The sequence below is a fragment of the Ohessyouella blattaphilus genome (genome assembly GCF_024721265.1).
Classification (GTDB): Bacteria; Bacillota; Clostridia; order Lachnospirales; family Lachnospiraceae; genus Aequitasia; species Aequitasia blattaphilus_A.
Genome location: NZ_JAMXOC010000002.1, coordinates 230687 through 279252, shown reverse-complemented (window position 1 = coordinate 279252; position 48566 = coordinate 230687). Strand labels below are relative to the sequence as shown.

Below are 48566 nucleotides of genomic sequence, written 5' to 3'. Positions count from 1 at the left end.
TTTTTAAAAAATCCCATTAATCAATGACTATAAAAAGATTTACCTTTCAGAGCTGAAAGTAGCGAAAAAAGGTTGATAAAAAACCTTATAAAATATATAATATAAATTGGCGAAAATTGGATGATCTGTTGGATGTTTTGTATACAACAGAGGTTCATTTTTTATAGAAAAAGAGAGAAAATGGAGGTTCAAACTATGAGCAACACGGCAGAAAGTAGGATAAAATCCTTACTTGATGATGGCAGCTTTGTTGAAATAGGTGGTAGCGTTATGGCGCGGGCTACAGATTTTAACATTCAAGCAAACAGCGGTGCAGGAGATGGCGTTAAGTGCGGATATGGAGTTATCGATGGTAACCTAGTATACGTCTATTCCCAAGATGCTTCCGTCCTCGGTGGCTCCGTGGGTGAGATGCACGCAAAGAAGATCGCTAATTTATACGATATGGCGATGAAGATGGGAGCTCCAGTAATCGGTCTCGTTGATAGTGCGGGAATGCGTTTGCAAGAGTCCACCGATGCCTTAGAGGCGTTCGGTACAGTTTACAGAAAACAAGCACTGGCTTCAGGGGTAATTCCTCAGATTACAGCGGTGTTTGGTAAGTGTGGTGGTGGGTTAGCAGTCCTAGCAGGTCTTGCAGACTTTACCTTTATGGAAAGCGAAAAAGGGAAGTTATTTATTAATTCTCCCAATGCTTTACCGGGAAATGAAATCAGTAAAGAAGATACCTCTTCTGCAGAGTTCCAGGCTGAGAACACTGGCGTGGTGGATGCAGTAGGAACGGAAGCAGAAATTCTTAGTAGCATTCGTTCATTAGTAGCGATGCTTCCTATTAACAATGAAGAAGAAGCCGCACTTAGTGAAAGCACGGATGTTCTTAATCGCGTGATTGCGAATCTAGAAGCGTCTAAAGAAGATGGTGCCTTGGCCGCCAGCTTACTATCTGATAATAATGTGTTTTTCGAAACCAAGAAAGCGTATGCTAAAGACATGGTGACAGGCTTTATTAAGCTTAACGGCATGACCATTGGCGTGGCCGCGAACCGCTCAAAAATCTATAACGAACAAGGGGAAGTGGCAGAGGAATTTGACGCTGCTCTTAGTAGCAAAGGCGCTAAGAAAGCCGCTAGCTTTGTGGAGTTCTGCGATGCTTTCAATATCCCTGTTTTGACTTTAACAAATGTAAATGGCTTTAAGGCTTCTAAATGCAGTGAGAAGACTTTAGCGAAAGCTGTCGCTAAGCTTACCTACGCCTTTGCTAATACCAGTGTTCCGAAAGTGAATGTGATTGTGGGCAAAGCCTTCGGTAGTGCTTATGTGGCGATGAACTCGAAGTCTTTAGGAGCAGATCTTGTCTTTGCCTGGACAAATGCTAAGGTAGGAACGATGGAAGCGGATATGGCAGCAAAGGTTATGTATCCAGACGCTTCTAGCGAGGATTTGAAAGAAAAAGCGAAAGAGTACGAAGCTCTTCAGGATAATGTAGAAGCAGCCGCTAGAAGAGGGTATGTGGATCAGGTGATTGATGCAGCCGATACTCGCAAATACGTAATAAGTGCATTTGAAATGCTTTTAACGAAAAGAGAAGACCGTCCCTATAAAAAGCACGGGACTGTGTAAAGAGGTGAATGACTGTGAAGAGAAAACTAAGTATCCTAGTTTCTATCTTAGTCTTAGCCGTTAGCTTTTCTGCATGTGGAAAAAAGGAAGAGGTTGCTACCCAAGATAATGCTTATTACGAGCAGGTTAGTGATATTATGCTGACCCAACTTCTACCTTCGATAACGGAAGAACAGATAGAACAATTAGAAAACATTGAAGAATTTGCTTTTAATTCTCAGCTATATCAAAGTCAATTACCACTTACGCCTACAAGCTACGTAGAGTCGGCTAAAGGTTGGTTGGCAGCGAAAGAAGAATGTGGCGAATTTTTGGGACACGGCGACTACACCTTTGAAAACTCTACTGATAAAATGGTAGTTTCTACTCAAGGTGAATTTGAAAATCGCGATGCGAAAATTTCCTTTACCTTTAACGGTAATGGAACCCTTGAAAGCACCACGGTAAGCCCTTCTTACGCAATTGGTGAGATTCTTGAGAAGGCTGGTCTAAATACGATTTTAGGTTTGGGCACAGTATTTGCGGTTCTTATCTTTATCGCCTTTATAATTTCACTTATGAAATATATTCCTAAGTTGCAGGCGGCTTTTAGTGGCAAGAAAGAAAAGCAAATTGAGACAACTACGGAAGCGGTAGCGGCACCAGTAGCACCGGTTGTAAGTGCAAGTACAGGAACAGATGAAAAAGAATTAATTGCGGTTATCTCGGCAGCCATCGCTGCAGATACAGGTATGAACACCAGCGATTTTGTGGTTCGCAGTATCAGAAGAAGACCGAGTAATAGATGGTAAATTAACGAAAAGGAGAATGAAATAGATGAAAAATTATACAATTACAGTAAATGGCGTTGCTTATGATGTAACCGTAGAAGAAAAAGGTGCAGGTGCAGCACCAGTGGCACCTGTAGCCGTGGCACCAGTAGCACCAGCTGCGCCTGTGGCTCCAGCAGCAGCTCCAGTAGCTCCGGCAGCGGCTCCTGCAAATGCCGGTGGAATCGAAGTGAAAGCCGGTGCGGCCGGAAAAGTATTTAAAGTAGAAGCAGCTGTTGGTACAGCAGTAAAAAAGGGTGATCCGGTTATCATTATCGAAGCGATGAAGATGGAAATTCCCGTCGTAGCTCCGGAAGATGGAACGGTAGCAAGTGTGAACGTAGGCGTAGGTGATGCAGTGGAAGCCGGCGGCGTACTTGCCACTTTAAATTAATGACGAGCAAGTTTTAACGACTGGAGGTTAAAAAATGGATTACATTATGAATACATTAGGAAACCTCGTGCAGCAGACAGCTTTTCTAAACCTATCCATCGGTAATGTGGTGATGATAGGTGTTGCATGTCTTTTCCTATATCTGGCAATACGCCATGAGTTCGAGCCTTTACTTTTAGTGCCGATTGCTTTTGGTATGTTGCTGGTTAATATCTTCCCAGGCATCATGACTTCTACTCATGATTCGGAAAATGGTGTGGGCGGGTTATTATATTACTTTTACTTATTAGATGAGTGGGCGATTCTACCATCCTTAATCTTCTTAGGGGTAGGAGCGATGACGGATTTCCGTCCGTTGATTGCTAATCCTAAGAGCTTTTTACTAGGGGCAGCCGCTCAATTTGGTATTTTTTCCGCGTATCTTGGGGCGATGGCCTTAGGGTTCTCGGATAAAGCGGCGGCCGCAATTTCAATTATCGGCGGTGCTGACGGACCGACTTCGATTTTCTTAGCCGGAAAACTAGGCCAAACGGATATTATGGGACCGATTGCGGTTGCAGCCTATTCCTATATGTCTTTAGTGCCGATTATCCAACCACCGATTATGAAACTTTTGACAACGAAGAAAGAGCGGGAGATTAAAATGGAACAACTCCGTCCAGTTACGAAGTTAGAAGCGATTTTATTCCCGATTATCGTAACGATTGTCGTGTGTACGATTTTACCGACGACGGCTCCTCTTGTAGGTATGCTAATGCTTGGAAACTTATTTAAGGAATCAGGTGTGGTTAGACAGTTAACCGAGACGGCTTCAAATGCTTTGATGTACATCGTAGTTATCTTGCTGGGAACCTCAGTTGGGGCCACCACCAGTGCCGAAGCTTTCCTTAACTGGGATACAATCAAAATTGTCGTTTTAGGCTTAGTGGCCTTCGCCTTTGGAACGGCGGCCGGTGTACTATTTGGTAAGCTGATGTGCTTAGCGACTGGCGGTAAGGTGAACCCACTAATTGGTTCGGCGGGTGTTTCGGCGGTGCCCATGGCGGCGAGAGTATCGCAAAAAGTGGGAGCAGAGGCCGATCCTACCAATTTCTTGTTAATGCATGCAATGGGACCAAACGTTGCTGGAGTAATCGGTACTGCCGTAGCGGCAGGTACCTTTATGGCGATTTTTGGAGTTAAATAGAAGAGGAGGAAATTTCATGTCAGAAATTCAGAAAAAACCGGTTAAAATTACCGAGACCATTCTCCGGGATGCGCATCAGAGTTTGATTGCGACCAGAATGACTACCGGTGAGATGTTACCGATTGTAGATAAGATGGATAAAGTCGGATACCATGCCGTAGAGTGTTGGGGCGGGGCAACCTTTGATGCGTCATTACGCTTTTTAAAGGAAGATCCTTGGGTGCGTTTACGCCAATTCCGGGACGGTTTTAAGAATACAAAATTACAGATGCTTTTCCGTGGCCAGAACATTCTTGGTTATCGTCCTTACGCTGACGACGTGGTGGAGTATTTTGTACAAAAATCAGTAGCTAACGGTATTGACATTATTCGTATCTTCGATTGTATGAACGATATGCGCAACTTACAGACCGCTGTAAGCGCTGCAATTAAAGAAAAGGCAGAAGCTCAAGTGGCGATGTCTTACACCCTTGGCGATGCATATACGTTAGATTACTGGGTAGATTTGGCAAAAAGAATCGAAGAGATGGGAGCCACTAGTATCTGTGTTAAGGATATGGCGGGGCTGTTACTTCCTTACGAAGCGACAGAGCTTGTAACGGCACTTAAAGGTGCGGTAAGCTTACCAATCGAAATGCATACTCACTATACTTCAGGTGTCGGCTCAATGAGCTACTTAAAGGCTGTTGAGGCGGGAGCGGATATTATTGATACAGCAATGAGTCCATTTGCTCTTGGTACTAGCCAACCAGCCACAGAGGTAATGGTAGAGACCTTTAAGGGAACGCCTTATGATACTGGGCTTGATCAAAAGAAATTGGCTGAGATTGCTGATTACTTCAGACCACTGCGTGACCACGCGCTAGAAACAGGTCTGTTAAATCCGAAGAACTTAGGTGTAGATATCAAAACTCTTCTATATCAAGTGCCAGGTGGTATGCTTTCCAACCTTACTTCGCAGTTGGCTGAGCAAGGTGCGGCAGACAAATTCTACGAAGTGCTAGAAGAAGTTCCACGAGTACGTGAAGATTTAGGCCAGTGTCCACTGGTAACACCTTCTTCACAAATCGTTGGTACTCAGGCGGTATTTAATGTCTTGACCGGTGAGCGCTACAAGATGGCTACGAAGGAGACGAAGGATGTCTTAAGTGGTCGCTACGGAGCTACCGTTAAGCCGTTTAATCCAGAAGTTCAGAAGAAGGTTCTTGGCGATAACCCTGATATTATCACTTGTCGTCCAGCGGATCTAATTCCGGATGAACTTGATACGCTTCGCAAAGAAATGGAGCAATACTCACAACAGGATGAAGACGTATTAACGTATGCGCTATTCCCGCAGGTAGCGGTTGATTTCTTTAAGTATAGAGAAGCACAACAAACAAAGGTGGATGCAACAGTAGCGGATTCAGAAAACAAAAGTTATCCAGTCTAAAGGATAGAGATAAACGACAAAAGCGACGGCAGGTGCCGTCGCTTTCGTCGTTTTAATGGATTTCCTTCCAGATGATTTCGCAAGGGGCTAAAGTAAGGGATTGACATTTTCCCTGTCCGTCGTAAACATTAGTTTCTTGTGTCTCATTGGAATTATTGAGAATGGCATATTTCTTATTCTCCGGATAAGCGTGTACTTCGCAGTTCAAATTATCGGTTTGCCAAACATGGAAATTTCTTTCCTTATGGGCCGCATAATAAATGCTTCGCATTAACAGCCGGGTGTTTTCGTAGCTGTAAGGGAGACCAGCGATATATACGCCTCTTCCCTCGCCGTAGGCATTAGCCGCTAGATGAACTTCATGGTTAGAGTATTCGATGATTTCTGTATCCTCAGAGAGAGCATAAATGCTTTGCTTGCTTTCGCCAAAAGAAAGGGGAGTGAGAGCATCACTAGTGATAAAATGCTCAGTAAGCGCCTTTGTATAATACTTGTCTGTAGAAAGTGAGAAGCCAAGCTCTTTATCTACGCCCAGAATATCCGCTAGCTGAAAGAATCGTCCGCCGTGCTGGACGGCAGATGGCTCACCGATACCGATAAAACCGCCGCCCTCGTAAACCCATTTGCGAAGGGTAGTAACTAAATCGGGATCGCACCATTTCTCACCGCCGGAAAAAGCGGTACCAGCATCACCGGCATTGATAATGACATCTACGTCTTTGGGAACTCCGTTTTCACGAATGTCATCAAAGCTTAAGAAAACCGTCTCAATGGCAGCGCCGCTTAGAGCTTCAAGAATACCGAAATAGGAATACGTTTGTTTATACCAGAGAGCATGAGCGACCATATAACTTTGCCAAGAACGCAGCTTTCCCCAGGAATTTAAAATAGCGACCTTCACTCCAGAGTAAGGTTTTTGTCCTTTAACATTTGCGTAAATCATCCGAAATTCATCGGTGACCTTTTCGATATAGTCAATGAATTTTGGGAATTTGTAAGCTAAACTTAAGTAGCCGCCATAACCGATTCGATCAACGGGGCTTCGCATAATGGCCCGCCTGGCGCTCAACCAGTTATCGATGGCTTCTATGCAGGGGTCATTTCCTTCGTAGAAGGTATCTGGGAAAAAGTAAGGCAGAAAACGTCCTTCGGTATACTTGACCCCGGAAATATCAGAAATAAGTCGTAAAGTAGCACCGCCGCCAACGCTTCCGACGACACCATCAAGGCCGATTCTAGAGAAGTAGGGACCGTAAGGCTCGGTACCAATCCAGTTATCACCCAGAAACATCATGGCTTCACGGCCAGAATCGTGAACGAGCTCGACGAGTTCTTTCGCCTTTTCGGCTACAAACCGTTGGATAAAGTCCATATAGTCTAAGTATCTCCTAGAAGGGACGCAAAAGGTGGTGTTGTAGTAACCATTATCGACGATATCCTCAGGACGTAGAGCATACCCGTATTCTTTTTCGAATTCAGCAAGCGCCTTAATCGAGACGGTTGCACCGTAGCCAAACCAATCAACAAATTTTTCTTTTGCCTCGGCATTAAAGACGAGAGTAAAGTGATAAAAGAACGTGGTAAAGCGAACAACATCGGTGTCCGGGTTCTCTTGTAACCAGTCTTTTAAGCAGCGTTTTGCAAAAGCGGCAGAATGAGGCTGGCGAATGTCAAAAGGGATATCGTGAGGAACGTCTTGCCAATTATTAGTAATGTAGTTATACATTTGGGTAGGGTCCCAAATCATATAGACGAAGAAGGAAACCGTATATTCATGAAACGGTATGGCACTAGTGATTGTAAGCGAGTCGGTGTCTTGATCCACGGTCCATAAATCGGGTTCAACAATCGTATTATTCGTGCGATCGATTACTTCCCAATAGCGCTTGGGATCATGGCGATAGTCAGCAACTACCTGCTCCTTGTAAAAACCATCGAGAAAGTCAATCGTTAAAGTGTCGCAAATAGCCAAGTTGTGTTTTGACATTAGGAGCATTTGGACACATTCATCAAGATGAGTAGAAGCAAAATCATTGTGACCACGGGTAACAAAATAAGTGGAATATACCTTGGCATCTAAAGCTTTTAATTCGTCGTCGAGCTTGGTACCATCGCTGTCTCTTATGGCATCAGCACCCCAGCGCTCAAGGATTTCTTTTGTTTCCTTTAGAAAATTGGCTTCACTTGGAAGCGTAACTCGTCCTTTTGTTTGTGACATGGTAACCTCCTGATTTTTCACTATTGAATGATATTTTGAGTATAGGTAAAAGAAGGGGAGAATACAATAGCACGATTGTTGATTTTTTTTGCACAAAAATATAGCTGAAGGTTCCGTTTAAAAGGTTCCTTCAGCCATTGCTTTGATAGAAGAAGCGTAATCGGAGGGGGTCATTCCTGCGATTTGCTTAAACTGGCGGGAAAAATAATGAATGGAAGTGTAACCCATACATTCAGCGATTTGTGTAAAGTTCATTTGATTGGTGCGAATCATCTGTTTAGCAGCTAGAATTTTCATATGTGAAAAGTATTCAATGATACCTAGTGAAGTCTGTTCTTTGAAAATTCGCTGAAGTAGAGCTCGGCCAATTAAGTTATCCTGACATATCTTTTCAATCGTAAGGTGAGAGGATAGGTTTTCCTCTAAATAGTCAACAATTCGGTTGAATGTCTCCATGTCGCTTTTTTTCTTAGTGGTCTTTATGGGGACGGCGGTTGGCAGTTTTTTGCGGATAACGATGGGGTTTGAATAACGACGAATTAGATGAATCAAAAAGTGATGCAGGTTTATGTTGATTAATTGCTCGGCGCCAAAAGCATCGGGATCCTTTTGCGGCATGTTTTGCAAATAGGGATCATCAAGACGGCAATCAAAGCAGCGCCTAGCCTCAATAATAATGTCTGCAAGTAAATTCCGTTCCGTTTCATCGATACGTAGCGTCTTGTGGCGGAAAAAATCTAGCACCTTATCGTGGCAGTCAAAAGAGATAACCACGAGATTTGGGGCAATTTCGCCGGTGGCCTTAACATTGTGAAATTCGTTAGGTGGATGGAAGGCGATTTCACCTCTTTTAAGGATTTTGAAATCGTCGCCAAAGCGAACACCGACTTCACCTTTGTCGACGCATATGAATTCCCAAAAATCATGGGATTCACCTTCAAAAGAAAAATCACTCATGTATTCAAAGTAGTGGATACTATATATTTTCCCTAGATTAATCGAGCTCTTTAGAGTGACACCTTCATAAGCCATAGAGCGATACCTCCTAATATAAATAAATGTAATGAGATTGTGCATTATTACCAGTGATAAATTTAATTATAAGATAATTTGCAGAAAAAACAAGATATAAAAAGCTAATAATGCAAAATAATGAGTAAATAAGATAAAGAAACTTGTGCAATTTTGCAATACACTAATGACAACAAGTAAAGTTCATGTTAGGAGGATGAAGTATGAAAAAGAGAGTTTTAAGCGTGTTACTTTGTACAGTCATGGTTGCCGCAATGATCGTAGGTTGCGGAAAGAAGTCTGACGATGGTGGAAGTTCTGAATCAGGGGGCAAAACATTGGTGTATTGGTCAATGTGGAGCGAGGAAGAACCTCAAGCGAAAGTAATTAAAGCGGCGATTGCGAAATTCGAAGAAGAAAATGACATTAAAGTTGATGTTCAATTCAAAGGACGCAATGGTCAACGTGAAGGTTTGCAACCGGCACTAGATGCGAAACAGACGATAGACATTTTCGATGAGGATGTGAATCGTGTAAACGGAACTTGGGGAAAGTATCTATTAGATTTAGAAGATTTGGCAGCTGACTATGAGGCGACCCACGGTGTAGAATCCTTAATGGCTATCGCCCGTAATGCTTATGGGCAGACACATGATGGGGATGAAACCTTGCACTCAATTCCGTATCAGCCATCTATCTTCGGTATGTTCTACAACAAAACCTTATTTGATAAGGCGGGAGTAGAAGGGGCACCTGAGACTTGGGAGGAGTTTGATGAGGCTTGTGCAAAGCTTTTGGATGCCGGAATCACACCGATTACTGCTGATGATGCTTACATGACACCGTATATTGGAATTCATTTAGCAAAATACTTAGGTCAAGATGGGGTGAAATCCTTGGTTATGGGTGAAGAGGTAAATGGCGTAAGCGTGACTTGGGACGACCCGAAAGTACTTGCAGCCGCTGAAAGTTTTGCGGATTTTGCGAAGAAGGGTTATTTCTCTAAAAACATTACGACGAACGCATATCCAGCTGGACAAAATCAAGAGTTTGCACCAGGTGAGGCGGCTATCGTAATCTGTGGTTCATGGTTACCTAATGAAGCAAAAGAATCCGTAGCGGATGATTTGGTATGGGGATACTTCAATTATCCAACGGTACCGGAGGGAACGGACGATAATACTGCAAATAACATTGCTAATCAAGTCTTTGCCATCAATAAAGATAGTAAGATGCCTGAAGAAGCATTTAAACTCATTGAATATTTGGTGACTGGCGACACAGACAAAGCCTTCGTATCTGATGCTATGTGTATTCCAGCAGATAAAGAAAATGCAGACAATTGGCCAGTAGAGTTAGAAGGTGTTAAAGCAGGCTTTGATGCCACAACGAAGTATTATGACTGGGCGGCAGGCGTGGAAAATAATAACGATTTGACCCCAGCGCTTAAAGAGAATACCATCAAGTTAGCAGGTGGAGAGCTTGACGGTGCGCAGTTTGTAAAAGCGATGAAAGAAGCTGCTGGTCAATAAGATAATGAATAATATAATTATATAGTAAATAAGCAGGTGGCAGGTGGTTAGGGGAAAACCATCTTCACCTGCTTGTCTCTTTAAAAAGAGGGTAGGAGGAGATTGAATGAAGAAGAATAAAGGGATGATAGTGGCATTCCTAACGCCAGCAGTCGTAATTTTCCTCATAGTGTTTCTGTATCCGATTATTAGAACGGTGATGATGAGTCTTTATAAGATTGACTCGGTGACGGATGCGATGGATTTGTGGGAATTTGTCGGTCTTGGCAACTTCCAAAAGCTATTTTCTACAGCTATTTTCAAGACGGCGATGTATAACATTCTAAAAATTTGGGCGATTGGTGGGGTAATCGTTATGACGCTCTCGCTACTCTTTGCGGTAATCTTAACCAGTGGCATTCGCGGGAAAAAGTTTTTTAGAGCGATTATCTATCTGCCGAATATTGTTAGTGCGGTAGCCCTAGCAACCATGTGGCTACAGTATGTGTATAGTTCAAAGTTTGGACTATTGAAATCCTTTTTCGAAGCCTTAGGCTTAAAAAGTTTAGCTGCAACACCGTGGCTTGATACAGCTCATAAGTTTTGGGCTCTGCTTTTTGCATATTGCTTCGGAATGGTTGGCTATCATATGTTGATTTGGATGAGCGGAATTGAGAGGATTAGTCCAGAATTATATGAAGCAGCAACTATTGATGGCGCAAATATAGTACAAAAATTTCGCTATATTACTTTACCTCTTTTGAAAGGGGTCTTTAAAACGAATATTACCATGTGGACAGTAAGCTCGGCGGCTTTCTTTGTATGGTCACAACTATTTTCAAATGTTACCGCCGATAAATCTACGCTAGTTCCGGTTCAATATATGTATATGCACACCTTTGGTGCAGGAAATGCGGTAACGGACCGAAATGCTGGTTATGGCGCAGCGATTGGAATTATTCTAAGTCTGTGTGTTGTTCTAATCTTTACTATATGTAATAAACTACTTAAAGATGACGATTTGGAATTGTAGGAAGGAGGGGTGATAATGGCTGGAAAAAATATGAAAGAAAAGAAAAAAAGAGAAAAGATTAACTGGAAGAAGGAATTAAAACTCACTCCTGGATATCTTATTATTCTGATTTGGGTAATTTTTACGTTTATGTTATTAGGGTGGATTTTGGCAGCGAGTCTTTCCACCACTAGTGATATTTTTGCAGGAAATACATTGAAGTTCCCGAGTGGCTTACACTTTGAAAATTATGCAAAGGCTTGGGGTTCTTCGAATGTGGCCACCTTCTTTTCAAATTCATTGGTTTACTCCTTGATTTCATGTACCTTGCTGATTTTGATATGTGCACCGGCAGCTTATGTTTTATCACGATTCAAGTTTATTGCCAACAAGGTGATACAGACGGGTTTTGTTTCGGCAATGGGTGTACCGATAACGATGATTGTACTTCCTTTATTTGGTGTTGTAGCAAATCTGGGTATTTTGAATAATGTTTTGGCGACAAAAGGGGTATTAATCCTTTTATACGTGGGAATAAACATTCCCTATACAACAATTTTTCTACTTACTTTTTTCAGTAATATTTCGCGCACGTATGAAGAGGCGGCGGCAATTGACGGATGTCCGCCGATGAAGACGTTTTGGCGAATTATGTTTCCAATGGCACAGTCAGGCATTGTAACCGTTACCATTTTTAACTTTATCAATATCTGGAACGAGTATTTCTTATCTCTGATTTTCGCCAATAGTGATGAGTTACGCCCGGTAGCAGTAGGTCTATACGGAATGTTGCAGTCCATGCAGTATACCGGCAATTGGGCAGGGATGTTTGCGGCAGTTGTAATTGTTTTTTTGCCAACCTTTATTTTATACATTTTCTTATCAGAGAAAATTATTTCCGGTATTACAGGCGGCATAAAGGGGTAAAAGAAAAATGGAAGGTATCTACCCAGATAATCTGTGGGAGGATTAACGAATGCAGGAGATAACAAAAGAAAGGCTGAAGGAGGTAAGAGAGAATTTTCAGTTTGAAGGTACTCTTATTTACGAAGGCCTGTATGGCAGTGGTCATATCAACGATACTTTTTTGCTGGTGTATGAAATTGCCGAAATGGGCCAGATTAAAGTGATCTTACAGCGGATGAATAATGAAGTTTTTTTAAAACCGGTGGAATTAATGGAGAACATCGTTGGAGTGACGACTTATCTGCGAGAGCGAATTATCGAACACGGAGGCAATCCAGAACGGGAAACGCTGAATGTGATTCCAACGATTAGTGAACAGCCCTATTATGTAGACTCTGAAGGTGATTATTGGCGCTCGTATAAATATATAACAGATGCAACGAGTTATGATGTTGTAGAAAAGCCAGAGCATTTTTATGAAAGCGCGGTTGCTTTCGGTAATTTTCAGTATCTATTGGATGGTTACCAAGCGGATACACTACACGAAACGATTAAAGGCTTCCACGATACTAGGGCTAGAGTGGTAGCGCTTAAAAGAGCTATCGAGTCTGATATAATGGGAAGAGCGGCTTTCGTTCAGAATGAAATCGCTTTTGCCCTTGAACGGGAAGAGTTAGGAAACTATTTAGGAGAGTTATTATTAATAGGTGATTTGCCTTTACGAGTGACCCATAATGATACAAAATTCAACAATATTATGATTGATAATAAAACAGGTCATGGCATTTGTGTTATTGATTTAGATACCGTGATGCCGGGGCTTGCAGTCAACGACTTTGGTGACGCCATACGCTTCGGTGCAAGCACAGCAGTGGAAGACGAGCAAGATTTAACAAAGGTCGCTTGTGATATGGAGTTATTTGCGTTGTTTACAAAAGGCTTTATAAAAGGGTGTGGCGGTAAACTTACTCCGCAAGAAATCGAATCCTTGCCTATGGGAGCAAAAGTGATGACGTATGAATGCGGTGTTCGCTTTTTGACCGATTATTTACAAGGAGATATTTATTTTAAGACGCACCGGGAAGGGCATAATCTAGATCGCTGTCGAACGCAGTTTAAATTAGTAGAGGATATGGAAGCGAAATGGGAGATTATGCAAGAGATTGTAAAAAAGTATAGTTAAACTACAGAATGAGTACGAGACTTTCGTTTTTGGGAAGTCTCGTTTTTTTATAGTAATTATGTTATACTTCTAAGATGAAAAAGGAGGTGGAAGCCGATGAGTTATAAAGTTAAATTAATACCGGTCGTAGCTCTTATCTGTGCCATGATTCTGGTGACGCCATTGCAAGCGATGCAGATATTTGTAAAAACTCTAACAGGGAAAACGATTACGCTAGAGGTAGAGCCGACCGATACTATTGATAGTATTAAATCTAAGATTCAAGAAAAGGAAGGGATTCTTCCAATACAACAAAGATTAATATTTGCGGGCAAACAGTTAGAGGAAGGTAAAACATTATCCGATTACAATATTCAAAAAGAATCCACCCTTCATCTCGTGCTTAGAAATGCTATCGATGGTCTTGAAGTGATTGAGCTTCTTGACAATTATCACGAAGGCGACTACGAATATGTTGTTATTTCAGCTAATATACCAGAGGGATGTATTGCGTCACTTGATAATTCTTATGAAGGCAAATTAGAAGTAGGCTATGATAGTTATAAGATTAACTTAAAAGTCAAGAAAGGTCTTAGCATTGGTGAATACAGCACGAATATTCAACTTTCATCTAACGAAACAGTGATTTCCCAAAAGGCGATTACGATTAAGGTCAGTAGCGCTAGCGAAGAGCCGGTTGCGGAAGAGCCGGTTGCGGAAGAGCCGGTTGCGGAAGATGTGCCACCAACGGGCGATACCAGCAATCCGTCTAGTCCGCAGGTGAGTATGAATGGCGGGGGCGTGCGAACAGGTGATGCTACGGAGGGGACTTCGGTTGTTCTGTTAGTTTTTTTATGTTTAATGATGATACTGGGTTGGAGTGTGAAACATGTCAAGAGATAACAACTTACTAGAACAGATGGAAGACGGCTACGCCAAATTTAGCAAGGGTCAAAAGCGGCTAGCCGATTTCTATGAGAAGAATTACGATAAAGCGGCCTTTATGACGGCGGCGCGAGTGGGGAAAGAAGTAGGTGTCAGCGAGTCCACGGTGGTTCGCTTTGCTACCACGCTGGGCTTCAGCGGTTATCCGGAGTTACAAAAGGCATTAGGGGAATTGGTACGGACAAAGCTTAATTCCATTCAGCGCATGGAAGTTACCTACGGGCGGATTACGGAAAAAGAGATTCTCGATAGTGTCCTCCACGCCGACATCGATAAGATTAAGCAGACTATGGCAAATATTGACCATGAGGCTTTTGAACTGGCGGTGGATACCATCTTAAAGGCAAGAAAGATTTATATTATCGGGATTCGTAGCTGTGCGCCTTTAGCAGGTTTTCTCAATTTTTATCTCCATTTGGCCTGTGATCAGGTGACCTTAATTAATACCAATAGCGCCAGTGAGATTTTTGAGCAGATGATTCGCATTAGCGAGGAAGATGTGATTATCGGCATTTCTTTTCCCCGCTATTCGATGCGAACCTTAAAGGCGTTAGAGTTTGCCTGCAACCGTAAGGCCAAGGTAATTGCCATTACCGATAGCGCTCGTTCGCCGATTACTATGTATTCGTCCTGCAATTTAATTGCCAGAAGCGATATGATTTCGATTGTGGATTCACTAGTTGCCCCATTAAGCGTAATCAACGCCCTTGTGGTAGCCCTTTGTATGAAGAAGCAAGACGAGGTGGTTAGGACTCTAGAAACCTTAGAGGATATCTGGGATGAATACCAGGTTTATAATAAAGAGGAGCTGAATCGGGTGGCCGATCGGTTGGATTTGAATCCAGGAGAAGATCGTGAAGAGTAAGGAAGTATTGATAATTGGTGGCGGCGCTGCCGGAATGATAGCGGGAATTAGCGCGGCTAGAGAAGGGGCTGCGGTTACCATTTTCGAAAAGAATGAAAAGCTGGGAAAGAAGCTTTTTATTACTGGGAAAGGTCGCTGTAACTTAACTAATGGCTGTGAGAGTGAAGCTTTTTTTGAACAGGTGATTTCCAATAAGAAGTTTATGTACAGTAGCTTTTATAGCTTTGATAATTTTCAGGTGATGGCCTTTTTTGAAAGCTTAGGTCTGTCGCTAAAGGAAGAGCGAGGGGAGCGGGTATTTCCCGCAAGTGATCGTTCTTCCGATGTAATTAAAGCTTTGGAGCGAGAGCTTCGTAAGCAAAATGTGAAGATCCTACTGGGGAGTGAGGTTACTAGTCTTAATTACCAAGAAGATGCTTTTAAGTCTCTTTCTACAAGAGAAAAGGAATACTTTGGCGATAGCTGTATCATTGCTACTGGTGGGTGCTCATACGAATCTACCGGTTCCACAGGGGACGGCTATAAGTTTGCTAAAGAACGGGGATTAAAGGTAGTTTCTCCGAGACCGGCGTTAGTTGGCCTTGAAGTAAGAGATCCTTGGGTTCCCCTTTTGCAAGGGTTATCCCTTAAGAATGTAAAAGGTACCTTCCTAGCAAAAGGGAAAGTACTTTATCAAGAGTTTGGGGAAATGTTATTTACCCATTACGGAATTAGCGGGCCCATTGTCTTAAGCGGCAGTAGTGCGTGCAGCAAGGCGTTAAGTGGGCAGGAGCTTACCTTTAGCCTTGATTTAAAACCAGCGCTTTCCGAAGAGCAACTGGACAAACGGATTCTGCGAGAATTTGAAGCCGGCCTTAATAAGCAGTTTAAAAATGTGATTACGGCGCTGTTTCCGGCGAAATTCGTACCGGTACTGCTAAGTGAAGGGCCTATTAGAGGCGATCAGGTGGTAAATGAGATTACGAAGGAGATGCGCCAAGAGCTAGTAACCTATATCAAAAACGTTAAGATGACGGTAACAAGGCCGCGACCGTTTAAAGAAGCGATTATTACCGCCGGCGGTGTTGATGTAAAAGAACTTAATCCAAGTACTTTAGAGACGAAGAAGATTACCGGTCTATATTTTGCCGGTGAAGTAATAGATGTAGATGCGCTGACTGGTGGATTCAACCTCCAAATCGCTTGGTCAACTGGGTATCAAGCGGGAATCAGTGCTGCGAAAGGAGAAGAAAATGGGATTTAATGTGGCAATTGATGGCCCAGCAGGAGCGGGTAAAAGCACCATTGCCAAAATGGTAGCAAAAAATAGAGGTTTTATCTATGTAGATACGGGAGCCCTCTACCGGGCCCTAGGATACTCTTTATTACAAGCCGGTGTGGATACGAATGATAAAGAAGCGGTTACTAAGCATCTGCCAGAGGTGAACGTAGAGCTTGCGTACGAAGCAGGGGAGCAACAGGTCCTTGCTAATGGCAAAAACGTTAGCAAGGAGATTCGCAGGGAAGAGGTAGGGAACATCGCTTCAAAAATAAGTGCGATTAAAGAAGTGCGAGCCAAACTTTTAGATTTACAAAAAGATATCGCTTCTAAAAACGACGTAGTCATGGATGGTCGCGATATTGGTACCTTTGTTTTACCGGAGGCTCAGGTAAAGATTTACTTAACAGCCAGTGTCTTCGAACGAGCAAATCGCCGCTATCAAGAACTAATAAAAAAAGGTGAGCAACCAGAACTCTCCCAAATAGAAGCAGATATTGAGCAGCGGGACTACCAGGATATGCACCGAGAGATTGCTCCACTAAAGCAGGCCGAAGATGCTCACTTAGTTGATAGTTCCCGGATGACGATTGCAGAAGTAGTGGCTAGGATCGAAGGATATATTGACGAGGTGATGTAATGGAGATAATTACCGCTAAGAGCGCTGGGTTTTGCTTTGGTGTTGAAAAAGCTGTTAACTTAGTCTATGAAGAGCTTAGAAAGGGAGAAAATCGTCCGATCTATACGTATGGTCCGATTATTCATAACGAAATTGTAAATGATGATTTTAAAGCAAAGGGCGTCCGGATTATTGATGGTTTAGAGGCTTTAGCTGGCGTTAAAGAGGGGACGGTGATTATTCGTTCTCACGGGGTTCCAAAAAAGGTTTACGATTTGCTAGAGGAGCGAAAAATCCATTACGTAGATGGTACGTGTCCTTTTGTAAAACGAATTCATAACATCGTCGCAGAAAAGACGGCTCAAGGAGAGTTCGTAATCATTATCGGAAATCCTGCTCACCCTGAAGTGGAAGGCATCAGAGGCTGGGGGGATGAGAAGATTGAAATCATCAGCGACGAAGCGAAGGCGCGGGCCTTTACCCTAGAGGATAAAAGCCAGAAGGTGACAATCGTTGCCCAAACAACTTTTAATCACAATAAATTCAAAGAATTAGTTGAAATAATTTTAGGAAAAGGGTACAATGTAAGTGTTTGCAACACAATTTGTTCGGCAACAAGAGAAAGACAGGCCGAGGCAAGAGAGATTGCAAGTAGAGTGGACGCCATGATTGTGATTGGCGACATGCATAGTTCGAACAGTCAGAAGTTATTTGAAATATGTAAGGACACCTGTGAGAAGACTTTTTTTGTACAGACCATCAGGGATCTTGATAAGACAAAGCTTAAAGACATTAATGTTCTAGGAATTACTGCAGGGGCATCCACGCCTAACAAAACAATAGAGGAGGTTCAAAAAGGATGTCAGATATGACTTTTGAACAAATGTTAGAAGAATCATTTAAAACTATAAGAAATGGAGAGGTAGTGGATGGCACTGTCATTGACGTTAAGCCTGAGGAAGCTATTTTAAATATAGGTTACAAAGCAGACGGTATCTTAACACGCAGTGAATATACAAATGAGCCAAACGTTGACTTAACAGATGTGATTAAAGTTGGCGAAGTAATGACTGTAAAAGTCTTGAAAGTAAATGATGGCGACGGACAAGTTCTCCTTACCTACAAGCGTTTAGCTGCTGAGAAGGGCTTAGAGGTTCTTAGAGAAGCAGCCGAGGCCGGAACGGTTCTAACGGCTAAAGTTGATCAGATTTTAGGTGGCGGTATTACCGTAACTGTAGACGAAGCGAGAGTATTCATTCCTGCAAGTCTTGTATCTGATACGTATGAGAAGGACTTAAATAAGTACAAAGATCAAGAGATTGAATTCGTCATTAGCGAATTTAACCCTCGCAGAAACCGGGTAATCGGTGATAGAAGACAGCTACTTGTGAAAGAAAGAGCAGCTAAGCAAAAAGAAGTGTTAGCAACTCTTAACATCGGCGATACCGTTGATGGTGTGGTTAAGAATGTAACCGACTTTGGAGCGTTTGTTGACCTTGGTGGCGTAGATGGTCTACTTCACATCTCAGAGATGAGCTGGGGCCGTGTAGACAATCCGAAGAAAGTCTTTAAAGAAGGTCAAGAACTTCGCGTTCTGATTAAAGATATTAACGATACGAAGGTAGCCCTTAGCCTTAAGTTCCCAGATGAAAATCCATGGGAAAATGCGAAAGAAGATTTCGCAGTTGGCAAGGTAGTATCTGGTAGAGTAGCAAGAATGACTGATTTTGGAGCCTTTGTTGAATTGGCACCAGGAATCGATGCGTTACTTCACGTATCACAGATCTCTAAGGATCACGTTGAAAAGCCATCTGACGTTCTTAAGATTAATCAACAAATCGAAGCGAAAATCGTTGATGTTAATGCTGACGAGAAGAAGATTAGCTTAAGCATGAAAGCTTTAGAATCCGCACCAGCACCAGAGGAATCACCAGAATTTACTGGTGAAGTAGGAGAAGGCTCAGCTTCTGATGCCGCAGATCCAGAACCAGCAGGAGACGCTCCATTCTGTAATGAGACTTCTGAGGGTGCCGTTGGACCAGCAGGAAGCTGTGAAGTAGTTGATGAAGAACTTTTAGCTGAAGAAGTTGCTGAAGAGACTACAGAAGAATAATTTTGATTTTGCAAAAGAGCAGGCGTTATAACCTGCTCTTTTTTGTGTTCAAGATGATTATTGTATCATTTTTTTTGACGTGATATAATATTTCTGATACATTTTACTTGCTTCAAAACTACAAAACAAGAATGAAAAAGAGGGGTTGCTTATGAGAAAAGTACCGAACAAGACATTAAAGAAGTTAATAGCTATGCTAGTTGTGTCGACATTGACACTTGTGCCAACAGTAGCACTGGCCCAGGGTCCAACTGACGAACCAGTCTGCGCGTGCAAAACGTTATGTGATGTTAGGGAAAACGCCAATACAGACTGTGCGGTATGCGGAGTAGACTTTGCCGGTTGTGAAGGACTAGAAGTGCCAGAGGTGTCAGAGGTGATTACAACAACACCGTCTCTTACTCTACAGGGAGAGCTTAGGGCTTTGGAGGAATATTCTACGGAAGATATTAACGCAATGAATAAGATTATAGAAGAACACCCAGAGCTTGAGTTGACAAAATTCGAAGAAGGGGATACAGAACCGCCAGAAGACTGGACAGAAGTTGTCACTTGGAGCGATGAGGGTGAGAGTCCGAGAAACATTATTGCTTTGATGCTGAGCAAATTGGAGGCAACCGATGACGAACAGGATGAAGTGAACAAAATGGACCTGCTCGGTAAATTGGATGTATCTGACTTGAAGAATTTGAGAGAGCTGTACTGCGATAACACCGGGGTGGGCGAACTAGACGTGAGTCAAAATACTGCGCTGACTCATCTATCCTGTGATGGTACTAATTTAACGGCTTTAGATGTAAGCAAAAACGCTGCACTTGCGTATCTATCCTGTAATAAGACCCAGGTGGCGGATCTAGACTTAAGCAATAAGACCGCACTTACGTATCTGTCTTGCTCATATACGTCTTTAGAAAATCTGGACTTAAGGAGCTGTACTGAACTTGAGGAGCTATTTTGCGATAGCAAGGGCTTAGAGACACTGGATGTGAGTAAAAACACTCAGCTTAAAAAGTTAACTTGCAATGGCGCTGGTGTGAGCGCTCTGGATATAAGCAAAAACGCCGCGCTAGAGGAGCTGTACTGCGATGGCACTGAAATAAACGTACTGGATGTGAGCAAAAATACCGAGCTGATTATTTTATCTTGTAATGGCTCCAAGGTGAGTGAGCTGAACGTATCGTATCTGACTAACCTAAAGGAGCTATACTGTAATAGCACCGGTGTAAGTACTTTGGATGTAAGCCAAAATGCTAAGCTTACCCATCTGTCTTGTAATAGTACTAGTGTGAGTGCGTTAGATCTGAAAAAAAACGAGAACTTGTCGCATCTAGACTGTTCAACCACTCCTATTAGCGAACTGGATGTAAGCGAAAACATCTCGCTAGAACAGCTAGATTGTCATAGTACGGAGATAACCGAATTGAATGTAAGTGCAAATACTGAACTGACAGATCTAGACTGTTATGAAACGAAGTTAAACGTTTTGGATGTGAGCCAAAACACGAAACTTGGCTGGCTAAGCTGCGATAATACCGAGATTAGCGAACTGGATGTAAGGAAAAATGAAGCATTATCTATACTGACTTGCAATAATACCCAGCTAAAAGACTTAGATGTGAGCCGAAATACATGGTTGGAGACGCTATATTGCCATAACACCCAGCTAAGTGAATTAGATGTGAGTAATAACGCTGCACTAAAGGAACTATACTGTTATAATAATCCTCAACTAAGTAAGCTAAACTTGAACAACGAAAACCTAGAATGGGTATTCTGTTCGGGCAACCCTGTTCGGACCCTGATAACCAAGACTGGTCAACTAAATCTTCCGGCCGGCACGGTATTAGGGGTGCCAGGCGATATCAATCCCAAAGAAAATAAGAATTACGGATATGATGTTTTTACAAACATTGTAACGCTGACAGCGACACCGGTAGCAGGCAAGAGCTTTGTGATGTGGAAGCCTTCTCCGGCAGTTGCTTGGGAAAATGGAAGTACTCATACAGACAAGCAGGTTTCCTTTAAACTTACGGGAGAGGTAACCATGGCGCTTTGGTATGAATATGAAATCCTTTCTGCTCCGGCAACATACACCGGAGGCGTAGACGGTGTGACTTTCTCTGTAAATGGCGAACTCTCTGATTACGTTAAAACGACGGTAAACGATGCAGATGTAGCAGCTACAGCAAAGGCAGGTAGCACAGTCATCACCTTACCCACAAGCTATTTGAAAACGTTGCAAGAGGGCACATATAATGTACAGGCGCTTTATACGGATGGTTATGCAAAAACGACACTTACTGTGAAAAAGCTAGTAGAGCCTACAAAACATCAGAGCAACCCAAAAACAGGAGATGATAGCAACCAGCTCCTGTATCTCGTTCTCTGCATGATTGCGGGCGTAGCGATTCTAGGCACGGCCACGTATCGCAGGAATAAAGCAAGATAACAAATATTATATTAAGTAGAAGACCGGGAGCTTTGGACCAATATGGTACCAACCTCCCGGTTGTTAAATATATGGCAAAATGTTTTAAAAAAGATACATCTATTTGTCTATATTTCATGGCAAAAAATTGAAAATTAAGTTATAGTTAAGAAAGCATAAAAAGGAGGGTTACGAGATGGCGTTGTTTACTTTTAAAGGGGGCGTCCACCCAGCTGACGGTAAAGAGTTGGCGAAGGATTCGCCCATAGTAACGTTGAAGCCGCAAGGTGACTTGGTATTTCCGGTATCTCAGCATATTGGAGCACCGGCAGTACCAGTGGTAAAAAAAGGCGATGAAGTACTACGTGGCGGGTTGTTAGCAGAGGCTGGCGGATTTGTGTCAGCACCGGTTTATTCATCTGTTTCGGGGACAGTGAAAGGAATCGAAAGAGTTTTGACAGCAACTGGTGGTCGCGTAGAGGCAGTAGTCGTGGAAAGCGATGGGCTGTTTAACGAAGTGGAGTTTGAAGGGTGTGATGATCCTTTTAGTCTACCACGGGAAGAGATTATCAAGAAGATTCAGACAGCAGGAGTTGTAGGCATGGGCGGTGCCGGTTTCCCAACTCATGTAAAGCTTTCACCAAAAGAACCAGAAAAAATCGAATACATCATCGCGAACTGTGCTGAGTGTGAACCGTATATCACTGCCGATTATCGTCGTATGCTTGAAGACGGTGAGAAGATTGTGGAAGGTTTACGTATCGTGCTTAGTCTATTTGATAACGCGCGGGGAATTTTAGCGATTGAAGACAATAAGCCAGATTGCATCGCGAAGATGACTGAGCTTACTAAGAATGATGAGAAAATTACAGTCTGTAAACTAGAGACAAAGTATCCACAAGGTGGTGAGCGTCAACTGATCTACGCTACCACGAAGCGAGCAATTAACTCAGCAATGTTACCAGCTGATGCCGGTTGTATCGTGGACAATGTGGAGACTTTGATCAATGTGTATAAAGCAGTTCGCAAAGGAATTCCTACCATTAACCGAGTTACTACCGTTAGTGGCGACTGCGTTAAGAATCCGGGGAACTTCCGGGTATATATGGGAACGAAGTACTCTGAGTTAATCGAAGCGGCTGGTGGCTTTAAGGAAGATCCGAAAAAAGTAATCAGTGGCGGCCCGATGATGGGCTTCTCTATGTTTGACTTAGATGTTCCGGTAACGAAGACTTCTTCTGCCGTACTAGCCTTTAGCAAAGATGCTGTTGCCGAGATGGCTGAGACAGCTTGTATTAACTGCGGTCGCTGTGTCGAGGTCTGTCCTAGCCGACTAGTGCCTTCACGACTAGCAGATTACGCCGAGAACAAGGATGAAGAAACCTTTGTTAAATGGCAAGGTCTTGAATGTATGGAGTGTGGCTGCTGTAGCTACGTGTGTCCAGCAAAGCGTCCCCTAAAGCAAGCAATGGGAACCATGCGTAAGCAAGCTCTTGCGAATAAGAAGAAAAGCTAAAGGAAGAGGTGAAGAGAGTGAATGAATTAAAATTAAATATGTCAGCATCGCCTCACGTAAGAGATAAAATAGATTCAAGCAAAATTATGATGTATGTCGCCATTGCCTTATTACCGGCTTCGGCTTTTGGAATCTATAATTTCGGTTTACAAGCTTTAGCGATGCTGCTAACGACAACGATTGCGGCAGTTTTAGTGGAATTTCTTTATGAAAAAATGATGAAAAAACCGGTCACGGTGAAAGATTTTAGTGCCGTGGTAACTGGCTTGCTTTTAGGTCTTAACATGCCTCCTACAGCGCCTTTATGGATGGGCGCCCTAGGTAGCTTCTTTGCCATTGTAGTGGTTAAGCAGCTTTTTGGTGGTTTGGGCCAAAACTTTATGAACCCCGCTCTTGGGGCTAGATGTTTTCTCGTAATTTCTTTTACCGGTCCGATGACTCGTTTTATCTACGACGGTGTGAGTGGAGCGACGCCGCTTCAAGCGCTTAAGTCAGGAAGCATCGTGGATACCACTTCGATGTTAATCGGTAAGACAGCAGGTACCATCGGGGAGACGAGCGTAATCGCTATCTTACTAGGGGCGATTATCTTGATTATGTTAGGGATTATCGATTTACGAATTCCGGGGACCTATATTTTAACCACCGCGATTTTCGTGGGTATCTTTGGTCCTGTAGTCAATCCTGAGGTAAGCTTTTTTGACCCTTATTACATTACCGCGCACCTATGTGGTGGTGGCTTAATGCTAGGAGCATGGTTTATGGCGACGGATTACGTGACGAGTCCGATTACTAAAAAAGGTCAATATATCTACGGTGCCTTACTGGGGATTCTAACTGGTCTGTTCCGTCTCTTTGGTGGTTCGGCAGAAGGCGTGTCCTATGCAATTATAATCAGCAATTTATTCGTTCCTTTGATTGAGCGATTTACGCTACCAAAGCCTTTTGGCAAAGGAGGGGAATAAGATGAAGATGATGAAAAATACAATTATTTTAACTTTGATTACAGTTATTGCCGGCGCGGCGCTTGGTCTGGTGTATGAGATTACAAAAGAACCGATTGCTATAGCGACCGAAAATGCCAAAAAGGCAGCTTGGCAAGAAGTATTTCCTGAAGCGGCTGCCGCTGATTTTGAAGTGCTTTCTGTCGATAAAGCCGGAGAAGATGCGGTAAAGGAAGCTCTACCGGACATTACGGTGAATGAAGTCTGTAAGGCAGGCGATAAGGGCTATGTAGTGACAACTACCAGTAAAGCAGGTTACGGCGGTGATATTAAAGTTACTGTAGGGGTTACCACCGAAGGAACCGTTAGTGGTGTATCTTTCCTAGAGATTTCTGAGACCGCAGGTCTGGGTATGAAAGCCAAAGAAGAAAGCTTTTATGGCCAATATATCGGTAAAGGCGCAGAAGGTTTTGCCGTATCTAAAGACGGCGGTTCTGGAGAGCCTATCGATGCGATTAGTGGGGCGACCATCACTTCTCGTGCAGTAACAGAAGCAGTTAACGCAGCCTTAGTGTATGCTCAGGCTGGATTTTAGGAAGGAGGGTGAAAGATGAGTAAAGCAAAAGATGTCCTATTAAATGGATTGATTAAAGAAAACCCGACCTTCGTGTTAATGCTAGGTATGTGTCCGACCCTTGCGGTAACCACCTCAGCTATTAATGGTATCGGTATGGGCTTATCAACAACAATCGTTTTGATTTTGTCTAACGTCTTGATTTCGATGCTCCGAAAGATTATTCCAGATTCGTTGCGAATCCCGGCATTTATCGTTGTGGTAGCGTCTTTCGTAACCATTGTTCAGTTCCTGATGGAAGGATTTACCCCTGCTTTGTACCAATCACTGGGAATCTACATTCCACTAATCGTGGTTAACTGTATTATCCTCGGAAGAGCGGAGAGTTTTGCTTCGAAGAATCCTGTCTTTTTATCAGCCGTTGATGGTGTTGGTATGGGACTTGGATTTACCGTAGGTTTGACAGCTATTGGTGTGGTAAGAGAGCTAATCGGCTCCGGTCAGGCTTTTGGTTATCAACTGATTCCTTTGGCAGATGAAGCCACCGGACAAGCGGGTTACGTACCGATTACCATCTTTATTTTGGCACCGGGTGCCTTTTTGGTCTTGGCGATTCTGGTAGCGATTCAGAATAAGGTACGTATCGAAATGGCGAAAAAAGGCAAAAAAGTCGCACCAGCGAAAGAGTGTGGTGAAGGCTGTGCAAGCTGCGGCGCTGGCTGTGGTAGCCAAGTGTTCCCCACCGGTGAAGCGGAAGATAAAAAAGTAGAAGATAAAACAGACAAGGAGGACGAATAGATGAAAGAATTATTATTAATTGCTATTGGTTCAGCCTTAGTAAATAACGTAGTACTCAGTCAGTTTTTGGGAATTTGTCCTTTCCTTGGTGTATCCAAGCGAGTAGAGACAGCTTCAGGCATGGGCGGTGCGGTAATCTTTGTAATTACCATCGCTTCTTTTGTAACGAGTACCATTTATAAGCTAGTCTTAGTACCTTTACACTTTGAATATTTGCAGACGATTGTCTTTATTTTGGTAATTGCTGCCCTTGTACAATTCGTAGAAATGTTTTTAAAGAAAGCGATGCCAGCTCTTTATAGTGCTCTAGGGGTTTACCTACCGCTGATTACTACGAACTGTGCCGTTCTCGGTGTAGCAATTGTGAATGTGCAAAAGGACTATACGATTCTTCAGGGAGTTATCAACGGTATTGGTACCAGTGCTGGTTTTGCTCTGGCCATTATCATTATGGCAGGTATTCGGGAGAAAACCGAATATAACGATGTACCAGCAGCTTTTAAAGGTACTCCCATTGTATTAATTACAGCAGCGTTAATGGCAATTGCCTTTTTTGGCTTTGCTGGACTTATATAGGAGGAAAGGATGAGTATTTCAGGAATATTAATTGCTACGGCGATCGTCGGTGCAGTCGGTTTATTTATCGGTCTTTTTCTCGGTCTAGCCGGAAAAAAGTTTGCCGTTGAAGTGGATCCAAGAGAAGAGGAAGTATTAGAAGCACTGCCAGGAAATAACTGTGGTGCCTGTGGTTATCCAGGTTGTTCTGGCCTAGCAGCGGCTATTGCGGCCGGAGAGGCACCGGTTAACGCCTGTCCGGTAGGTGGTGATTCAGTAGCAGAGACGGTAGGTGCAATAATGGGTGTTGAAGCCGGGGCCACTGCGAAGAAAGTAGCGTACGTGAAATGTGCCGGTACCTGTGAGGCGGCTAAGCAAAATTATGAATATTACGGTCTTGATGATTGTGTGATGATGAAGGGCATGCAAGACGGCGGTGCAAAAGCCTGTAGCTTCGGCTGCTTAGGTGGTGGCACGTGCGTGCGCGCTTGTCCTTTTGACGCCATTGAAATGAAGGACGGCATCGCTCTTGTTAATAAGGAAGAGTGTCGCTCCTGTGAGCAGTGTGTGTCTGCTTGTCCACAAAAGATTATTGAAATGGTTCCTTACGATCAGAAATATTGGGTAATGTGCGACTCCAAAGACAACGGCAAAGGGGTTATGGCTGCCTGTAAGGTGGGTTGTATCGCTTGTCGTATCTGCGAGAAGAACTGTGAGTTTGACGCTATTCATGTAGTAGACAATATCGCTCATATCGATGTAGAAAAATGTACAAACTGTGGCGTTTGCGCGGAAAAATGCCCGAAGAAGATTATTTACAATGTCTAGATTAATAGATGATATCAAGCAGCAAAAATGGGCAATTATTTCGGTAATTGCCTATTTGCTGATTATGAAGGTGTTTTTTCACAATCTTTGCCCGATTGTCCTAATTACCGGCTACCCTTGCGCAGCGTGTGGCATGACAAGGGCGGCGCTCGCCTTGCTACGTTTAGATTTTCAAGAGGCTCTTTACTATCATGCCTTTATCTTTCCTTTAGCGGTCATGGCGATTTATCTATTTATTAAGCGCTACCTTAAAAAGGAGAGAATTGGCAAAGGTGTAGTCTATATTTTTATAATTATGGTTGTCCTTAGCCTTATTTATTATATTTACCGAATGTATCGGTATTTTCCTGGAGAACCGCCAATGTCGTTTTACTATCAAAATATTCTCGGGAATAGCCTGGGATAAGAGAAAAGATTGCGTAGGATATCATATTATGATATTCTTAAGAAAGAAAAAATGATAGGAGAAATGACTATGGAAAATAATGAAAATAATGGAATGAACAATGAGAATCAGGATCAATACAATGTTTACAACGATCCTAATGCAAATGTAACCCCAGAGGCAACACCTGAGGCAGCACCAGCGCCGGAGGTAACACCAGAACCACAGCCTCAACAACAATACCAACAGCAATATCAACAACAACAGTATCAACAACCATACCAACAACAGTATCAACAGCAACCAACGTTTGATAAGGATGCTAACTTAGATAAGAGTCCTATGGAGATGAAGGATTGGTTATTAACTTTAATTGTCCTGATGGTTCCTTGTGTAGGTATTGTAATGTATTTTGTATGGGCATTCTCAAGTACAGGTAACATCAACAGAAGAAACTTCTGCCGTGCCGGACTTGTTATGTCAGCAATTGCTTTAATATTATATATCTTGTTTATCGCCATTTTTGGTGCCGCTATCTTTGCTGGTATCGGTTCTTACGGATATTAGAAAGTGTGAAAGGTTCTTGGGAAATATGCCCAAGAACCTTTTTATATTTCTGAAATCTTTTTTACGAAAAATTCAGAATATTAGTGACCCATCTGTGACTATTTCTTGATATAGTAGATACAAAGAAATGTGAAGGGGGAAGTGATGTGAAATATTTAAAAAGTATATTTTTGTGTACACTTGGTTGGTTACTCATTTCCTTGTCGGTTTACGCAGACGAAGCGATACCTGATGACAAAGAAGGTACAACGCCAAAGATAGAGATGATTGTTGAAAGTAACTTGGCCGCTCGTTTTAAGCTTAAGATAACCGTTCAGGAGACAGAGGAGACGGAAAAGAGTGAAGAACTGATTATCGAAACCAAGGAAACAAAAAACGGTGAGGTTACCTTTTATCAGGGAAAACAGGAAGTTGCCATTGAGTCGCTAATTCCGAATTACACTGGTGTCATCAAGGTAACTCAGGAAACTTGGGTGAACGACGATAAGAAGTCATCTTTAAATGGCTGGCTTTTGGAGCAAACCGTAAGAGAGATCGAGTGTGAAAATGGGCGGATTGCTTCCGGGGATGGGGTTATTACCTTTAGAAATGCCCAATTAGGCGGTAATGTCAAACTAGAAAAGAGTAGCGCCTCTGGGCATGTTCTTGTAGGTGAGTTGGTAACTGAGAGCATTAAGGTAATCAATAAAGGACAGGTAGATTTAACCGCCCTAAAGGTTTCCGATAAAGCCTTAGTTAATTACGACTTAGAGGCACCGGGTCAGGGATTAAATCTCTTTAAGAAGAAAGACGAGGCAGAAGAAGCGCTTCTACCTTGGGTTGATTATGAATTCGATTTAGAGACAGGGACGATTACCTTGCTTAAGCCGTTATTAGTTAATGAAATCGTTCGTATTGAGTTTGCGTTTACGCCGGAAGAAGCAAGAGCCTACGAAAGTGATGTGGTGCTTGAAGGCGAGCAAGTGGGTACTCCTGAGGTGAAGGTATATGACACTCTTACTCATTCGGTGCCAGTATCTACGCCCCTACATCCGGAGGTAGCCCTTAGCGCCGAACATAGCAGTAAAGAGGACGCGGCCATTGGAAGCACCGTGATTTACAAATTAACGGTAACGAATACCGGTAGTGATGAACTGAAGGAGATTAGGATAAGCGACAAGTATTTGAAGACGTATATCGGTCAAAGCTACCATTTTGAGGAAGATTCACTGAAAGTGAAGAAGGGGAAAGAGGAGTTATCGCTTGCCAAGGATTATACCTTTGCAAACGATAATACTGGTGGTGAGATTACGCTTCTTGAAAGTCTACCGGTAGCAGAAAAGCTAGTGGTTACCTTTGCTATCCGTATGGAAGGTCTTGGGGAATATGAAAATGAGGCAATAGTTAGAGCCTTAGGCAGTGAACGGGGCACAGAAGTGTCCACAGATGCTACGGTAGGCCTGCTGGTTAAAGAGCCAACGGTAAGCAAGGTAAAGCTTACGCAGACCACCGATAAGAAAGAGGTTTCTCTAGGGACACCTGTTAATTACACCCTTAAGATTGAAAATGCAGGAAATGGTGTCTTAGAAGGCATCCGTATTGAGAACGAATTATTTACGCGAGGTGCGACTGGGCTTCAGGTTCTTAAGAATAAGAAAGTATTAGCTCCTGGAGAAGATTACCGTTTAAACGGTGAGGAGTTACAGATTACCACCCAGCTAAACCCAGACAAGGACACCTTAACGATTGTGTATACCTACACGCCAACGCTGATTACAGATAGCTTAGAAAGTGAATCTTTCGTCTATGCTGGTACCTTTGGCAGTGAAGAAACCGTGACAGCAAGTAGCCGTAACATAGTAGCCGTTACCATTGGGGAAGAGGGACTCATTGTACCAAGAGAAGCTCTACCTTCGGTGAAGGGCAAAAAAGGGTATCCGGAAATCCACCCAGTGATTCCCGGAGATGAGGTGACGCCCCTTGCGGTTAATTAGTCGATTTTATGGACTACCAAATCTTTAGTGATGAAGATTCCTTGAACGTCCTCAAGGCTTTCGATAAAGGCAGCGCCTTTTTCATAGCCCATAACAAAGCAGGCTGTACTAAGAGCATCTGCCATTGTGGATGAATCGCAGATAATACTAACGCTTTCTAAGTCATTATCTGCCGGATAACCGGTAGCTGGATCAAGGAGATGATGGTAGCGAATACCATCTTGTTCGAAGAAACGCTGGTAGGTACCGGAGGTAACTACGCTTTCGTTGTCAATTTCGGCAACAGCTAAGGCTTCACCAGTCTCTTCCTGAGGGTTTTGAATACCGATTTTAAAGGGGCTGCCCCCTGGTTTTTCACCAATAGCGAGGACATTCCCGCCGAGGTTAATCAAGGCGTTTTCCACACCTTTAGAGAGCAGATAATCTTTTATTTTATCAGCGATGTAACCCTTAGCGATACCGCCTATATCTACTTGCATCAAAGGATTGTTTAAGGTGATCGTTTGCCCATCAATTTGCAGATCTTGATAATTGGTGTTCTCTAGCGCTACTTCTAAATCAGCGCTAGAGGGCACTGTTTTTTTGTCTTTAAAATCCCAGAGGCTCGTCACGCTTCCCAGGGCCGGGTTAAAGCAGCCATCGGTCATGGCAGCGTATGACTTGGCTAAGGTTAAGAGCTCAGCCGTCCCCGCATCCACTTCGACGGGAGTACCTCCGCTGTGATTTAAACGAAAAATATCGCTTTCTTCGTTAGTTTTGGATAGTAGATCATCGTATTTTTGGCAAAGGGCTTCGATTTCTGGACTTAACTTAGCACTTTCCCTGTCATAAAGCGAAATCGTAACCACCGTATCAAAATACATTCCTTGAATATTGGTCACCGCATCCGGCGTGGAACAGCTACTGCATAGAAATAGTGAACAAATAATTAGTGATAATAATAGTTTTTTCATAGTGATAAAAGTATACCAAGTGTTCCTCTTTATCGCAATCGAACACTTGGTTGCTTTTGTCTCATTGCTGTGCTAGAATGCTAAGGAAGAGGGACGATGATGAAAACGATAAAACGCTATTTAAATCGCTACGATGTAATCTTAATATTGGTGATTGTCTTAGTTGCCGGGGGGATTTTTGCTGGGACTGTATTTGCGGCTAAAGCAGGCGGGCAGGTAAGGATTCAAGTAGAAGGCAAGGAGACTGGCACATATTCGTTAAAGACAGATCAGGAAGTCCAGATTCTCGGCGGGAAAAACACATTAAGAATTAAGGACGGTCAAGCGAAGATGATTACGGCCACTTGCCCGGATCATTTATGCGTGAATCATAAACCGATTTCCAAGAATGGTGAGAGTATTATCTGCTTACCTCATAAAGTGGTAGTCACGGTGGAAAGTGACCAGTTAAGCGAGCTTGATAGCACTACGAATTAGGAGATGCCATGACGAAGAAAATATCACAATTTGGCCTACTTTTAGCCCTAGCTTTTATCCTTGGGTACGTAGAGCGCTTAGTGCCTTTAGGATTTGGCATTCCAGGAATCAAGCTAGGCCTGGCAAATCTGGTTATCGTAATCGCAATATATCTATTTCCGCTAGGTGAAGTGATTGCCTTGGATGTTCTGAAGGTACTGTTAACAGGCTTTACTTTCGGCAATATGGCGTCTCTATGGTACAGTCTAGGCGGTGCGCTTTTAAGCCTTCTAGTGATGCTTCTACTAAAGCGAATTGGCCGTAACACAGTAGTCGGTGTCAGCATTGCCGGTGGCGTGTTTCACAATTTAGGTCAGCTGATGGTAGCGGCGGTCATGGTTTCTACGAGACAGGTGATTTATTATTTACCAGTATTACTGATTGCCGGATTAGTGACAGGGTTTGTGCTCGGCGTCGTCGCCTGGAGCGTCCTGGGTAGATTAAAACAGATAAGGGGAAGTGGAAGATGATTAATTATATTAAGGGAGATTTAGTGGCTGTCTATGACGGCTATGTGGTAATCGAGAACGGTGGCATCGGCTACGGTCTCTTTATGGCTAATGAAGCGATTAGCCGCTTAGGTGGTCTTCACGATGAGGTGAAGGTGCATACCTATCTAAATGTAAAAGAGGATGCGATGCAGCTCTTTGGCTTTCTAACGCGAGATGATTTGGATATCTTTAAGCTCTTAATCGGCGTTAGTGGCATTGGTCCTAAGGGGGGCTTAGCAATCCTTTCCATTATGACACCGGATGAACTGCGTTTCGCGATTATCGGTAAAGACGCTAAGGCTATCGCCAAGGCTCCAGGTGTGGGGAAAAAGACTGCGGAAAAGCTGATTATCGAATTAGCTGATAAGGTAAATATCGAGGACACCCTAAGAGGGGATGGGGACGTGGATTTTGCCGTCTCATCTGATAATGAAAAGACAGCCGAGGCCGTGCAAGCCCTTGTGGCTTTAGGATACGGTAATTCGGAAGCCTTAAAGGCGGTTAAAAAGGTGGCGAATGCCGATGAACTTGAGGTCGAGGCGCTGCTTAAGCTGGCACTGAAAAATATAATCGGTTAAGATAAGGGGAATTGCTGTGAAGAAGCGAATTATTACGACGGAAAATATCGAGGAAGATGTCCGGATTGAGAACAACTTACGACCGGAAAGCCTGGATGAATATATCGGACAAGAGAAGGCCAAGGAGATTTTAAAGGTCTATATTGAGGCGGCGAAGGGCCGCAGTGAAGCCCTTGATCACGTCTTATTCTACGGACCACCGGGACTTGGGAAGACGACGCTAGCAGGTATTATTGCCAAGGAGATGGGCGTTCACTTAAAGGTTACGTCAGGACCGGCGATTGAAAAGCCAGGGGAGATGGCGGCTATCCTTAATAACTTAGCGGAGAATGATGTGCTCTTTGTAGATGAGATTCATCGCCTAAATCGACAGGTAGAAGAGGTACTATACCCAGCGATGGAAGATTATGCCATCGATATCATGATAGGAAAAGGTGCCACAGCCCGGTCAATTCGTCTTGATTTGCCGAAGTTTACGCTAATCGGCGCCACCACAAGAGCGGGGATGTTAACAGCCCCTTTAAGAGACCGCTTCGGAGTTGTACATCGAATGGAGTTCTATACAGTTCCTGAGCTGGAGACGATTATTAAGCGCTCAGCCGGTGTGCTAGAAGTAGGCATTGATGATGCGGGAGCGACAGCGCTAGCAAAGCGTTCAAGAGGGACACCTAGACTTGCTAACCGTTTGCTTAAAAGGGTTCGCGATTTTGCTCAGGTTAAGTATGAAGGACATATTGATGCGAAGGTGGCTGATTATGCCTTAGATTTACTTGATGTGGATAAAGAGGGACTTGATCAGACGGATAGAGAACTACTTCAGGTTATGATTGATAAATTTGCAGGGGGACCAGTGGGTCTTGATACCCTTTCGGCTTCCTTAGGAGAGGATGCGGGGACGATTGAAGATGTCTACGAACCCTATTTGCTAAAGAACGGGTTTATTCAGCGGACCCCAAGAGGGCGCCTGGTAATGGATAAAGCCTATCGCCATTTAGGCATTCCTAGGGAAAATGTCTAAAAATGGTAGTTTTTTCACACAATTTAGTTTATAATGATTTTTAGAGATGAAAAAGCAATGAGGAGGCACTTATGGCATCATCAAAGAATTTCACCGAAGTCTTAATTGGCGGAAAAGTCTTTACACTTAGTGGATTTGAAAGTGAAGATTATCTTCAGAAGGTTTCCAGCTATTTAAATCATAAAATCGAGGAGTGTAGTAATAGTGAGGGTTATCGCAAGCAGAATGCCGAGACCCGCAGTATTTTGTTAGCGCTAAATATAGCCGATGACTACTTTAAAGCCAGAAAACAAGGTGGTACGTTAGAGACGGATATTGAGACGAAGGATAAGGAGATGTACGATTTGAAGCATGAACTTATCTCGGCTCAGATTAAACTAGAGAATGCGGAAAAGACGATGGATAAGCTGAAAGAAGAAAACAAAGAGCTGCAAATGCGCATCGTCAAGTTAGAAACACAATTAAAAGGTTAAGAAATTTAGAAGGACATGCAAAGCATGTCCTTCTTACGTAATAGAACGTTGATTTAATTAAAAGGTGGTTTGTATGAAGAGAAAGGTAGAGTTACTCGCACCAGCGGGGTCAATTGCTAGCCTTAAGGCAGCAATTAGCGCCGGTGCAGATGCGGTCTATATAGGTGGCCAGAAGTTTGGGGCCAGGGCGTTTGCTAAGAATCCGGAGACGGAGGATTTGCTAGCGGGAATTTCCTATGCCCATTTGTATGGAAAGCAGATCTATTTGACAGTAAATACCTTAATCAAAGAACGAGAGTTAGAGGAGTTTCGCGAGTTTTTAACCCCTTATTACGAGGCGGGAATCGATGGGGTCATCGTTCAAGACCTAGGTATAGTCAAACTGATTCACGAAGAGTTTCCAGGACTACCAATTCACGCAAGTACCCAGATGAGCTTAACGACGAAATACGGAGCCCAACTTCTTAAGGATTACGGCTTAACCCGGATTGTACCGGCTAGGGAACTAACCTTAGAGGAAGTGAGAGAGATTAAGGAGGCGGTGGATATTGAGCTGGAATGCTTTATTCACGGAGCGATGTGCGTCGGCTACTCCGGACAGTGTCTCTTTAGTAGTATGCTTGGTGGTAGAAGTGGCAATCGGGGGGCTTGTGCTCAGCCTTGTCGCTTGCCTTTTTCCCTTGGCGATAACCGTGAACAGACCTTAATTAGCATGAAGGATATGGAGACGTTACACCTGATTCCTCAGCTGATTCAGGCGGGTGTGGTCTCTTTCAAAATCGAGGGACGTATGAAGTCGCCGGATTATGTGTACCAGGTGGTAAAGATATATCGCAAATATATTGATCTTTATTTGGCCAGTCCCCAGCAGTATCAGGTGGCGAAAACGGATGTGAAGAGTTTGCAAAGTGCTTATCGCCGCCGAGGGTATAGTAATGGATATTACAAGGAGAGCCAAAAGGGCAGTATGCTTTCTCTTAATCGTCCAGAAGGGAAACTTGAGGAGGTTATAGAAGCCCAAGAAATCCCTGAGAAAAAAATAACTTGTACAGGCATAATAACTATTCGCAGTGGTCAGGAGATCTGCTTTCGCGTTAGCAGTGGCGGGAGTGAGGCAACTGTCTATGGGGTAGTGCCTTCACCGGCAATGAATCAGCCCTTATCTGCTGCCGCGGTTGAAAAACGGTTAAAAAAGACGGGCAACACCCCGTTTGTATTTGCGCATATCCAGGTCGATTTAGATGAAGGGCTTTATTTAGCTATGGGTGCTCTTAATGAAATTCGGCGTATTGCTTTAAAAAGTCTTAAGAATAACTTGCTAGACTGTTATCTTAGGGAACAGGAATGGTTTTCTAAAAGAACGCCGCGAACGCTAGCTGTTAACGAAAAAGCGCCAGTGGTAAAGTCGCAATCACAAATAAATTTGATCCACGTATCGACAAAAGCCCAGTTAGAGGCAGCACTCTCACTAGATAGGGACCAGCAACTTATCGGCACAGAAGCGGTATTATCAGGTGCTGAAGAAAAGGGCTATCTAGAATTACCGATTATCTTTCGTCCTAGTCGCCAAAAGCAAGTGGCACTAAAGCAGTTAGAAAAATATAGGGGCGTATATATTCATAATCTGGATGAACTGGCCTACCTAAAAGAGAACGGTTACCAAGGAGAAATTATCGCTTCGCCTAGGCTCTATACGTTTAACGAGTATGCAGTTTCGTTTTTAAAAGCCCAAGGGGTAGACGTGCTTAGCTATCCGCTAGAGCTTAATCGCCATGAACTAAGAGATTTAAATACCCCCATGGTGTTGATGGTCTATGGTCGGATTCCGCTAATGGTGACGGCTCAGCAGGTGACTTTAACAGAGGGCGAATTGGTGGATCGTTATCAGAAAAAATTTCCGGTTAAAAATAGTGATAAATACTGCTATAATGTAATCTATAATAGCGCTATCTTAAGTCTCTTAAAGGAGACAGAAGCACTCAGTCGCCTTTCTCCCCAAGGTTTTCTCTATTACTTCACAGGTGAAGAGGGTGAAGAGGTCCGGGAGGTGCTTTTAGGTAACGAAGCGCAGACTGGTCCTGGCGTAGATTATACGAAAGGGCATTGGAACAGAGGAGTATAAGTAATTATGAGTCATCTTATTGTGGAAATATCAAAATACGTAATCATTATCCTTATGGCTGTCTATACGTATTCCTGTTTTGCTGTATTTAGCACTTGGGATCCGGATAGCAAGCGGGATATGCTACGCAATCAAAATGTCCTGATGTTTTTATTGCATTTGATTTCTTTTTTGATTCTCTTTATGCAAAAGGATTTTGATGTACAGATTGCTGGGCTATATGGTTTGCAAGTGGTGCTACTAGCAACCACTATATTGGCGTATACAAAACTATACCCGAAAGTATCCCGAGTGGTCCTAAATAATATGTGTATGCTACTAACAGTTGGCTTTATTATGCTGACGCGCCTAGAGTATGAGTTGGCCTTTAAGCAGTTTATCTTTGCCGCTATCGGCATTGGAATTTCGCTAGTGGTGCCTATTATCATTAAGAAGCTAAAGGTGCTTTCGGAACTGCGGTACATCTATGGCGGCGTAGGGATTGTTTCCCTCTTAGCGGTACTGCTTTTGGCAAAGGCTTCTGGCGGTGCGCTCCTTGGCTTTACCTTTGGCGGTTTTAGCATTCAGCCTTCGGAGTTTATTAAAATCTTGCTGGTATTCTTTGTGGCATCAAGTTTTAAGTATAGTTTGAGCTTTAAGAATATCGTGTTTACTACGGCGGTAGCGGCTCTGCACGTTCTGATTCTCGTATACAGTACGGATTTAGGAGCGGGGCTCATTCTCTTTGTGGTTTATCTTACCATGCTGTATGTAGCGACAAAGCAACCGCTATATCTACTTGCTGGCGGGGTAGCTGGGGCTGGGGCTTCGGTACTTGGCTTTAAGCTTTTTAGCCACGTTAAGGTCCGGGTACAGGCTTGGCAGGATCCCTTTGCCAATTACGATTACGGCGGTTACCAGGTAGCCCAGTCCCTCTTTGCCATCGCTACTGGTGGCTGGTTAGGTGTGGGACTTATGCAGGGTGAGCCCGAAAAGATACCTGTAGCTGAGTCAGATTTTATCTTCTCGGCCATCTGTGAAGAGTTAGGGTTGATTTTTGGCATCTGTCTAATTCTGATTTGTATTAGTGTCTACATTATGTTTTTGAATATTGCTATGGAACTAAAGGGCATGTTTTATCGCTTAGTAGCCTTAGGTCTAGGAACGGTTTACATCTTTCAGGTGTTTGTCATGATTGGTGGTGTTACCAAGTTTATTCCCTCTACAGGGGTAACCTTACCACTCGTTAGCTACGGCGGTAGTTCTTTACTAAGTACATTGATTATGTTTGCGATTATTCAGGGGCTTTATATTCTTAGAGAAGAGGAAGAAAATGAGCAAAGGAAGAAAAAGTTACGAAGAGAAGCAGGCTCTAGAAAAGCTGGAAGAAGAGCTGGGAATTCAGGAAATGACCGCCAAAGAGCGAAGGGCCTATAAAAAAGAAAACAAGCAAAAGAAGAGAGAAAAGAAAGATAGAAATCGACAGTTTGCTTTTGTTACCTATAGTTTTGTCGCGGTGTTTCTCTGTCTCATCGGTTATCTTGTCTACTTTAATGTAGTGCGTGCCGATGAAGTAGTCAGAAGCCCGTATAACGCCAGACAGGATAATTATGCAAAGTACATAACCAGAGGTACCATCTACGACCGAAATATGGAAGTGTTAGCTGAGACTGTTAAAGCCGAAGACGGCAGTGAGGCCAGAGTGTACCCTTACGGTGATCTCTACAGTCACGTGGTAGGATATAACGTTCACGGAAAAGCCGGTTTAGAGTCCACTCTAAACTTTGACCTACTAACATCTAATGCCTTTATTTTAGATAAGATTAAGGCAGATTTTGCTGATGAGAAGCAGCCAGGTGATAGTGCGGTCACCACTTTAGACACCAGTCTTCAGCAGGCCGCTTATAATGCTCTTGGTTCCTTTAACGGAGCTGTCGTCGCCATTGAGCCAAGCACTGGGAAGATTCTTGCCTGGGTTTCGAAACCGAGCTTTGACCCTAATCAGGTGTCTGCTCAGTGGGAAGGTCTTAACTCTGATGAAAATAGCGTCCTTATTAACCGGGTTAGTAACGGTAGCTACGCACCAGGGTCTACCTTTAAACTGGTAACCACCTTAGAATATATGCGGGAAAATCCTGATACCTATGGAAATTACACCTACGATTGCTCAGGCGTTATCGACTATAACGGTGTCAGTATCGCTTGTTACAACAATACGGCTCACGGTCATGAGGATTTAGGAAATTCCGTAGCCTATTCCTGTAATACCTCTTTTTCTAATATTGGTCTTAGTCTTAACCAAGACAGATTTCAAAAGACGGCAGAAGAACTGCTTTTTGAAAAAAAGCTGCCTGGCGGCTTTGGGAATACCGTTAGTCATACGGGAATAACCGCTGCCGCTAGTGATGGCGATAAGATGATGACGGCCATGGGACAAGGGAAGGTTCAGGTAAGTCCTTATCATATGGCTCTTATTACCGCAGCGATTGCTAATGGCGGGGAGCTAATGACTCCTTATCTTCTAGACTACACCCAGAATAATGGTGGTAGCGTAGTAGAAAAGAAGATGCCAAAAAGCTATGGGGCGTTAATGACTGCTGCAGAAGCGTCACAGCTGAAAGAATATATGAAGCAAGTAGTGGATTACGGGACAGCCAGCAACCTAGGACGCGGTGGCTACGATGTGGCTGGCAAGACAGGCACCGCAGAATATAGTGATGAAATGGAAAAGAACCACTCATGGTTCGTTGGTTTTTCCAATATGGATAACCCGGATTTAGTCGTCAGTGTGGTAATCGAGAAATCTGACGGGGCTGGTCGGGCAACCGATGTGGCCGGGGCGGTCTTTGACCAGTATTACAATCAGTAAAGTGAGGGAAAGAGATGGAAGTCTGGAATTACCTTTATACAGGAGCAAAAATCGGCAGTAAAAAGCATGATATCCTTTACCAGATTAGAAATCGGCAGGAGAGCAAAAGCGTCTATCTGCTGTGTCTCAATGGTAAGCTTGATAATCGGCTGGAGATTATTAGCTACCGGGAAACCCTAGGAGAGCATTATCCTCATGAAGACCTAACGGTAGTGGGACTGGCAAAGGACTATGAGGAAGCCGAGGATTTGCTCGAAGAGATTGCGACGGAGGTCTATCTTGCGACTAAGGATGTAAATATCAGCGATTTTTTGCTAGATAGGATTAAGGAGAGGCGTTAATGCTAGGAGTACTTTTGGGAATTATAAAAGTAATCGGGATTATTTTATTAGCGATACTAGGGTTACTGGTATTGCTAATCTTGATTGTGCTTTTTCTAGCCATTAAGTACGAAGCAAGCGGTGAGAGCGCTGGGGACTTTGAAAGTACCCAGGTACGGATTAAAGTGAGTTGGCTATGGTCGCTGCTTCGCATTCGCTTTTCTTATAGCAAGGAAGATAGCAAATTATCGGTCAAAATATTATGGTTTGAACTCATAAAGGAGGAGAGCCCTGATGAAAGTTCTTATGAAAACACTAGCGAAATCAGTCACGAAGTGGTCCCGGCGAGGGAGGACTCTGGGGAGTCTATACCGGTCACTAAAGAGTCTCCGCCGCCACAGGCAGAAGCACCCCGGATATCTACGGAAGAAAAGGTAAAGACGGAGAAAACCTCGTGGAAAGACAAGGCTATGAAAATCTTTCAGAAGATCAAATATACATTAAAAAGCATTTATGATAAAATAACTTCAGTAAAAGATTTCCTAAACGAAGAAACGACAAAAATAGCATTACGCTATTTCTTTAAACAGCTTAAAAAGCTTCTCCGAAGATTAACGCCAAAACGCTTCAAAGGAAGTGTAAATATCGGGTTTGATGATCCTGCCACTACGGGATACTTAATGGCAGGTTATAGCGCCTTAAAGCCACTGGCAGCGTTTAAAGAGATAGAGCTGTATCCAGATTTGGAAAACAAGGTTTTAAGCGGTGATCTTTATATAAAAGGAAAAATAAGAATGGTCTATTTTCTCGGAATGGCCATTACGCTATTACTGAAGAAAGAGATTCGCCAGACAGTTAAAGACGGTTTGGCACTACAGAAAGGGGTTAGCAATGGCAAATAATGACTTTAAGACAACAGTTGAGGCGCTTTTTAAAGGAATGGACGGCCTCGTATCTTCCAAAACGGTAGTAGGGGAACCTATCTATGTAGGCGAGACGATTATCCTTCCTTTAGTCGATGTATCGTTTGCTATCGCCGCCGGTTCCTTAGCAGAGAACGCTAAGGATAAGGGCAGTGGTGGAATGGGTGGCAAGGTTACCCCTAGTGCGGTTCTCGTCTTCCAAAATGGCAATACTCGCTTGGTTAATATTAAGAATCAGGATACGATGACGAAGATTCTCGATATGATCCCAGAAGTGCTAGATCGCTTTGGAAATAAAAAAGAATCGAAATTGTCCGAAGAAGATGTCATGGAAATGCTTGACAAGGAAGAAACCATTTAGTAGAATATTACTGTTGCGAGTTCGTTTGAGCGGACTCTGAGAATGTTAGGAGGTGCAGTCATGGCAAAATGTGCTATTTGTGAAAAAGGTGCTCACTTTGGAAACAATGTAAGTCACTCACATAGAAAGACACCAAAAATGTGGAAATCAAACGTCAAATCAGTACGTGTTAAAACTACAGCAGGTGCAACAAAGAAGATGTATGTTTGTACTTCTTGCTTAAAATCTGGCAGAGTAGAAAGAGCATAGTCGGAAACTCAGATTCTAACGGGTCTGAGTTTTTTTTGTAGAAGGCGCAAGAATTTGCCAAGTGCAAATTCTATTTTATTTTAGGTTGTTTTTGCACCACAATTGAAAAGATATAGCAAACCATGTATAATTGGTTTACGCGAAGTATGACACTTCCGGTTATAATTTGGCAATTAATGGAGGTATAAAATATGCAGGGAAAAGTTAGTACAGATCTCGGGGACATCGTCGTTGACCCAGAGGTAATTGCAACGTACGGCGGCACAGTTGCTGTTGAGTGCTTTGGAATTGTCGGCATGGCAGCAATGGGTGTGAAAGATGGCTTGGTTCATTTATTAAAAAGAGATAGCTTACAAAAAGGTATTCAAGTAACCTTTGAAGAGGATAATAGAATTTCTCTCGATTTTCATATTATTGTCTCTTATGGTGTAAGCATACCCACGGTCACGGAAAATCTAATCAGTAACGTTAAGTACAAACTGGAAGAATTTACCGGCATGACAGTTGAGAAAATCAACGTGTTTATCGACGGCGTTCGGGTTATTGATTAATTTAAGGAGGAAGTACTGTGGCAGTTAAGACTATTAATGCAGAGCTTCTGGCAAAGATGTTTTTGGCAGGTGCAGCAAATATCGAAGCTCATAAAGCATACATCAACGAATTAAATGTATTCCCCGTTCCTGACGGCGATACCGGTACCAATATGTCACTAACGATTATGGCGGCAGCTAGAGAGGTGACAGCATTAGAAAGTCCGACGATGAAAGAGCTAGCAAAGGCGATTTCTTCGGGATCACTTCGAGGCGCTAGAGGTAACTCAGGCGTAATATTATCTCAGCTTTTGAGAGGTTTTACAAAGGTTATTAGAGACGATGAGGAGATTGATGCCCTGACGCTAGCATCTGCGGTTGCCAAGGCGAGAGACACGGCCTATAAAGCGGTTATGAAACCGAAGGAAGGTACCATTCTAACGGTAGCTAGCGGCGCAGCCGAGAGTGCGGCTCAGCTAGTGGAAGAGACAGATGACATTGAAGTTATGCTTCCAAAGATGATTGAACATATGGAAGAAGTCCTAGCAAAGACTCCGGATATGCTGCCGGTGCTTAAAGAAGCTGGAGTGGTTGACTCAGGTGGTCAGGGACTTGTAGAAATTGTTAAGGGTATGTATGACGCTTTCCTTGGTAAAGAGGTGGATTATAGCGCCATTGCACCTAAAAGTGCTGCTCCTAAGACCAGCACAGAAGGCAGTAGCGAAGAGATTAAATTCGGTTACTGTACCGAGTTTATCGTTAACCTAGAAAAGAAATTTACGGCTTCTGATGAGGAAGCATTTAAAAATTACCTCTCTTCAATTGGTGACTCGATCGTAGTCGTTGCCGATGATGAGGTGGTAAAGGTTCATGTACATACCAACGATCCTGGTCTAGCTATACAAAAAGGCCTTAAATACGGTTCTCTTACCAGCATGAAGATCGATAATATGCGAGAAGAGCACGAGGAGAAGTTGCGCTTAGAAGCAGAGAAGACGGAAGAAGTAAAGGCTGATGAACCCCGTAAGCCAGTAGGCTTTATTTCGGTATCGATCGGTGAGGGGCTTAACGATATCTTTAAAGAGTTAGGCGTTGATTATATTATCGAAGGGGGACAGACCATGAACCCTAGTACCGATGATATGTTACATGCCATCGATCAGGTAAACGCTGAGGCAATCTTTATTCTACCGAATAATAAAAACGTAATCTTAGCGGCAAATCAGGCACAGGCGCTGACGAAGGATAAAGAGATTATCGTGGTTCCTACAAAGACCGTTCCTCAAGGTATTACCGCCATTATTTCTTATCAACCAGAAATCACAGCTGCAGAAAATGCAGAGATGATGGCTGAAGAGATCAAAAACGTTAAGACCGGTCAGGTAACCTATGCTGTTCGCGATACGAAGATTGATGATAAAGAGATTCATGAAGGCGATATCATGGGCCTTGGAGATAAAGGCATCTTAAGTGTAGGTAGTGATATCGAAACAGTAGCCTTCGAAACATTAAAGGCGATGACAGATGAGGATTCTGAACTAATCAGTATCTATTACGGTGAGGAAGTAAAAGAAGAGGAAGCAAATGCCCTTCTTGAAAAAGTGACCGAACTGTATCCGAATTACGACGTGGACTTACAATACGGCGGACAACCGATTTATTACTACGTAATGTCTGTTGAATAGTAAAAGAAGATGATTGAAAGCACTCCAATAAATGAAATAAAAGGTATAGGAGATAAAACCGCCAAGCTTTTCGCATCCTTAGGGATCGAAAGGGTTGGCGATTTAGTTCGCTATTTTCCCAGTAGCTACGATATCTACGAAGAACCGGTCCCTATTAGTGAAGTGGAAGAGGGGACAGTGGCAGCGATTACCGGTCACGTAGCAGGTAATATTCGGCTGAGCAGAGGTCGTAAACTCGCAGTTACCAGCTTAAAGCTTAAGGATTTAACGGGAACCCTTGATGTGGTGTGGTTTCAACTGCCTTACGTGAAGACGATGATGAGCAAAAGTAGCGCGTATATCTTAAGAGGGCGGATTACAAGGCGGGGCGGGATTCTGACTATGGAGCAGCCGGAAATCTTCGAATCGATTGAAAAATACCAACAAAAATGCGGTCAACTGTGGCCACTTTATAAGACGACAAAGGGCCTCGGAAACAATGGTATCGCCAAAGCGATTCGCACAGCCTTAACGGAACTTAATTTTAAAGAGGACTATTTAAGTAGCGAGCTACGAGCGAGCTACGATTTATTAACCTTTAAAGAGGCGGTTCGCGCCATTCATTTTCCGGTAGATAAAGAGGATTATATTAAGGCGCGTAAGCGTTTGGTGTTCGATGAGTTCTTAAGCTTTATCATCTCTTTGCGGGCGCTATCAGAGGATAAGCAGGAGTGGCAAAATCACTTTTCCCCTGAGGATACCCAGGCTAGTGAAAAGCTAGTAAAAAGCTTACCCTATAGCCTTACGAAGGCTCAAGAGAAGGTAATTAGGGAAATCATGAAAGATATGAACAGCCATCGCCCCATGGCACGTCTAGTGCAAGGGGATGTAGGAAGCGGAAAGACGGTGGTCGCCCTTTACGCCCTTTTAGCCTGTGTGGGAAGTGGTTACCAAGGAGCGATGATGGCACCCACAGAAGTGCTGGCAAATCAGCACGCAGAAGGGATTAAGAAAATGCTTTTAGCGGCAGGGCTTAACTATTCTGTAGAGCTACTAACCGGGTCGTTAACTGCTAAAGAGAAGCGAGAGGCCTATCAGCGAATCGCTAGTGGCGAAGCCCAGATTATCGTCGGTACCCACGCCCTGATTCAAAATAAGGTAGAATATCAAAACCTTGCCCTTGTGGTTACTGACGAACAGCACCGGTTTGGCGTTAAGCAGCGAGAAACCTTTGCTAGCAAAGGCGATGTGCCACACATCCTGGTAATGAGCGCAACTCCTATTCCCAGAACGCTAGCTATTATTTTGTATGGTGACTTGGAAATCTCGGTTATTGATGAGCTACCAGCCAATCGGCTACCGATAAAAAACTGTGTAGTCGGTACAGGGTATCGGCCTAGCGCTTATAAATTTATGGAAGAACAAGTAAAAGCGGGACGCCAGTGTTATGTAATCTGTCCTATGGTAGAAGAAAGCGAGAACCTAGAGGCAGAAAACGTAATCGACTATAGTGAGAGTCTACAGGAACATCTAGGTGACGCCGCTAAAGTAGCCTTTCTTCATGGAAAAATGAAGCAGACTGAAAAAGAAGAAATTATGGAAGCTTTTGCCAAAGGACAGACGGATATCCTAGTCTCAACCACGGTTATCGAAGTCGGTATCGACGTGCCCAATGCAACGGTGATCTTAATTGAAAATGCCGAGCGCTTCGGTCTTGCGCAACTTCACCAGCTAAGAGGCCGAGTAGGAAGAGGAGATTACCAGAGCTACTGCATCTTCATGACAGGTAGCAAAGCGAAAGCGACTAAAGAGCGTTTAGAGATTCTAAATGAAAGTAACGACGGGTTTAAGATCGCTAATGAAGACCTACGCCTTCGCGGACCAGGTGATTTATTTGGAATTCGTCAAAGTGGTCTGATGAACTTTAAATTAGGCGATGTCTTTCAAGATAGTATGCTTTTGCAGCAAGCCGCCGAAGCGGCAGGGGAAGTCACCTTTCACCAAGGAGATAACGGTACCGTAGTAAGAACCTTATAACACAATCATTTGAAGGGAGAACAGATGCGAGTAATTGCCGGCAGTGCCAAAAGTCTTAAATTAAAAACAGCTCCTGGTTTGGAGACGAGACCAACCCAGGACCGGATTAAAGAAACTCTTTTTAACATGATTAGTCAGTTTCTTATTGATGCTAAATTTCTCGACCTCTTTGCTGGTAGTGGCGGAATCGGTATCGAAGCCCTAAGTAGAGGTGCTAGGGAAGCTGTCTTTGTAGATAAGAACAAGGTGTGTACTAGCATTATTAAAGAGAACCTTGAGCACACCCACTTAGAAGGCAAAGTCCTGACGGGAAATGTGCTAATGGAACTCTCTTCTCTAGAAGGACCTTTTGATATTATCTTTATGGATCCGCCCTATAATTTAGAACTTGAGAAGCAGGTTTTAGAATACCTGGCTAATAGTAATTTGATAAACGAAGAAGGTCTTATTATTGTAGAAGCAGATCTACATACGGAATTTTCATATTTGGATCAGCTATCTATGAGAGTCATAAAAGAGAAAAGATATAAGACGAATAAACATGTGTTTATAGAAAAGGCGTAATTAATTAAAATACCCTCTGCCGAGTTTTGTACCACTTAGGTTACAATTCCCCACAGAGGGTTTTTATCATTTTTCAATTACATTCATTCGCTTATTGACCATTAGCGCGATACTGACAAGGGCTACGCAAAAGAGAAGCTGGATGCCGAAGCCTTGGTATAGCTGCAAGGTCTGACTTTTGGTGGTGATAGCCACCTTGTTTAAAAGACTCACATTGTTTTCGTACCAATATAAAGGCAAGAACTGAGCGAATTTCTTGACGCTATCTCCTAGTAAGGTGAGGGGGACAAAGACCCCGCAGAGGAAGCACATGCCTAGGGAGATGACATTGGTAATGGCGCTTAAGGCGTCATCTCTTTTTAAGAATGTAGATATCAGAAACGCAATGGCCAGCGACACTAAGGTTAGGCACAGGGAGTTTCCTAGGTAATAGCTTACATTTGGGCTTTGTAAGAAGGCTTTCCCGTCCATAGCCAGGACGAAGAGAAGATTAAGCACCCAGAAACCTAATCCAAGAAGGGCAAAGCCTAGAAATAGTTGCAAGCTTTGGCTACGACTGGAAATAGGTGCGCTTAAAATGCGCGTGCGCAGATCTTTTTTCCTAAAGGCCAAAAGGACGATAGGCGGAATGTAGCAGCATAGACACAGGATAATGTAAGGCATATAGACGAAGATAAAGCTATAGGTCGAAAATACGCTGGTGTCTTCACTGATAAGGCTGATATCAGCCGTTACGCTTGCGGCTTTTTTAGTTTCTTGGCAGGCTTCCTCTAAAGAGTAACCAGCGAGATTAAGAGACCTTACGTCGTTTAAGAAGGCGTCTACAGTCTGATCGGCGTACATGCCGTTGGTGCTATCAGGAATCTTATTGGTAATTAATTCTTGGCTGCCCGTCTGAAAATCATCCTGAAAGTTTTCAGGAATCTGGATAATATACTGAGTTCTCCGGTTGAATAGGGCATCTTGCAGAACGTTTTCCTTATCCTCAAGGGGTACTAAGGTAAAGGTTTCACCTAAGTGAGCGCTTAAAGCTTCTGAGAGCGGTGACTGATCCCGGTCAATCACGGTGACTAACAGTTCACTGGCGGTAAAGCTATCGTCGGTATTGGTATTTAAATTCTTGCTTACCATTAAAGAAATTGAGAAAAAGATGGATATGTACATCAGTGCAATACCAGCATTTTTCTTTACCAGTTTCATAAATCCTTTAAATACTATCATAATCCTCCCTTCTGATGGACAAAAAGGCTACGGTTAAGAGTAAAGCCGCCATCACGCCTAAGATAATCAAGTTGCGGGTAAGTCTTGTCTGGTCGTTATAAACACCTAAGCAGTAGAAGGCATCAGCAAGGACCGCTGCCGGATTTAGGCGATTGACAAGAGGAGCGTGTACTTCGATTATATTTCTGATGTCGCCAAACATAAGTCCTGCTAAAAAGGCAGGGAATAGGGAGACGGCTACCGTAATCCCTATTTTTATGCCTTGACTTAAGCGAGCTATACTGCCAATGGCGATGCCAATACTAATACTAAGAATGGTACCCATCAACTCGATGAAGAGGAGTAGAGGAATGTTATCGCCTAAATCTATTTTTAAAAATAGGATCAGATAAGCTGTTAAAATCAGCATATTTACAAATTGAATGAGAACGAGGGTTGTAAGGTCGATAAAAATCAGCTTTAATTTATGGGTAGGGCTTATACAGCGTCTAGCGCCTAAGGCAGAGAGATTTGCCTGGGAATCAAAGGTGGAACGGGTCCCGAGAAAGGCACCACATAAGCAGGCGTAAGCTAAGAGGGCAAAGAAGTAATTGATCATCGGATCAAGGGTGCGCCCACCAAGGGAAGCATTTTTGGTAAAACTTTGATAATCTCCTAGGGATTCGAGAAAGGTCTCTAGTTGCTGGGGTTTTTCGGTAGCTACTTTCATAGCTAAAGAAGCGTTCTTTTCATACGTATTTAAGAGATTAGCCAAAATACTTTCTTCCAGACCATTGCCTGAGAGCTTTAAGGCCAGGTTATTATCAATCACAAAGTAGCCTTTGATTTTTTGATTATTTAAAGCCTTCTTGGCCGCCCCTTCGTCGTCGTAAACCTTTCCTTTAATCAAATCGCCATCTAAGCCATCAAGAAAGGCTTCAAAAGGTTGATTTTCTGAGACGTTTACAATGCCTACAGGAATCTCGCTCCAGGTACCATCACCAGCGGCATTATTTCCCATATTGCCAAAAGCAAGGGAATAAAAGGTTCCGAGAAGTAAAGGGAAAGCTAGGGCCCAGAACATCATACTTACGTCTCGCACATTTTGTAGTAAGCGATATTTAAAAAGTTGTATCATAATCTTCCTCCTAATCCCTTAGTTCCTTGCCGGTAATCTCTAAGAACACATCGTTTAGCGTAGGGAGTTCCGAGAGCACGCGACCAAAGGGAATGTCTTTTGCCTGCAAGTAATTTAAGAAGCGAACTAAGTTGTGTTTGGCGCTACTTAGGCGAACCACCAGCGTTTGTTCCTGATAATCTAGGCGATAGACGTGGGGAAGTTCCCGCATATCAGCTAAGTGTTCTTCCGTTAAGACGAGATTTTCAATGCGAATGGTTTCCCCCGTTTTAATCATTGCTTTTAATTCTTCCGTACTGCCAGTTGCTAGGACTTGGCCTTTATCGATAATGGCAATTCGCGTACAGATTTGCTCTACCTCTTCCATGTAGTGGGAGGTGTAGATAATGGTTGAGCCGTTTTCATTGAGCCGTTTAATCCCTTCTAAGATGTTGTTACGGCTTTGGGGGTCGACCGCTACCGTAGGTTCATCCATAATGATTAACTTGGGCTTGTGAACGATGCCACAGGCGATGTTGAGACGCCTAAGAAGACCACCAGAGAGTTTTTTTGGTCGCATTTTCTGGTAGTCCCCAAGTTCTACAAACTTAAGAGCTTCCTCTACCAGAGCACGACGTTTCTTTTTATCGCTTACGTAAAGGCCGCAGAAGTAATCGATGTTTTCGTAGACGCTCATTTGGTCAAAGACGGCTACATTTTGGGGAATTACCCCGATGCCTTGTTTGAGTTCATAGCTATCAGGAGTCATATCCTTACCAAAGACGGTAATTCGACCTTTGTCATAGCGAAGTAGGGCGAGTAGACAGTTAAGGGCCGTCGTCTTACCTGAGCCGTTCGGTCCTAAAAGTCCAAAGATTTCTCCTTCTTTAATATCCAAGTTTAGGTGGTCAAGAGCTAAGAGATCACCGTAGCGTTTTACTAGATTTTCAATATGTACCATAATCAATTCCTC

General features: G+C 43.2%; 47 protein-coding genes. 41 read left to right on the top strand and 6 right to left on the bottom strand.

All coding sequences use genetic code 11. The features are described 5' to 3' along the window. Positions 1-180 precede the first annotated feature (180 nt). The 5 genes from NHH16_RS03530 to NHH16_RS03510 are packed head-to-tail and all read left to right on the top strand — an operon-like array spanning position 181 to position 5441. A complete protein-coding gene (locus NHH16_RS03530; protein WP_262068217.1) occupies positions 181-1620 on the top strand; it encodes an acyl-CoA carboxylase subunit beta in 1440 nt (479 codons plus the stop codon). A gap of 14 nt (positions 1621-1634) precedes the next feature. Next, on the top strand, positions 1635-2411 hold the full coding sequence (locus NHH16_RS03525) for an OadG family transporter subunit (protein WP_262068216.1): 777 nt from the start codon (positions 1635-1637) through the stop codon (positions 2409-2411). A 25-nt stretch (positions 2412-2436) separates the two neighbouring features. Further along, the gene (locus NHH16_RS03520) at positions 2437-2823 is read left to right on the top strand and encodes a biotin/lipoyl-containing protein (protein ID WP_262068215.1); all 387 of its coding nucleotides are present in this window, start codon (positions 2437-2439) and stop codon (positions 2821-2823) included. Positions 2824-2857: 34 nt separating this feature from the next. Further along, positions 2858-4009 carry a sodium ion-translocating decarboxylase subunit beta gene (locus NHH16_RS03515; RefSeq protein WP_262068214.1) on the top strand — a complete coding sequence of 384 codons (1152 nt, stop codon included), beginning with the start codon at positions 2858-2860 and terminating at the stop codon, positions 4007-4009. Between the two features lie 16 nt (positions 4010-4025). Beyond that, positions 4026-5441, top strand: coding sequence for an oxaloacetate decarboxylase subunit alpha (locus NHH16_RS03510; RefSeq protein ID WP_262068213.1), 1416 nt, complete (start codon positions 4026-4028; stop codon positions 5439-5441). A gap of 52 nt (positions 5442-5493) precedes the next feature. Here the strand turns inward: NHH16_RS03510 and gnpA are convergent, their stop codons facing one another. Then, positions 5494-7659 carry a 1,3-beta-galactosyl-N-acetylhexosamine phosphorylase gene (gene gnpA, locus NHH16_RS03505; RefSeq protein WP_262068212.1) on the bottom strand — a complete coding sequence of 722 codons (2166 nt, stop codon included), beginning with the start codon at positions 7657-7659 and terminating at the stop codon, positions 5494-5496. A gap of 117 nt (positions 7660-7776) precedes the next feature. Then, positions 7777-8691, bottom strand: coding sequence for an AraC family transcriptional regulator (locus NHH16_RS03500; RefSeq protein WP_262068211.1), 915 nt, complete (start codon positions 8689-8691; stop codon positions 7777-7779). 203 nt (positions 8692-8894) lie between these two features. Here NHH16_RS03500 and NHH16_RS03495 point away from each other — a divergent pair, with 203 nt between their 5' ends. The 20 genes from NHH16_RS03495 to NHH16_RS03400 all read left to right on the top strand — a co-directional run bounded on the left by NHH16_RS03495 (position 8895) and on the right by NHH16_RS03400 (position 29629). Next, a complete protein-coding gene (locus NHH16_RS03495) occupies positions 8895-10202 on the top strand; it encodes an ABC transporter substrate-binding protein (protein ID WP_262068210.1) in 1308 nt (435 codons plus the stop codon). A 106-nt stretch (positions 10203-10308) separates the two neighbouring features. Continuing rightward, entirely contained in the window at positions 10309-11214 is a 906-nt protein-coding gene (locus tag NHH16_RS03490) for a carbohydrate ABC transporter permease (RefSeq protein WP_262068209.1), read from the top strand. A 15-nt stretch (positions 11215-11229) separates the two neighbouring features. After that, positions 11230-12120: a carbohydrate ABC transporter permease gene (locus NHH16_RS03485; protein ID WP_262068208.1), complete on the top strand. Its 891-nt coding sequence runs from the start codon at positions 11230-11232 to the stop codon at positions 12118-12120. Positions 12121-12169: 49 nt separating this feature from the next. Next, entirely contained in the window at positions 12170-13282 is a 1113-nt protein-coding gene (locus NHH16_RS03480) for a phosphotransferase enzyme family protein (protein WP_262068207.1), read from the top strand. Positions 13283-13378: 96 nt separating this feature from the next. Further along, positions 13379-14164 (top strand): ubiquitin family protein, encoded by a 786-nt coding sequence (locus NHH16_RS03475; protein ID WP_262068206.1) that lies wholly within the window; start codon positions 13379-13381, stop codon positions 14162-14164. Then, complete coding sequence (locus tag NHH16_RS03470) at positions 14151-15071, top strand: MurR/RpiR family transcriptional regulator (protein ID WP_262068205.1); 921 nt, start codon at positions 14151-14153, stop codon at positions 15069-15071. The genes NHH16_RS03475 and NHH16_RS03470 overlap by 14 nt, the downstream gene beginning before the upstream one ends. Further along, positions 15061-16314: a BaiN/RdsA family NAD(P)/FAD-dependent oxidoreductase gene (locus tag NHH16_RS03465; protein WP_316043921.1), complete on the top strand. Its 1254-nt coding sequence runs from the start codon at positions 15061-15063 to the stop codon at positions 16312-16314. Before NHH16_RS03470 ends, NHH16_RS03465 begins: the two co-directional genes overlap by 11 nt. Then, positions 16304-16969, top strand: a complete 666-nt coding sequence (gene cmk, locus NHH16_RS03460) for a (d)CMP kinase (RefSeq protein WP_262068204.1) — start codon at positions 16304-16306, stop codon at positions 16967-16969. Before NHH16_RS03465 ends, cmk begins: the two co-directional genes overlap by 11 nt. Then, positions 16969-17820, top strand: a complete 852-nt coding sequence (gene ispH, locus NHH16_RS03455) for a 4-hydroxy-3-methylbut-2-enyl diphosphate reductase (protein ID WP_262068203.1) — start codon at positions 16969-16971, stop codon at positions 17818-17820. Before cmk ends, ispH begins: the two co-directional genes overlap by 1 nt. Next, the gene (rpsA, locus tag NHH16_RS03450) at positions 17808-19061 is read left to right on the top strand and encodes a 30S ribosomal protein S1 (RefSeq protein ID WP_262068202.1); all 1254 of its coding nucleotides are present in this window, start codon (positions 17808-17810) and stop codon (positions 19059-19061) included. The genes ispH and rpsA overlap by 13 nt, the downstream gene beginning before the upstream one ends. A 151-nt stretch (positions 19062-19212) precedes the next feature. Further along, a complete protein-coding gene (locus NHH16_RS03445) occupies positions 19213-21510 on the top strand; it encodes a leucine-rich repeat domain-containing protein (protein ID WP_262068201.1) in 2298 nt (765 codons plus the stop codon). A 175-nt stretch (positions 21511-21685) separates the two neighbouring features. Continuing rightward, positions 21686-23005: an electron transport complex subunit RsxC gene (gene rsxC, locus NHH16_RS03440; RefSeq protein WP_262068200.1), complete on the top strand. Its 1320-nt coding sequence runs from the start codon at positions 21686-21688 to the stop codon at positions 23003-23005. Positions 23006-23043: 38 nt separating this feature from the next. Further along, the gene (locus tag NHH16_RS03435; RefSeq protein ID WP_262068227.1) at positions 23044-23970 is read left to right on the top strand and encodes an RnfABCDGE type electron transport complex subunit D; all 927 of its coding nucleotides are present in this window, start codon (positions 23044-23046) and stop codon (positions 23968-23970) included. Position 23971: 1 nt separating this feature from the next. After that, the gene (locus NHH16_RS03430) at positions 23972-24544 is read left to right on the top strand and encodes an RnfABCDGE type electron transport complex subunit G (RefSeq protein WP_262068199.1); all 573 of its coding nucleotides are present in this window, start codon (positions 23972-23974) and stop codon (positions 24542-24544) included. A 15-nt stretch (positions 24545-24559) separates the two neighbouring features. Then, positions 24560-25321 (top strand): electron transport complex subunit RsxE, encoded by a 762-nt coding sequence (gene rsxE, locus NHH16_RS03425; RefSeq protein WP_262068198.1) that lies wholly within the window; start codon positions 24560-24562, stop codon positions 25319-25321. Continuing rightward, the gene (gene rsxA / locus NHH16_RS03420; RefSeq protein WP_262068197.1) at positions 25322-25897 is read left to right on the top strand and encodes an electron transport complex subunit RsxA; all 576 of its coding nucleotides are present in this window, start codon (positions 25322-25324) and stop codon (positions 25895-25897) included. A gap of 9 nt (positions 25898-25906) precedes the next feature. Beyond that, a complete protein-coding gene (locus NHH16_RS03415; RefSeq protein WP_262068196.1) occupies positions 25907-26704 on the top strand; it encodes an RnfABCDGE type electron transport complex subunit B in 798 nt (265 codons plus the stop codon). After that, a complete protein-coding gene (locus NHH16_RS03410; RefSeq protein WP_262068195.1) occupies positions 26697-27110 on the top strand; it encodes a DUF2752 domain-containing protein in 414 nt (137 codons plus the stop codon). Before NHH16_RS03415 ends, NHH16_RS03410 begins: the two co-directional genes overlap by 8 nt. A gap of 69 nt (positions 27111-27179) precedes the next feature. Beyond that, positions 27180-27656, top strand: coding sequence for a hypothetical protein (locus NHH16_RS03405; RefSeq protein WP_262068194.1), 477 nt, complete (start codon positions 27180-27182; stop codon positions 27654-27656). A gap of 146 nt (positions 27657-27802) precedes the next feature. After that, positions 27803-29629 (top strand): COG1361 family protein, encoded by a 1827-nt coding sequence (locus NHH16_RS03400; RefSeq protein ID WP_262068193.1) that lies wholly within the window; start codon positions 27803-27805, stop codon positions 29627-29629. Here NHH16_RS03400 and NHH16_RS03395 read toward each other — a convergent pair. After that, positions 29626-30582: an FAD:protein FMN transferase gene (locus NHH16_RS03395; RefSeq protein WP_262068192.1), complete on the bottom strand. Its 957-nt coding sequence runs from the start codon at positions 30580-30582 to the stop codon at positions 29626-29628. The two genes, NHH16_RS03400 and NHH16_RS03395, sit on opposite strands and share 4 nt — an antisense overlap. A gap of 96 nt (positions 30583-30678) precedes the next feature. Between NHH16_RS03395 and NHH16_RS03390 the strand changes: the two genes are divergently transcribed. The 16 genes from NHH16_RS03390 to rsmD all read left to right on the top strand — a co-directional run bounded on the left by NHH16_RS03390 (position 30679) and on the right by rsmD (position 45276). After that, positions 30679-31059, top strand: coding sequence for a NusG domain II-containing protein (locus NHH16_RS03390; protein ID WP_262068191.1), 381 nt, complete (start codon positions 30679-30681; stop codon positions 31057-31059). A gap of 8 nt (positions 31060-31067) precedes the next feature. Then, complete coding sequence (locus NHH16_RS03385) at positions 31068-31568, top strand: Gx transporter family protein (protein WP_262068190.1); 501 nt, start codon at positions 31068-31070, stop codon at positions 31566-31568. Beyond that, positions 31565-32167, top strand: a complete 603-nt coding sequence (ruvA, locus tag NHH16_RS03380) for a Holliday junction branch migration protein RuvA (RefSeq protein ID WP_262068189.1) — start codon at positions 31565-31567, stop codon at positions 32165-32167. Before NHH16_RS03385 ends, ruvA begins: the two co-directional genes overlap by 4 nt. Positions 32168-32183: 16 nt before the next feature. Then, complete coding sequence (ruvB, locus tag NHH16_RS03375; RefSeq protein WP_262068188.1) at positions 32184-33185, top strand: Holliday junction branch migration DNA helicase RuvB; 1002 nt, start codon at positions 32184-32186, stop codon at positions 33183-33185. Between the two features lie 71 nt (positions 33186-33256). Beyond that, positions 33257-33658 (top strand): cell division protein ZapA, encoded by a 402-nt coding sequence (locus tag NHH16_RS03370; RefSeq protein ID WP_262068187.1) that lies wholly within the window; start codon positions 33257-33259, stop codon positions 33656-33658. Positions 33659-33731: 73 nt separating this feature from the next. Continuing rightward, positions 33732-35780 carry a U32 family peptidase gene (locus tag NHH16_RS03365; RefSeq protein ID WP_262068186.1) on the top strand — a complete coding sequence of 683 codons (2049 nt, stop codon included), beginning with the start codon at positions 33732-33734 and terminating at the stop codon, positions 35778-35780. Between the two features lie 6 nt (positions 35781-35786). Further along, positions 35787-37196 carry an FtsW/RodA/SpoVE family cell cycle protein gene (locus NHH16_RS03360; RefSeq protein WP_262068185.1) on the top strand — a complete coding sequence of 470 codons (1410 nt, stop codon included), beginning with the start codon at positions 35787-35789 and terminating at the stop codon, positions 37194-37196. A 94-nt stretch (positions 37197-37290) separates the two neighbouring features. Next, a complete protein-coding gene (locus NHH16_RS03355) occupies positions 37291-38628 on the top strand; it encodes a peptidoglycan D,D-transpeptidase FtsI family protein (RefSeq protein ID WP_262068226.1) in 1338 nt (445 codons plus the stop codon). Positions 38629-38642: 14 nt separating this feature from the next. Continuing rightward, positions 38643-38969 (top strand): hypothetical protein, encoded by a 327-nt coding sequence (locus NHH16_RS03350; RefSeq protein WP_262068184.1) that lies wholly within the window; start codon positions 38643-38645, stop codon positions 38967-38969. Next, positions 38969-39850: a hypothetical protein gene (locus NHH16_RS03345; RefSeq protein ID WP_262068183.1), complete on the top strand. Its 882-nt coding sequence runs from the start codon at positions 38969-38971 to the stop codon at positions 39848-39850. The genes NHH16_RS03350 and NHH16_RS03345 overlap by 1 nt, the downstream gene beginning before the upstream one ends. After that, positions 39840-40232: a GerW family sporulation protein gene (locus NHH16_RS03340; RefSeq protein ID WP_262068182.1), complete on the top strand. Its 393-nt coding sequence runs from the start codon at positions 39840-39842 to the stop codon at positions 40230-40232. The genes NHH16_RS03345 and NHH16_RS03340 overlap by 11 nt, the downstream gene beginning before the upstream one ends. A 60-nt stretch (positions 40233-40292) precedes the next feature. Next, positions 40293-40481, top strand: coding sequence for a 50S ribosomal protein L28 (gene rpmB / locus NHH16_RS03335; protein ID WP_262068181.1), 189 nt, complete (start codon positions 40293-40295; stop codon positions 40479-40481). 191 nt (positions 40482-40672) lie between these two features. After that, positions 40673-41032, top strand: a complete 360-nt coding sequence (locus tag NHH16_RS03330) for an Asp23/Gls24 family envelope stress response protein (RefSeq protein ID WP_262068180.1) — start codon at positions 40673-40675, stop codon at positions 41030-41032. Between the two features lie 17 nt (positions 41033-41049). After that, complete coding sequence (locus NHH16_RS03325) at positions 41050-42696, top strand: DAK2 domain-containing protein (protein ID WP_262068179.1); 1647 nt, start codon at positions 41050-41052, stop codon at positions 42694-42696. A gap of 9 nt (positions 42697-42705) precedes the next feature. After that, entirely contained in the window at positions 42706-44712 is a 2007-nt protein-coding gene (gene recG / locus NHH16_RS03320) for an ATP-dependent DNA helicase RecG (RefSeq protein WP_262068178.1), read from the top strand. Between the two features lie 24 nt (positions 44713-44736). Next, positions 44737-45276 (top strand): 16S rRNA (guanine(966)-N(2))-methyltransferase RsmD, encoded by a 540-nt coding sequence (rsmD, locus tag NHH16_RS03315; protein WP_262068177.1) that lies wholly within the window; start codon positions 44737-44739, stop codon positions 45274-45276. A 66-nt stretch (positions 45277-45342) separates the two neighbouring features. On the opposite strand, the gene NHH16_RS03310 is transcribed toward rsmD, so the two are convergent. The 3 genes from NHH16_RS03310 to NHH16_RS03300 are packed head-to-tail and all read right to left on the bottom strand — an operon-like array spanning position 45343 to position 48554. Further along, on the bottom strand, positions 45343-46497 hold the full coding sequence (locus tag NHH16_RS03310) for an ABC transporter permease (RefSeq protein WP_262068176.1): 1155 nt from the start codon (positions 46495-46497) through the stop codon (positions 45343-45345). After that, the gene (locus NHH16_RS03305) at positions 46484-47614 is read right to left on the bottom strand and encodes an ABC transporter permease (RefSeq protein ID WP_262068175.1); all 1131 of its coding nucleotides are present in this window, start codon (positions 47612-47614) and stop codon (positions 46484-46486) included. Before NHH16_RS03305 ends, NHH16_RS03310 begins: the two co-directional genes overlap by 14 nt. 10 nt (positions 47615-47624) lie before the next feature. Next, positions 47625-48554, bottom strand: a complete 930-nt coding sequence (locus tag NHH16_RS03300; RefSeq protein ID WP_262068174.1) for an ABC transporter ATP-binding protein — start codon at positions 48552-48554, stop codon at positions 47625-47627. Positions 48555-48566 lie beyond the last annotated feature (12 nt).

Excerpts from the sequence above, each read along its gene's own strand:
- NHH16_RS03530 (WP_262068217.1), top strand. The coding sequence starts at position 181 with ATGGAGGTTCAAACTATGAGCAACACGGCAGAAAGTAGGATAAAATCC.
- NHH16_RS03520 (WP_262068215.1), top strand. The coding sequence starts at position 2,437 with ATGAAAAATTATACAATTACAGTAAATGGCGTTGCTTATGATGTAACC.
- NHH16_RS03515 (WP_262068214.1), top strand. The coding sequence starts at position 2,858 with ATGGATTACATTATGAATACATTAGGAAACCTCGTGCAGCAGACAGCT.
- NHH16_RS03510 (WP_262068213.1), top strand. The coding sequence starts at position 4,026 with ATGTCAGAAATTCAGAAAAAACCGGTTAAAATTACCGAGACCATTCTC.
- gnpA (WP_262068212.1), bottom strand. The coding sequence starts at position 7,659 with ATGTCACAAACAAAAGGACGAGTTACGCTTCCAAGTGAAGCCAATTTT.
- NHH16_RS03500 (WP_262068211.1), bottom strand. The coding sequence starts at position 8,691 with ATGGCTTATGAAGGTGTCACTCTAAAGAGCTCGATTAATCTAGGGAAA.
- NHH16_RS03495 (WP_262068210.1), top strand. The coding sequence starts at position 8,895 with ATGAAAAAGAGAGTTTTAAGCGTGTTACTTTGTACAGTCATGGTTGCC.
- NHH16_RS03490 (WP_262068209.1), top strand. The coding sequence starts at position 10,309 with ATGAAGAAGAATAAAGGGATGATAGTGGCATTCCTAACGCCAGCAGTC.
- NHH16_RS03485 (WP_262068208.1), top strand. The coding sequence starts at position 11,230 with ATGGCTGGAAAAAATATGAAAGAAAAGAAAAAAAGAGAAAAGATTAAC.
- NHH16_RS03480 (WP_262068207.1), top strand. The coding sequence starts at position 12,170 with ATGCAGGAGATAACAAAAGAAAGGCTGAAGGAGGTAAGAGAGAATTTT.
- NHH16_RS03475 (WP_262068206.1), top strand. The coding sequence starts at position 13,379 with ATGAGTTATAAAGTTAAATTAATACCGGTCGTAGCTCTTATCTGTGCC.
- NHH16_RS03470 (WP_262068205.1), top strand. The coding sequence starts at position 14,151 with ATGTCAAGAGATAACAACTTACTAGAACAGATGGAAGACGGCTACGCC.
- cmk (WP_262068204.1), top strand. The coding sequence starts at position 16,304 with ATGGGATTTAATGTGGCAATTGATGGCCCAGCAGGAGCGGGTAAAAGC.
- ispH (WP_262068203.1), top strand. The coding sequence starts at position 16,969 with ATGGAGATAATTACCGCTAAGAGCGCTGGGTTTTGCTTTGGTGTTGAA.
- rpsA (WP_262068202.1), top strand. The coding sequence starts at position 17,808 with ATGTCAGATATGACTTTTGAACAAATGTTAGAAGAATCATTTAAAACT.
- NHH16_RS03445 (WP_262068201.1), top strand. The coding sequence starts at position 19,213 with ATGAGAAAAGTACCGAACAAGACATTAAAGAAGTTAATAGCTATGCTA.
- rsxC (WP_262068200.1), top strand. The coding sequence starts at position 21,686 with ATGGCGTTGTTTACTTTTAAAGGGGGCGTCCACCCAGCTGACGGTAAA.
- NHH16_RS03435 (WP_262068227.1), top strand. The coding sequence starts at position 23,044 with ATGTCAGCATCGCCTCACGTAAGAGATAAAATAGATTCAAGCAAAATT.
- NHH16_RS03430 (WP_262068199.1), top strand. The coding sequence starts at position 23,972 with ATGAAGATGATGAAAAATACAATTATTTTAACTTTGATTACAGTTATT.
- rsxE (WP_262068198.1), top strand. The coding sequence starts at position 24,560 with ATGAGTAAAGCAAAAGATGTCCTATTAAATGGATTGATTAAAGAAAAC.
- rsxA (WP_262068197.1), top strand. The coding sequence starts at position 25,322 with ATGAAAGAATTATTATTAATTGCTATTGGTTCAGCCTTAGTAAATAAC.
- NHH16_RS03415 (WP_262068196.1), top strand. The coding sequence starts at position 25,907 with ATGAGTATTTCAGGAATATTAATTGCTACGGCGATCGTCGGTGCAGTC.
- NHH16_RS03410 (WP_262068195.1), top strand. The coding sequence starts at position 26,697 with ATGTCTAGATTAATAGATGATATCAAGCAGCAAAAATGGGCAATTATT.
- NHH16_RS03405 (WP_262068194.1), top strand. The coding sequence starts at position 27,180 with ATGGAAAATAATGAAAATAATGGAATGAACAATGAGAATCAGGATCAA.
- NHH16_RS03395 (WP_262068192.1), bottom strand. The coding sequence starts at position 30,582 with ATGAAAAAACTATTATTATCACTAATTATTTGTTCACTATTTCTATGC.
- NHH16_RS03390 (WP_262068191.1), top strand. The coding sequence starts at position 30,679 with ATGATGAAAACGATAAAACGCTATTTAAATCGCTACGATGTAATCTTA.
- NHH16_RS03385 (WP_262068190.1), top strand. The coding sequence starts at position 31,068 with ATGACGAAGAAAATATCACAATTTGGCCTACTTTTAGCCCTAGCTTTT.
- ruvA (WP_262068189.1), top strand. The coding sequence starts at position 31,565 with ATGATTAATTATATTAAGGGAGATTTAGTGGCTGTCTATGACGGCTAT.
- NHH16_RS03370 (WP_262068187.1), top strand. The coding sequence starts at position 33,257 with ATGGCATCATCAAAGAATTTCACCGAAGTCTTAATTGGCGGAAAAGTC.
- NHH16_RS03365 (WP_262068186.1), top strand. The coding sequence starts at position 33,732 with ATGAAGAGAAAGGTAGAGTTACTCGCACCAGCGGGGTCAATTGCTAGC.
- NHH16_RS03360 (WP_262068185.1), top strand. The coding sequence starts at position 35,787 with ATGAGTCATCTTATTGTGGAAATATCAAAATACGTAATCATTATCCTT.
- NHH16_RS03350 (WP_262068184.1), top strand. The coding sequence starts at position 38,643 with ATGGAAGTCTGGAATTACCTTTATACAGGAGCAAAAATCGGCAGTAAA.
- NHH16_RS03345 (WP_262068183.1), top strand. The coding sequence starts at position 38,969 with ATGCTAGGAGTACTTTTGGGAATTATAAAAGTAATCGGGATTATTTTA.
- NHH16_RS03340 (WP_262068182.1), top strand. The coding sequence starts at position 39,840 with ATGGCAAATAATGACTTTAAGACAACAGTTGAGGCGCTTTTTAAAGGA.
- rpmB (WP_262068181.1), top strand. The coding sequence starts at position 40,293 with ATGGCAAAATGTGCTATTTGTGAAAAAGGTGCTCACTTTGGAAACAAT.
- NHH16_RS03330 (WP_262068180.1), top strand. The coding sequence starts at position 40,673 with ATGCAGGGAAAAGTTAGTACAGATCTCGGGGACATCGTCGTTGACCCA.
- recG (WP_262068178.1), top strand. The coding sequence starts at position 42,706 with ATGATTGAAAGCACTCCAATAAATGAAATAAAAGGTATAGGAGATAAA.
- rsmD (WP_262068177.1), top strand. The coding sequence starts at position 44,737 with ATGCGAGTAATTGCCGGCAGTGCCAAAAGTCTTAAATTAAAAACAGCT.
- NHH16_RS03310 (WP_262068176.1), bottom strand. The coding sequence starts at position 46,497 with ATGATAGTATTTAAAGGATTTATGAAACTGGTAAAGAAAAATGCTGGT.
- NHH16_RS03305 (WP_262068175.1), bottom strand. The coding sequence starts at position 47,614 with ATGATACAACTTTTTAAATATCGCTTACTACAAAATGTGCGAGACGTA.
- NHH16_RS03300 (WP_262068174.1), bottom strand. The coding sequence starts at position 48,554 with ATGGTACATATTGAAAATCTAGTAAAACGCTACGGTGATCTCTTAGCT.